The organism is Acinetobacter sp. 102 (genome assembly GCF_037028485.1).
GTDB classification, from domain to species: Bacteria; Pseudomonadota; Gammaproteobacteria; order Pseudomonadales; family Moraxellaceae; genus Acinetobacter; species Acinetobacter higginsii.
Genome location: NZ_JAZEZK010000023.1, coordinates 1 through 57,671 on the forward strand (window position 1 = coordinate 1; position 57,671 = coordinate 57,671).

General features: G+C 41.2%; 56 protein-coding genes and 1 other RNA gene (1 of these 57 running past the window's edge). 34 read left to right on the forward strand and 23 right to left on the reverse strand.

What is annotated here, in order from left to right:
• Positions 1-352 precede the first annotated feature (352 nt).
• The 3 genes from WA352_RS18445 (at position 353) to rimI (ending at position 2,893) form a co-directional block, all read left to right on the forward strand.
• Entirely contained in the window at positions 353-1,234 is an 882-nt protein-coding gene (locus WA352_RS18445; protein ID WP_005205449.1) for a metal-dependent hydrolase, read from the forward strand.
• Positions 1,235-1,456: 222 nt separating this feature from the next.
• Positions 1,457-2,341, forward strand: coding sequence for a metal-dependent hydrolase (locus tag WA352_RS18450; protein WP_005205446.1), 885 nt, complete (start codon positions 1,457-1,459; stop codon positions 2,339-2,341).
• Positions 2,342-2,434: 93 nt separating this feature from the next.
• On the forward strand, positions 2,435-2,893 hold the full coding sequence (gene rimI, locus WA352_RS18455) for a ribosomal protein S18-alanine N-acetyltransferase (RefSeq protein WP_201772402.1): 459 nt from the start codon (positions 2,435-2,437) through the stop codon (positions 2,891-2,893).
• A gap of 334 nt (positions 2,894-3,227) precedes the next feature.
• Here the strand turns inward: rimI and WA352_RS18460 are convergent, their stop codons facing one another.
• The 4 genes from WA352_RS18460 to trxB form a co-directional block, all read right to left on the reverse strand.
• Positions 3,228-4,043 carry an arginyltransferase gene (locus WA352_RS18460; RefSeq protein WP_004805148.1) on the reverse strand — a complete coding sequence of 272 codons (816 nt, stop codon included), beginning with the start codon at positions 4,041-4,043 and terminating at the stop codon, positions 3,228-3,230.
• Positions 4,044-4,071: 28 nt separating this feature from the next.
• Positions 4,072-4,803, reverse strand: a complete 732-nt coding sequence (aat, locus tag WA352_RS18465) for a leucyl/phenylalanyl-tRNA--protein transferase (RefSeq protein WP_033134354.1) — start codon at positions 4,801-4,803, stop codon at positions 4,072-4,074.
• An 86-nt stretch (positions 4,804-4,889) separates the two neighbouring features.
• On the reverse strand, positions 4,890-6,446 hold the full coding sequence (locus WA352_RS18470) for a methyltransferase regulatory domain-containing protein (RefSeq protein WP_033134353.1): 1,557 nt from the start codon (positions 6,444-6,446) through the stop codon (positions 4,890-4,892).
• 116 nt (positions 6,447-6,562) lie between these two features.
• On the reverse strand, positions 6,563-7,513 hold the full coding sequence (trxB, locus tag WA352_RS18475) for a thioredoxin-disulfide reductase (RefSeq protein ID WP_004805153.1): 951 nt from the start codon (positions 7,511-7,513) through the stop codon (positions 6,563-6,565).
• A gap of 252 nt (positions 7,514-7,765) precedes the next feature.
• Here trxB and WA352_RS18480 point away from each other — a divergent pair, with 252 nt between their 5' ends.
• Positions 7,766-10,855, forward strand: coding sequence for a DNA translocase FtsK (locus tag WA352_RS18480; protein ID WP_033134352.1), 3,090 nt, complete (start codon positions 7,766-7,768; stop codon positions 10,853-10,855).
• Positions 10,856-10,930: 75 nt separating this feature from the next.
• On the opposite strand, the gene WA352_RS18485 is transcribed toward WA352_RS18480, so the two are convergent.
• From WA352_RS18485 to WA352_RS18510, 6 genes are all read right to left on the reverse strand, one after another.
• Positions 10,931-11,218, reverse strand: a complete 288-nt coding sequence (locus WA352_RS18485) for a PA4642 family protein (protein WP_004805161.1) — start codon at positions 11,216-11,218, stop codon at positions 10,931-10,933.
• Between the two features lie 122 nt (positions 11,219-11,340).
• A complete protein-coding gene (gene minE, locus WA352_RS18490) occupies positions 11,341-11,613 on the reverse strand; it encodes a cell division topological specificity factor MinE (RefSeq protein ID WP_004655180.1) in 273 nt (90 codons plus the stop codon).
• Positions 11,614-11,615: 2 nt separating this feature from the next.
• Entirely contained in the window at positions 11,616-12,428 is an 813-nt protein-coding gene (minD, locus tag WA352_RS18495) for a septum site-determining protein MinD (protein WP_004805162.1), read from the reverse strand.
• Positions 12,429-12,502: 74 nt separating this feature from the next.
• Complete coding sequence (gene minC / locus WA352_RS18500) at positions 12,503-13,222, reverse strand: septum site-determining protein MinC (RefSeq protein ID WP_033134351.1); 720 nt, start codon at positions 13,220-13,222, stop codon at positions 12,503-12,505.
• A gap of 117 nt (positions 13,223-13,339) precedes the next feature.
• Entirely contained in the window at positions 13,340-14,398 is a 1,059-nt protein-coding gene (locus tag WA352_RS18505; RefSeq protein WP_033134350.1) for a hypothetical protein, read from the reverse strand.
• A 27-nt stretch (positions 14,399-14,425) separates the two neighbouring features.
• Positions 14,426-15,340: an acyltransferase gene (locus WA352_RS18510; RefSeq protein WP_005205432.1), complete on the reverse strand. Its 915-nt coding sequence runs from the start codon at positions 15,338-15,340 to the stop codon at positions 14,426-14,428.
• Positions 15,341-15,729: 389 nt separating this feature from the next.
• Between WA352_RS18510 and WA352_RS18515 the strand changes: the two genes are divergently transcribed.
• From WA352_RS18515 to WA352_RS18565, 11 genes are all read left to right on the forward strand, one after another.
• A complete protein-coding gene (locus WA352_RS18515) occupies positions 15,730-16,383 on the forward strand; it encodes an OmpA family protein (protein ID WP_005321446.1) in 654 nt (217 codons plus the stop codon).
• Positions 16,384-16,580: 197 nt separating this feature from the next.
• Positions 16,581-18,620 carry a DNA helicase Rep gene (gene rep / locus WA352_RS18520; RefSeq protein WP_004805171.1) on the forward strand — a complete coding sequence of 680 codons (2,040 nt, stop codon included), beginning with the start codon at positions 16,581-16,583 and terminating at the stop codon, positions 18,618-18,620.
• Between the two features lie 23 nt (positions 18,621-18,643).
• Positions 18,644-19,096, forward strand: coding sequence for a dUTP diphosphatase (gene dut, locus WA352_RS18525; RefSeq protein WP_016164487.1), 453 nt, complete (start codon positions 18,644-18,646; stop codon positions 19,094-19,096).
• Between the two features lie 195 nt (positions 19,097-19,291).
• Positions 19,292-20,713, forward strand: a complete 1,422-nt coding sequence (locus WA352_RS18530) for a phosphomannomutase/phosphoglucomutase (protein WP_033134349.1) — start codon at positions 19,292-19,294, stop codon at positions 20,711-20,713.
• A 12-nt stretch (positions 20,714-20,725) separates the two neighbouring features.
• A complete protein-coding gene (gene argB / locus WA352_RS18535) occupies positions 20,726-21,625 on the forward strand; it encodes an acetylglutamate kinase (RefSeq protein ID WP_004655163.1) in 900 nt (299 codons plus the stop codon).
• A gap of 127 nt (positions 21,626-21,752) precedes the next feature.
• Positions 21,753-22,529, forward strand: a complete 777-nt coding sequence (locus tag WA352_RS18540; protein ID WP_004805180.1) for a GNAT family N-acetyltransferase — start codon at positions 21,753-21,755, stop codon at positions 22,527-22,529.
• A gap of 99 nt (positions 22,530-22,628) precedes the next feature.
• Positions 22,629-23,477: a class II glutamine amidotransferase gene (locus WA352_RS18545; protein ID WP_026057514.1), complete on the forward strand. Its 849-nt coding sequence runs from the start codon at positions 22,629-22,631 to the stop codon at positions 23,475-23,477.
• Between the two features lie 9 nt (positions 23,478-23,486).
• Positions 23,487-23,891 (forward strand): hypothetical protein, encoded by a 405-nt coding sequence (locus tag WA352_RS18550; RefSeq protein ID WP_005205424.1) that lies wholly within the window; start codon positions 23,487-23,489, stop codon positions 23,889-23,891.
• A gap of 249 nt (positions 23,892-24,140) precedes the next feature.
• Positions 24,141-24,596, forward strand: coding sequence for a bacteriohemerythrin (locus WA352_RS18555; RefSeq protein ID WP_004655155.1), 456 nt, complete (start codon positions 24,141-24,143; stop codon positions 24,594-24,596).
• Between the two features lie 244 nt (positions 24,597-24,840).
• Entirely contained in the window at positions 24,841-25,923 is a 1,083-nt protein-coding gene (locus tag WA352_RS18560) for a membrane protein (protein ID WP_033134348.1), read from the forward strand.
• A complete protein-coding gene (locus WA352_RS18565; RefSeq protein WP_033134347.1) occupies positions 25,923-26,237 on the forward strand; it encodes an RnfH family protein in 315 nt (104 codons plus the stop codon). Before WA352_RS18560 ends, WA352_RS18565 begins: the two co-directional genes overlap by 1 nt.
• Positions 26,238-26,299: 62 nt before the next feature.
• Here WA352_RS18565 and WA352_RS18570 read toward each other — a convergent pair whose 3' ends face one another.
• Positions 26,300-26,698: an outer membrane protein assembly factor BamE gene (locus WA352_RS18570; RefSeq protein ID WP_004805189.1), complete on the reverse strand. Its 399-nt coding sequence runs from the start codon at positions 26,696-26,698 to the stop codon at positions 26,300-26,302.
• Between the two features lie 111 nt (positions 26,699-26,809).
• Between WA352_RS18570 and fur the strand changes: the two genes are divergently transcribed.
• Positions 26,810-27,247 carry a ferric iron uptake transcriptional regulator gene (gene fur, locus WA352_RS18575; protein ID WP_004655147.1) on the forward strand — a complete coding sequence of 146 codons (438 nt, stop codon included), beginning with the start codon at positions 26,810-26,812 and terminating at the stop codon, positions 27,245-27,247.
• 97 nt (positions 27,248-27,344) lie between these two features.
• Here fur and WA352_RS18580 read toward each other — a convergent pair whose 3' ends face one another.
• Complete coding sequence (locus WA352_RS18580; protein WP_033134346.1) at positions 27,345-28,463, reverse strand: PilT/PilU family type 4a pilus ATPase; 1,119 nt, start codon at positions 28,461-28,463, stop codon at positions 27,345-27,347.
• Between the two features lie 24 nt (positions 28,464-28,487).
• The gene (locus WA352_RS18585; RefSeq protein ID WP_004770978.1) at positions 28,488-29,525 is read right to left on the reverse strand and encodes a type IV pilus twitching motility protein PilT; all 1,038 of its coding nucleotides are present in this window, start codon (positions 29,523-29,525) and stop codon (positions 28,488-28,490) included.
• 125 nt (positions 29,526-29,650) lie between these two features.
• On the opposite strand from WA352_RS18585, the gene WA352_RS18590 reads away from it, so the two are divergent.
• From WA352_RS18590 to WA352_RS18600, 3 genes are all read left to right on the forward strand, one after another.
• Complete coding sequence (locus WA352_RS18590; protein ID WP_033134345.1) at positions 29,651-30,337, forward strand: YggS family pyridoxal phosphate-dependent enzyme; 687 nt, start codon at positions 29,651-29,653, stop codon at positions 30,335-30,337.
• Positions 30,338-30,523: 186 nt separating this feature from the next.
• A complete protein-coding gene (locus WA352_RS18595; protein ID WP_033134344.1) occupies positions 30,524-31,264 on the forward strand; it encodes a hypothetical protein in 741 nt (246 codons plus the stop codon).
• 161 nt (positions 31,265-31,425) lie between these two features.
• Positions 31,426-31,821, forward strand: coding sequence for a hypothetical protein (locus tag WA352_RS18600; RefSeq protein ID WP_336143581.1), 396 nt, complete (start codon positions 31,426-31,428; stop codon positions 31,819-31,821).
• A 117-nt stretch (positions 31,822-31,938) separates the two neighbouring features.
• Here WA352_RS18600 and WA352_RS18605 read toward each other — a convergent pair whose 3' ends face one another.
• From WA352_RS18605 to WA352_RS18615, 3 genes are read right to left on the reverse strand one after another with little or no spacing between them, the layout of a single operon-like run.
• Entirely contained in the window at positions 31,939-32,607 is a 669-nt protein-coding gene (locus tag WA352_RS18605) for an HAD family hydrolase (protein WP_033134342.1), read from the reverse strand.
• Between the two features lie 39 nt (positions 32,608-32,646).
• Positions 32,647-36,243 carry an AAA family ATPase gene (locus tag WA352_RS18610; RefSeq protein WP_033134341.1) on the reverse strand — a complete coding sequence of 1,199 codons (3,597 nt, stop codon included), beginning with the start codon at positions 36,241-36,243 and terminating at the stop codon, positions 32,647-32,649.
• Between the two features lie 9 nt (positions 36,244-36,252).
• Positions 36,253-37,503, reverse strand: coding sequence for an exonuclease SbcCD subunit D (locus WA352_RS18615; RefSeq protein WP_033134340.1), 1,251 nt, complete (start codon positions 37,501-37,503; stop codon positions 36,253-36,255).
• A gap of 163 nt (positions 37,504-37,666) precedes the next feature.
• Here WA352_RS18615 and WA352_RS18620 point away from each other — a divergent pair, with 163 nt between their 5' ends.
• Positions 37,667-38,449 (forward strand): crotonase/enoyl-CoA hydratase family protein, encoded by a 783-nt coding sequence (locus tag WA352_RS18620; RefSeq protein ID WP_033134339.1) that lies wholly within the window; start codon positions 37,667-37,669, stop codon positions 38,447-38,449.
• A 29-nt stretch (positions 38,450-38,478) separates the two neighbouring features.
• Here the strand turns inward: WA352_RS18620 and WA352_RS18625 are convergent, their stop codons facing one another.
• A complete protein-coding gene (locus tag WA352_RS18625) occupies positions 38,479-38,856 on the reverse strand; it encodes a VOC family protein (RefSeq protein WP_033134338.1) in 378 nt (125 codons plus the stop codon).
• A 157-nt stretch (positions 38,857-39,013) separates the two neighbouring features.
• Between WA352_RS18625 and WA352_RS18630 the strand changes: the two genes are divergently transcribed.
• From WA352_RS18630 to WA352_RS18640, 3 genes are all read left to right on the forward strand, one after another.
• Positions 39,014-39,466: a GNAT family N-acetyltransferase gene (locus tag WA352_RS18630; RefSeq protein WP_033134337.1), complete on the forward strand. Its 453-nt coding sequence runs from the start codon at positions 39,014-39,016 to the stop codon at positions 39,464-39,466.
• Between the two features lie 290 nt (positions 39,467-39,756).
• On the forward strand, positions 39,757-40,203 hold the full coding sequence (locus WA352_RS18635) for an ABZJ_00895 family protein (RefSeq protein WP_033134336.1): 447 nt from the start codon (positions 39,757-39,759) through the stop codon (positions 40,201-40,203).
• Between the two features lie 85 nt (positions 40,204-40,288).
• Positions 40,289-41,194 (forward strand): TIGR01777 family oxidoreductase, encoded by a 906-nt coding sequence (locus tag WA352_RS18640; protein WP_033134335.1) that lies wholly within the window; start codon positions 40,289-40,291, stop codon positions 41,192-41,194.
• Here WA352_RS18640 and thiO read toward each other — a convergent pair.
• Together thiO and hemB are read right to left on the reverse strand one after the other, a co-directional pair.
• The gene (gene thiO, locus WA352_RS18645) at positions 41,180-42,301 is read right to left on the reverse strand and encodes a glycine oxidase ThiO (RefSeq protein ID WP_033134334.1); all 1,122 of its coding nucleotides are present in this window, start codon (positions 42,299-42,301) and stop codon (positions 41,180-41,182) included. The two genes, WA352_RS18640 and thiO, sit on opposite strands and share 15 nt — an antisense overlap.
• Before the next feature lie 59 nt (positions 42,302-42,360).
• Positions 42,361-43,374, reverse strand: a complete 1,014-nt coding sequence (gene hemB / locus WA352_RS18650) for a porphobilinogen synthase (RefSeq protein ID WP_033134333.1) — start codon at positions 43,372-43,374, stop codon at positions 42,361-42,363.
• Between the two features lie 170 nt (positions 43,375-43,544).
• On the opposite strand from hemB, the gene WA352_RS18655 reads away from it, so the two are divergent.
• The 6 genes from WA352_RS18655 (at position 43,545) to WA352_RS18680 (ending at position 49,650) form a co-directional block, all read left to right on the forward strand.
• Positions 43,545-44,042, forward strand: a complete 498-nt coding sequence (locus WA352_RS18655; RefSeq protein WP_004805214.1) for a thioesterase family protein — start codon at positions 43,545-43,547, stop codon at positions 44,040-44,042.
• A 126-nt stretch (positions 44,043-44,168) separates the two neighbouring features.
• Complete coding sequence (locus WA352_RS18660; RefSeq protein WP_033134332.1) at positions 44,169-44,966, forward strand: class I SAM-dependent methyltransferase; 798 nt, start codon at positions 44,169-44,171, stop codon at positions 44,964-44,966.
• Positions 44,967-45,166: 200 nt separating this feature from the next.
• The gene (gene antA / locus WA352_RS18665; protein ID WP_033134331.1) at positions 45,167-46,582 is read left to right on the forward strand and encodes an anthranilate 1,2-dioxygenase large subunit; all 1,416 of its coding nucleotides are present in this window, start codon (positions 45,167-45,169) and stop codon (positions 46,580-46,582) included.
• A 3-nt stretch (positions 46,583-46,585) separates the two neighbouring features.
• The gene (gene antB / locus WA352_RS18670) at positions 46,586-47,077 is read left to right on the forward strand and encodes an anthranilate 1,2-dioxygenase small subunit (RefSeq protein ID WP_005190880.1); all 492 of its coding nucleotides are present in this window, start codon (positions 46,586-46,588) and stop codon (positions 47,075-47,077) included.
• Between the two features lie 6 nt (positions 47,078-47,083).
• Entirely contained in the window at positions 47,084-48,133 is a 1,050-nt protein-coding gene (antC, locus tag WA352_RS18675; protein WP_164467935.1) for an anthranilate 1,2-dioxygenase electron transfer component AntC, read from the forward strand.
• Between the two features lie 182 nt (positions 48,134-48,315).
• Positions 48,316-49,650, forward strand: coding sequence for an MFS transporter (locus WA352_RS18680; RefSeq protein ID WP_033134356.1), 1,335 nt, complete (start codon positions 48,316-48,318; stop codon positions 49,648-49,650).
• A 48-nt stretch (positions 49,651-49,698) separates the two neighbouring features.
• Here WA352_RS18680 and WA352_RS18685 read toward each other — a convergent pair whose 3' ends face one another.
• On the reverse strand, positions 49,699-50,685 hold the full coding sequence (locus tag WA352_RS18685; protein ID WP_033134355.1) for an AraC family transcriptional regulator: 987 nt from the start codon (positions 50,683-50,685) through the stop codon (positions 49,699-49,701).
• 473 nt (positions 50,686-51,158) lie between these two features.
• Between WA352_RS18685 and WA352_RS18690 the strand changes: the two genes are divergently transcribed.
• From WA352_RS18690 to ssrA, 3 genes are all read left to right on the forward strand, one after another.
• Positions 51,159-52,307, forward strand: coding sequence for an HlyD family efflux transporter periplasmic adaptor subunit (locus WA352_RS18690; protein WP_033134329.1), 1,149 nt, complete (start codon positions 51,159-51,161; stop codon positions 52,305-52,307).
• Positions 52,308-52,313: 6 nt separating this feature from the next.
• On the forward strand, positions 52,314-53,840 hold the full coding sequence (locus WA352_RS18695; RefSeq protein ID WP_004805230.1) for a DHA2 family efflux MFS transporter permease subunit: 1,527 nt from the start codon (positions 52,314-52,316) through the stop codon (positions 53,838-53,840).
• A gap of 124 nt (positions 53,841-53,964) precedes the next feature.
• Positions 53,965-54,323, forward strand: a transfer-messenger RNA (tmRNA) gene (gene ssrA / locus WA352_RS18700).
• 256 nt (positions 54,324-54,579) lie between these two features.
• On the opposite strand, the gene WA352_RS18705 is transcribed toward ssrA, so the two are convergent.
• Positions 54,580-55,185: a nitroreductase family protein gene (locus WA352_RS18705; protein WP_004805232.1), complete on the reverse strand. Its 606-nt coding sequence runs from the start codon at positions 55,183-55,185 to the stop codon at positions 54,580-54,582.
• Positions 55,186-55,216: 31 nt separating this feature from the next.
• The gene (locus WA352_RS18710) at positions 55,217-56,002 is read right to left on the reverse strand and encodes an SDR family NAD(P)-dependent oxidoreductase (protein ID WP_005205356.1); all 786 of its coding nucleotides are present in this window, start codon (positions 56,000-56,002) and stop codon (positions 55,217-55,219) included.
• A gap of 106 nt (positions 56,003-56,108) precedes the next feature.
• Between WA352_RS18710 and WA352_RS18715 the strand changes: the two genes are divergently transcribed.
• Positions 56,109-56,678 carry a TetR/AcrR family transcriptional regulator gene (locus WA352_RS18715; RefSeq protein ID WP_033134328.1) on the forward strand — a complete coding sequence of 190 codons (570 nt, stop codon included), beginning with the start codon at positions 56,109-56,111 and terminating at the stop codon, positions 56,676-56,678.
• 28 nt (positions 56,679-56,706) lie between these two features.
• A complete protein-coding gene (locus WA352_RS18720) occupies positions 56,707-56,805 on the forward strand; it encodes a YHYH domain-containing protein (RefSeq protein WP_241345414.1) in 99 nt (32 codons plus the stop codon).
• Between the two features lie 56 nt (positions 56,806-56,861).
• Here WA352_RS18720 and chrA read toward each other — a convergent pair whose 3' ends face one another.
• On the reverse strand, positions 56,862-57,671 hold the 3' portion of the coding sequence (gene chrA, locus WA352_RS18725; protein WP_241345412.1) for a chromate efflux transporter. The gene runs 543 nt beyond the window's last position; only the last 810 of its 1,353 coding nucleotides appear in the window; its start codon lies off the right edge, out of view — the gene reads right to left on this strand; it ends in the stop codon at positions 56,862-56,864.

The following is a 57,671-nucleotide window of genomic DNA, read 5'->3' on the forward strand; positions in this document are numbered from 1 at the left end:
TCGCTTAGAGTGATAAAAAACACCCCTCTGGGGTGTTTTTTTATATCTGTGGTTTTGTATTTCTTTTCTTATATCTAAAATCTAATATTCAGTTAAAATTTCCTTTTACGTCAGAAAAGTTGTTTCATTGATTTTCTTTTTTCTCTTGCATCGAGAATTAGTCTTACTTATTTTCTTTTTCTCTTGCGTCGAAAAATTTAATACTTAATTAAATTTTTCTCCTCATGTCCTAAACTGATACTACGCTGTCCTAAACTGCACTTAATTGATTCGCATAAAACCGTAATATAAAACTCAAGAAAACGAACAAAAGTGCTCAGTGGAGATATTCCACTGAAAAGGAGTAGGCAGCATGAATGCTAAAGTGAATGTTTCGAATCGTGCAGGTGCAAGTTTCCCAGTACGTCGTATGAATTTTGATTTTAATGAAGTTCCTGAATATTGGGTCAGTGGTTCTGCTGGATTAACTCATTTTATGACAGGTTTATCTGCACTATTTCCAGATGGTGAAAAACTCTTTATCGATTCAGTGCGTGCTGTACGTTATCACCCAGCCATTAAAGACAATGAAAAACTGCAAAAAGAAATCAGTGCTTTTATTGGTCAAGAGGCGATGCATACCCAAGAGCATGTCAACTTTAATGCTTCAGCTCAGAAATATGGTCATGATGTCGAAACACTTGAACGAAGAACAGGTGTCGTGATTCAAACAGGCCGTAAATTATTTGCTAAATTGGTTAAGCCATTTGGCATGACGCAAGAAATGGTCGATTTGACTGCAACTACAGCACTCGAACATTTTACTGCAACCATTGCATCAGAATTATTGCGTAATCCGCATATTCAAGAGTTAATGCAAGACAAGACCATGGAATATATGTGGTTATGGCATGCAGTAGAAGAAAATGAACATAAGGCGGTTGCTTATGATGTGTATGAAGAAATTTTTGGTCGTGGTGTAAAAGCCTACGCATTACGCAATACTGCACTGGTCGTTTCGATGGTTGCAATTTTCTTGACTCAATCTTCATTCGTATTGAAATTATTGAAAGATGATGGAAAATTAAATTTCAAAGAGCTCGGTATGATTTATGAATACGCCTATAGTCCGTCGAAAGGAATTATCTCTGGAATGGCGGGTGAAATGTTGGCCTACTTCAAGCCTGGTTTCCATCCAAATGATTTAGATACCGTACAATTATTGCAAGATTGGAAGGCAAAATTAGGTCTGTAAACGCTGTTTATTTTAGCCTCGTAATTCCTGAAAAGGGACAATAAGTATTGTCCCTTTTTTATTTTAATCTTTCATTTCATACAGAATTTTGAGCAAGCTGACATGTCCTAAGATGATGCTTTTCTGACCTTATCTGCACTTATTTCATGCACTGAAAAGAGCGTATAAATAAAGTATGGAATACGATCAATGAAAAATATTCATCGGATAGGAGAACAGGGTATGAATGCTAAAGTCAATATTTCAAACCGAGCTGGCGCCAGTTTCCCTGTACGCCGAATGGATTTTGAATTTGGTGAGGTGCCACGTTATTGGGCCAATGGTGATGCTGCTTTAACTCATTTTATGACTGCGCTTTCGGCACTGTTTCCAGAAGGTGAGCAATTCTTTGTGAACAGCACCCGTGCAGTACGGAATGATCCCAAACTCGCAGATGAGCGACTTCAGAAAGAGATCAGTGCCTTTATTGGTCAAGAAGCCATGCATTCAAAAGAGCATCTTGCATTTAATGCTTCAGCGGAGGCCTATGGTTACGATGTTCGTAAAATGGAAGGGCAAACAGGTCGTTTAATCAACCGTACCATTGGAATGACAGCAAAACTCTTAAAACCTTTCGGTTTCACCAAAGAAATGATTGGTTTGACGGGAACCTGTGCCTTGGAGCACTTTACTTCAACCATTGCAGAAGAACTATTAAGTAATCCAGACATTCAAGCGATGTTTATGGATGAAACCATGTACCATTTATGGATGTGGCATGCAGTTGAAGAAAACGAGCATAAAGCGGTTGCTTTTGATGTCTATGAAGCGATGTATGGTCAAGGCCCTAAAGCGTATTTTATGCGTTCATTGGCCTTAGTTATTGCAATGGGGCTCATCTTTATTACCCAATCTTATTTTACCGCCAAGCTTCTACAAACAGATGGCAAATTGACATGGCGTGATACCAAATACATGATCAAATTTATGTATGGCTATAAAGGTTTTATGACCCGCCAAATCCCGACCTTGTTAGATTTTTTAAGACCGAAATTTCATCCGAATGATGAAGATACCACAGCACTTTTGAATAAATGGCGTGCTGAATTGGGTTTTAATCTAAGTTAACTTCAATGGGCAGTCAAAACTGCCCATTTTTTTATTCAAATTTTGCTTTAAATTGCTGATAATCTGCACCAGTATTTTATAGAGTGATAGATCGTGATTCGATTGATGCAAGAAAATGACTTAGAAAGTGTGGCGGGGATTGAGCGATTGGTGCAAACCCATCCCTGGTCAAAGCAGCAGTTTCAGGAGTCTTTCGCCTCGTATCAATGTACGGTGTATGAACAAGCCAATCAAGTGGTGGGATTCTGTATTCTGCAGCCCGTTTTGGATGAAGCAAATTTATTGTTGATGGCGATTCACCCAAGCCAACAGGGTAAAGGACTGGGTTATGAATTATTAGAAAGCTCAATCCAGCAATTAAAAAACAATCCAATTCAGATTTTTTTAGAAGTTCGTGAAAGTAATGCAGCTGCGATTCGTTTGTATGAAAAAACAGGTTTTCATCAAATTGACTTACGTAAAAATTATTATCCAAACCCCGATGGTTCAAGAGAGCATGCCGTGATTATGGTCAAAACATGCACTGATGATTTTGCAGCGTTATTTCAATAAATTTATGCAATTTAAGTTTGACTCAGACATATATTCTAAAATATTAAAAAGTATTTGTTGTAACGGAGTCATTCAGGTTAATTATCCAATTTCATGATAAACCTGCGGTTCGCCCTACTTTTGTTTCGGTATGAGGAGCGAAAGCTCCGCAAGGGCAAACCATCTTTCTTGCACTACTTGATCAAAGTTCACCGCAAGGCGAAAAACTTTGCTTAGTATAAACTACGCACTTCGTTTGTCTTGCGCTGCGCTAAAGCTATAATCGCTTTAACTTGCTCAGGTTGTGAATGACACTTGCGTGTATCAAATAGTCGAAAAAATTATCAAATTTAAATTATTTAATAATTAAATTATTCCACTCAGAAGGCAGCGTACTCATCAATGAATTTCCAAGTTGATGGATTTCATTTTCAGAGAGTGGACGATTAAGTCGACGCCATTGCCCATCAAGCAATAATTCGAGTGGCGTATATTGCGATTTATAATTCATTTTGGGTGAATGTGGCACCCAGTAGCCTAGGTATAAATAGTCTAGGTTGAGTGTGCGTACATATTCGATTTGTTTAAGGATCGCAAACACACCTAAAGAACGGCGTTGTTCATCTGGATCAAAGAAGGTATAGACTGCTGACAGCCCATCGTCCATCAAATCACAGGTTGAAACACCAATCAGTTTTTGGTCTTTCCAAAGTTCAATAAAGAAACTTTCTGTGCAGCTATGTACCAGAAATTTTTCAAACTGATCTAGACTGGCAGGGTACATATCACCATCTGAGTGACGTTCATTGATATAACGTTCATATAAGTCGTAGTGTTGTTGAGTGGCTTGCGAGGTCGGCAAAATACTCATTTGCAAATCTTGATTGCGTTTCCATGCCTTTTTTTGGCTGCTGTTCATTTTAAATTCTTGAACGGGAACACGGCAAGATAAGCATTGGCGACATAAGTGACATTCAGGGCGATAGACAAAATCACCACTACGACGAAAACCAACACGAGAAAGTTCTGACAACGTCACCACATCGATACGGTGAATTGGATCTAGGAACACCATTCGGGCTGATTTGTTATCAAGATAACTGCAGTCGTGCGGTGGCGTAATATAGTACTGTAAGTCATTTAAAAGGGACTTGGGTTGATATGATTTCATTAATCTGTCCCTCCAAGGTGTTAATCCGTTAACCGTCTAATTTTGCAAAAACTGCTATTGTTTTACTTGAAAATACACGTTCTTGATAACTTTTCCAATTGATAGAGGGGGCAATAATTACATCTTGTAACGATTTAAGGTAGGCTTGGCGAGAAAGTGTACTCGCACCGAGGCTTAAAAGGTGATCATTGACCAATTGGCAATCAATCCATGGCAACTGATTTTCTTGTCCAATCAGCATTAAAGTATAGAAAGCCATTTTAGAAACGTCAGTTTCAGTACTAAACATCGACTCTCCAAAGCAGCCTTTGCCAACGCTGACACCATAGAGTCCGCCAACCAATTTATCCTGCTGCCAGACTTCAATACTATAAGCATAACCCGCTTGGAATAATGCGCAATAGCCTTCGATGATATCTTCACTAATCCAGGTTTCATTGGCATAGCTCCGAGGCAATGAACAAGAACGAATCACGTCTTCAAAAGCATTGTTAATGGTAATTCGATAATCATGCTTTTTCATATTTCGAATTAAAGATTTACTTGGTTTGTAAGCATGTGGTTCGATAATGCATCGCGGTTCAGGACTCCACCAGCAAATTGGCTCGTCTTCATTGAACCAAGGGAACAGCCCATGTGTGTAGGCTTCAAATAAAGTAGAAGGGGAGAGGTCTGCACCAATACAAATAAATCCTTGTCCTTCAGGATCAGCTTCGATTGGATTCGGGAAAATATATTGCGAGGGTGGGAGTTGTTGCATAGCATAAAAAATTAATAAGATTAATTCTAAGCTAACTGAAGTTATAGGGAATGGCAATCATTGGCAGAGCCATTCCCTATACGAGATTAATCAAACAAACGTAAATGTTTAGCAATTTCTAATTTTTTACTGTCGAGGAAAAGTTGTGCTTTAGTTTGAATAATTTCAAGACTTTTTTCTTTGTCTGATACGGTTTTACCTTCGCTGTCCAAGACTAACCAATTGAGTTGGCTGATTGCATCCTGTACATATTGCGCAAATTCACTCGCTGATGCTAAACCATCAATGAAATGTGCACGATAGAACAGTTGATGGAAATGCTCAGTTGGAATACCGATTCCTGTAATTGGGCTAATCAGGACATTATAGTTTTGATGAAAACTCGCTTGCTTTAATAAGTAGTGATTTAAACGTTGGGATTGCTCTAAAGTTTGTTGCTTCGGGTCTAAGTTTTGACACGGTTGAGCTAAACCAAGGTGCGATAGAATGACTAAAGCATTGAGAATTTTTGCATAGTTGAGATCTGGCAAACTTTGTTCCAGTTCAAAAATGGTCAGTGGTTGATAGTTTTCCTTTGCAAATTTATCGCCAATGGGCAGATAAATTTCTTCAATTAAATTAAAGGTGCCTAATAACCCACTGATACTGGTTGGTAGTTGTTCCTTGGCTGTAAGTAACACAAAGGCCGTGTTGCGCAGTCGTTCTTGTGCCTGTAATGGGGTTAAGTTATTTTTACCTCGAATAAACAAGTCTCGTCTAAATTGCGTGTTAGCAAAATAGTCGCGGCATTGTTCTTTAAAAATAGGGTGCTCAATGGCATTCAAAAAAGCTTGGTGCTGTTCTGAAAAATTGATGTTATCGAGGTGTGTATTTAAATCGGTTGAACCTGCATAGGACAGTTTGATTTCATCCAGAATACGCACAATTTGCTGGAAGGAAAAACATTGCCAATCTTGATTGAGATATTCATGAATCAAGTAGTTTGGATTTTGCTGTTTTAAATCAGCGACTTTTTGTACGGCATTGGGATTACGTTGCGCAAAAATTGGATTTTGCTTAAGTAAGTCTTCACTGAAGGTGAGGGCTTCATTGACCTTTTGCAGAGGATTGGTACTTTTGCTATTAAACTTAAAATGGCTATGGAACAGTTCGCGAATTGGCATATTCGCTGCCCAACCAGTAACGCAGTTATAGCTGATATAGACAATACCATTGGGTTTTAAGAATTTACGAATAAATTTGAGAATAATGTGCTGATTTTCATAGCTGATCCAGCTCCAAATCCCGTGTAGGCTGATCGAATCAAACATCGGAAGATCAGAACGATTAAGCAACTCTTCAAAACTATCATCATAGAAGTAATGTTCGGTTTTGCTCTGCTCAGCCAGTTGATTGGCATGTGCTGCATGTGCTGGATTGAAGTCTGTACCGTAGAATGCCGCTTCATTACAGGTGGCGTGAATATTAATACTGACACCTTGACCAAAGCCAAGTTCACAATGATTATGATTTTCCTGAAAATCTGGACTATCGATGCCATTTAAAAGTAAGCAAAACTTTTGGAAATTCGGGCTGAGGTCTCGATAATAACCGTAGGTATAATTTACTTCAGTTTGGTAGCCATTCGTCCAGGTCGTTGTCATTGATATATCCTATAGACTGATTGTTGATATGTTTAAAAAGCCGTCAATTTTTCGATTGTATGGATACTCGCAAAAAAAAACCACCAAAGATTGGTGGTTTTTCAATATTGGCCTAATTAGTTTAGATTATCGAGATATTTCTCTGCATCTAATGCTGCCATACAGCCTGAGCCCGCTGAAGTAATCGCTTGGCGATAGATACTATCTGCCACATCACCTGCAGCAAATACGCCTTCAATAGAGGCAGCAGTTGCATTACCCGCAGTGCCGCTATGCACTTGGATATAGCCATCACGCAGATTTAACTGGCCATCAAACATGCCTGTATTCGGTTTATGTCCGATCGCAACAAACAAGCCTTGAACTTGCACATCTTGCGTGCTTGAATCTTGGGTTGATTGGATACGAACAGCCGTTACGCCTGTTTTGTCACCCAATACTTCATCTACTTGATGGTTCCAGATAATACTGATTTTGCCTTCTTTTTCTTTGGCAAAAAGATGGTCTTGTAAAATCTTTTCAGAACGTAAGCTGTCACGACGGTGAACAAGGGTCACATGCGCTGCAATATTAGACAGATAAAGTGCTTCTTCAACTGCTGTGTTACCACCACCCACAACCATGACATTTTGGTTCTTATAGAAGAAACCATCACAGGTTGCACATGCGCTTACACCTTGGCCCATAAACGCAGCTTCAGATTCAAGACCTAGGTATTGTGCAGTTGCACCTGTTGCAATAATCAACGCATCACACGTGTACTCTTCCATATCGCCTTTGAGTACGAATGGACGAGTTTTAAGATCTACTTCATTGATATGATCGTAGACAATTTCTGTACCGAAACGTTCTGCATGAGCTTGCATACGTTCCATAAGCACAGGACCAGTTAATCCTTCTGGGTCACCTGGCCAGTTGTCAACTTCAGTGGTCGTTGTTAATTGACCACCGAGTTGCAAACCCGCAATCAGTGTTGGCTTGAGGTTAGCACGTGCAGCATAGACTGCTGCGCTATAGCCTGCAGGACCAGAACCCAAAATAATTAACCGTGAGTGACGAGCGCTCATTAAAGAACATCCTTTTTATATCAAAACTGCTAAAATTATACGTGAATCCAGAGCGGAGTGGTTTAAATCCATCGGGATAATATTGATTAACTCAATCGAATTGAGCTATATCCGAGCAGGATGTTAACAACAACAGTAAACAATCGTGCATCTTTTTTGTAAGAACGAGTGCATAATATAAAACTTATTGATTAAGGCATTTTAGGCCTTGAAAGATACTAACAAATAACGAATTGGGTTACAGGACTGTATATGACTGCGGTGTCAAGTGTTTATGCACAACGCTTTTTAATGACATTATTTTTGATTTCTTTTGGCATTTATTTATTTCTTGCCACAGTAACCTATACACCATTTGATCCGGGCTGGATGCATATTTCCAGTGATACCCAGCAGGTTTCAAACGCCAGCGGTGTAGCAGGCGCTTGGATCGCAGATTTACTGTTTGGTTTCTTGGGATGGGCAAGTTTGCTGATTCCACTGTTCTTGTTTATTGAAGCCATTCAAGTCTGGTGGCCAAGAAGCTTTTTAAACCGCCCATTTCGTTATGCTGCACAGTTTTTCTTGATCCTGTCCATTTCTAGTTTGTTGTATCTGCATTGGAATACACCTGCAGATACTTTGGATAATGCAGCGGGTGGTATTATTGGTTATGAGTTGGGGCAGAGTTTATCCCAATTATTAACCATCTATGGCGCAACTTTATTCTTATTGGCTTTTAGTATCTTATTACTGACTTTAGCCTTTGGCATTCAGTGGAACAAAACGTGGGCTACATTGAAAAATACGCCTGCTTATTTACAAGATTTATTTTATAAAAATGTGCCTCAGAATGAATCTGCGTATGATCTGACTGAGCAATTAGCCGCTGCTGATACACCTGCAATTAAGAACAAAGTACAAACTGAGTCTGATCTTGTAGCAGATACGAGTGAAGCTAAAGCGAATCAAGTTCAAGCAAAACTGATTAAAATTGATGATTCACATCATCAGTTGATGGCTGAAAAACTGTTTGCCGATGTGCTTGCAAAAGAACAGCAACAAGGTAGTCAGCCAGTACAAACTGAGCAGATTGAAGATTTTGAACAGACTTTACAACGTGCCCATCAGTTTGAAACCGAAAGCCAACGTTTGGTTCAAACAGGTGAAGTATGGCGTGCTTTACAGCGTGATGATGCGAGCCATAAACAGGAAATCGATGCATTATTAAGAGCTGCGGATGACGCTCCTCATGCTCCAGCACAGTATGCATCTACCGCACATGTGGCAACCGCAACGCAGACATCCAGTCACAGCAATCTAGATTGGAATGATGATCAAATCTTTGATGAATTGTTGGCTGCTGTTCCAAACAGTAAGACAGCGACAGATTTACATACTCCATTTACGCAAGAGCCTCCGGCGCATTCAGTCCCTCAGGTTGCTGAGGTCGAATTTGAGGCAGATATTGAAGCATTGATTAATGAATCTGCAAGACCAGCAGCTGTACAGCCAGAAACTGCACCGATTCAAAATGCAATACATCCTATCCAAGAGGATGTTCATCGCATAGCTGAGCAGCAAGCAGATGATTTTAGTGATCTTCTGGTCGAAGAAGAGCGTGAACAGGCTTCACCACGAACGACCAGTTATGCGCAATCCTCTGCTTTTGTAAAAGCACCGATTGAAGTTTCAACACCAACACAAAAAGAAACTCTGTCTAAAGAAGCCTTTATCGAAGCATGGCAAGAAACGGCAGGTAAAGCTGATCCAGATGCAGATTTGGATATTGAAGATGATTTTGATCTGGATGCACCTTTAACGGATGCATTTGGTCGTCCAATGTCACGCGCCATGCAAGTCGCGCAAAAACGCCGTGATCTACCGACTTTACCCGGTCTGGAATTGCTGGATGAAGTTGATCCAAACAAAAAGGTCAATTTTACCGCTGAGCAATTAGCACGTCTTTCTGAGCTGTTAGAGATCAAACTACAAGAGTTTAATGTGAAGGCTCAGGTGGTCGAAGCCCAGCCGGGACCAGTAGTAACACGCTTTGAACTCGATCTTGCACCGGGTGTTAAAGCCTCTAAAGTGACCAATATTTCACGTGATTTGGCGCGTTCAATGTCGATGGCTTCGGTTCGTGTGGTTGAAGTGATTGCAGGAAAACCATATATCGGAATTGAAGTACCGAATAGTAGCCGTGAAATGGTGCGGTTGATTGAGTTATTGAAAACGCCAGCTTTTGAAGACCCTGCGGGTTTGCTCTCTATGGCGATGGGTAAAGACATTTCAGGTAATCCTGTCATTACTGACCTTGGTAAAGCACCACATATGCTGGTTGCGGGGACCACGGGTTCTGGTAAGTCGGTTGCAGTGAACTCGATGATTTTATCGATGTTACTGAAATATACACCAGACCAGTTACGCTTGATTTTGATCGATCCAAAACAGCTTGAATTAGCCAACTATAATGATATTCCACACTTGTTAACGCCTGTTGTCACGGACATGAAAGATGCAGTCAGTGCTTTAAACTGGTGTGTCAATGAAATGGAACGTCGTTATAAGCTGATGTCCTTCCTGAAAATTCGTAAACTCAGTGACTATAACCGTAAGGTCGAAGAGGCGATTGCCAATGGTGAAGATCTCATTGATCCAACATGGAAAGCCAGTGATTCGGTTGTCGGTGAGCGTGCACCACGTTTAGCGCCATTACCATCGATTGTGATTGTTGCCGATGAGTTTGCTGACATGATCATGCAAGTCGGTAAAAAAGCCGAAGAAATGATTACTCGTTTAGCGCAGAAATCGCGTGCAGCAGGAATTCATTTACTGCTAGCAACACAACGTCCATCGGTCGACGTAATTACAGGTTTAATTAAAGCCAATATTCCAACCCGTGTTGCATTACGTGTAAACAGTAAAATTGACTCACGTACCATTCTCGATGCAGGTGGTGCAGAAGACTTACTTGGTCATGGTGATATGTTGTTCCTAGGGCCAGGTAAAATCGAGCCTGAGCGTGTGCATGGTGCCTTTATTAGCGATGATGAAGTGAACCGTATTTGTGATGCTTGGCGTGAACGTGGTGAGCCGGATTATGTTGATGAAATCCTGACGCCATTTGATGAGGAGCCAAGCTCACGTGGTTTTGAAGATGGGGATGGTGATCCAAGTCGTGATGCGCTGTATGATCAATGTGTATCGTTCGTTTTAGAGACACGTAAAGCATCGACTTCATCGCTACAGCGTAAATTTAGCTTGGGCTATAACCGTGCCGCTCGTATTATCGACCAAATGGAAGAGAATGGCATTGTCAGCTCAATGGGCGCCAATGGTAAGCGAGATATTCTGGTTTAAAATTATCTGCTAAAAAAAGCCTCTATTGATAGAGGCTTTTTTTATTGGTATTCAGTGGCTTTATTGAAGAAGAGATTAAGCAAATTTTGCTAAAACTTCTAAGAAACCATCTTTTTGACGTGGAAATTGAGCAATCACATCATGAATGCGTTGACCTTCTGGATTGGTCGCATTGAGATCACGACCATCAGCCAAAAACTGGATAATTAAGCGTTCATAATCATTTGGACGCATATGTTTGAATGCATGATAGAGCACATGAAAGTCAGCATTTACGCCAGTTGGAGGAAGTTGGTTAAGGTAGGCAAACACACGCTCATCTGACCACTCTTCATTGAAAGTTGCTGGCTGTGATAATGCCATGACAATCTCCTCAGTCTTATAAAATAATAAAGGCAAAATACTTGAAGTGGGGAAAGTCCTACTTTCCAAATCCACCCGCGTATTCTGCCTTTATTTGCGAAAAATCGCTAATGAAAAAACTTCTATCGATCTTCAGGTAAATTGATATTCATTTCTAACATTTCGATATTTGCTTCTGAACGAACCTGCATTTGAATATGCTGTTCATCCACACCACGAACATAACGACTCACCACCTGCATGATTTCTTTTTTCATCTGGTCGATTTTGTCTTGGCCTAGGCGACGGCCTAAACCTTGTTCAGAGGCAACAATTACCTTTAAACGATCTTTGGCAGTTTGTGCACTTGATGGCTTTTCATCACTGCTAAAAAGTTTACTCCAGAATCCTGCCATAATTACGCTCCAAATAGTCTAGCTAACCAACCTTTTGGCTGTACTGCAATGTGTCGATAAGGACGGTCTTCGCCAAGGAAGCGAGCCACTAAGTCATCATAAGCTTGGCCAGCTTTTTCTTCTGTATACAGAATCACTGGTTTACCTTCGTTTGATGCTTGAAGTACGCTCGGACACTCAGGGATAACACCCAAAGTTGGCACACGTAAAATATCTTTCGAAATATCATCGATTGTAAGCATTTCTTGTTTATCAGCACGTTCTGGGTTAAAACGTGTAATACATAAGTGCTTACGGATACGACCTTCGTTTTGTTCAACTTTTTTGGTCTTGCTGTCCAGCATACCAATAATACGATCTGAGTCACGTACAGATGAAATTTCAGGGTTAGTTACAATGATGGCTTCATCAGCATGATACATTGCTAAAATCGCACCACGTTCAATACCCGCAGGAGAGTCGCAGATAATATAATCAAACTCTTGAGAAAGTTCATCAATGACACGTGCAACACCTTCATCGCTCAAGGCATCTTTATCACGGGTTTGTGATGCAGGGAGAATGTATAAGTTTTCAATCTCTTTATCACGGATCAGCGCTTGCTGTAAACGTGCTTCATTATTAATAACATTAACGAAATCATAAACTACGCGGCGTTCGCAGCCCATGATCAAATCTAGATTACGTAAACCTACATCGAAATCAATCACAACAGTTTTATGACCACGTAGGGCTAAACCTGTTGCAAAAGATGCGCTTGTTGTAGTTTTACCTACACCACCTTTGCCTGACGTTACGACAACAATTTTGGCCACCGAATCCACTCCTATTTATGGTCATACGCCCCTAAAAGGGCTTATTTGGTGCTTTTAAAACTCAATTAAATAAATTAAAACTGCAAGGCTTCAAATTCAAGTTCTTGCTTGTTATTTAAATAAATATGTACAGGCTTTTTGATCATATCTTTGGGAATATCATCTGCTACACAATAAGTCCCTGCAATAGAGATTAATTCTGCTTCGAGCGAATGGCAGAAAATACGTGCCGCAGTTTGCCCGCCTGCGCCTGCAATGACTCTACCACGAGCATTGCCATAAATGTGAATATTTCCAGATGCAATCACTTCTGATCCACTATTCATACCCGCATTTAAGATAATATCGCCTTGATCTTGGACCAAACATTGGCCTGTCCGCAAAATCTCATCATGATAAGAGGTGATATATGCATTCGATGTATTTTTTTGTGGTGTTTGTATTGCAGCATTATCCGCTGTTTTTACAGGAGCATGATCAACCACTTGTTCTTTGGATGCCTTGATGCGCTGTAAGGGCTGATCGGCAGGGAGAACAGGGAATTGAATCGCCCGAGCTTCATCACCCAAAATGCCATCAATGACGGCCATCGGTTGTAAACCTAAATCAATTAAAAGCTGAATTAACGCAATCAGCTCTTGTTCAACGGTACTATCAATAATGACGAGTGTACCGATATAAGAACCTTCATTCAGTGTATCGCTAAGTTGCTGTCGGATTGCATTATGGTCATTTGTGTCGAAAGTCAGTCGACTAAAATTCACCATTCTGCCCGTAATCCGTATATCAGCCATAATTTATCCTTCAGGGCTTTTTAAGCGCTCTATTGTGTTGAAGCGTGTTGTAAATAAAAGCAAATGCTAGAACAAATTACACGAATTCTCTAGCTTGATTGGTAATTTTTCTTGTAATCATTCTGCTTTTTTATCCAATTGATCAGATTCTTGCAAAGTTTGCTGCCATTGTTTGACTTTTACCTGTTTTCGAATTGCTTCGAGGCTTTCAAATACGACAGATTCGACCAATTCTTCTAAGTACTGATTGTCGATATTCAGCTCACTGACCTGTTGTGCAATATATTGGTAATTTTCATTCGGCTTTTGTACGGAACCTGCTGTAAAGGGTTCGATGAGGCCTGCACTGATATTTTCACCCAATCGTTGCCCAATACTTTGTATTTGTTGTTCGATACGGCTGCCTACAATCGGGATCAGACGCAACAATTGGGTCAGTTCTGGGGTATCTTCAATGGCTTGATTGACAATAACACCGACTTTTTGAGTGATCATGGGTTGCTGTTGTTGTAAGGCTGTCGCCAAAGATTCTTGCAACATTGAAGTCAGCGTCACAGTAAACAGTTGCCGATGATGATCAACCAGATCATGAATAATTTTTTTATGACTAGAGCTGGTTTGCAATTCGTGTCGAATGCCATCAATCACGGTAATGACGACACGATCAGACAGCTCTTCCATCACCACACGATAATAGAATAGAGCTTTGATACGAATGCCATCTGGCACAACCTTATAACCGAGTTCATGGAGTCGATAAGCGATAATTCCTGCACGGAATAAACGCAGGAAACGTAGATGCGGAATGATGGCTAAGATTTCATACCAGTGAATAAAGGGGAAAAACCACCAACGGGCATGATGTTTTTGTGCAATTGAGATGATCCAGCGCACAACCAGTTCAACAATCAAAAAGATAATGAACCATGCTTCAGTGGTAATCACCCAAGGGTGTAAATGGGTACGATAAAAATCCAGCACACTGGAGAGATGGATAAAATTAAAAAACCACGCCCCGATATTACTCATCAGGAAAAAGTTCATACCTAAGCAGAACAAGTTAAAAACAATAATAAACACCATGAAAATGTCATAGACGAGGAACAGCTTAAAAAACACACTGTTCGGATTGACATAGTTATATTTAGAGTTTTGTCCTGAGTCCTGCTGGGTCATGTCTTTACTCAATTCCTGATGAGAATATTAATTATATTTTGCTTTCATTTGTGAAATCAGCTGATCTTTTTCAGTCCAGATTTGATCAACCCATTTTTGGAAACGTTCACGATAGACAGGGTCATCCTCATAATTACCGCCGAGTACCCAGTCTGGAATTTCTATTTTACGCAAATCGACAGCAATACGTGACACATCCCCCAACCAGAATTCGCCATAACCGGGTGCGCCATCAGGATACACAATTGTCATATCGACTAATGCATCAATTTGATCCCCCAGAATACTGAGCGCCAAGGCCAAACCACCCGCTTTGGGTTTGAGGAGGTTTTGAAAAGGGGATTGCTGTGCAGCATGTTTTTCAGCAGTAAAGCGAGTGCCTTCTAAATAATTTAATAAGGTAAAAGGTTGGCTAAGTAACTGTTCACAGGCTTTACGCGCTTCCAGCATATCGCGTGATTTTAGCTCTGGATTTTTGGCAATTTGTTCTTTGCTGTGACGCTTCATCATTGGGAAGCCCAAAATTTTGAAAGCTTGTCCCACAAAAGGAATAAAAATAAGTTCCCACTTGGTAAAGAAGCGAGTCAATGGCATACGGGTTAAACCGAAATACTGATTCACAGTGGTATCGACCCAACTTTGATGATTACACATCATTAAGTATCGCCCCTGCAAATTCAGATCAAGTTGTTCATCAATACTGATGTCCCATTGTAAATTTGGCAGAACATGATCAATTAACCAGTTATTTACCCCTAACCAACTGTTGGTAATTTGAATATTTGTTTCATCTACTTTTGCAGATTGTTTAAATAATTTGGTGAGGCCTAAAGCAAGTACTGGTGGTCCATGAAAGAAGGTACTGCCTGTAATCACAGAACTAACGGTTAATCCTTTACTGACTTTTTGCAATAGGGATGCTTTTTTATTAGCGGTAGCCATAAATCGAACCTTGAGTGCATATGTTTGAAAAAGAGATGTTCCAACTATAAACAACAGATGTTGAAATACAACTGTATATTTTAAGTTATTGACATTTTTATATATTCAAATGCGTACATCGGTTTTTATTGGTAAAAGGTCGAGATGATCTTGTCAAGTTTGCTTGTAAATTGCATGTTTTTTATTTTGTGATTTATTTCTCATTTTGTGTTTGTTATGAGATAGGTATAACAATGGAGAAATTGTGTTGCTTGAATCAAGTAAAATGCATCAAAATATTACAAAACTACAAATAAAGTGTTTATTATTAACAAAAAATCAATGGTCTAGCACCATTTTCTCATTCATCATTTGTCCAGACAACAAAATACATAGACAGGAGCAACGCAATGCGTGCATTAGTAATTTCAACACTCGTAGGGGCTGGCTTGGTACTTTCTGGTTGCCAAACGACTGGTAATAACATTGGTGGCGTAGAATACGATAAAGCAGCTTTAGGTGCATTAATCGGTGCTGCTGCAGGTTATGGTGTTTCTAAGGGTAACGCAAATACGAGTAAGCAAAACAACCGTGCTGCGGCAATTGGTGCAATTCTTGGTAGTGCTGGTGGTTTGTATCTCGATAATAAAGAGAAAAAATTACGTGAGCAAATGGCGGGTACTGGTGTAGAAGTAGGCCGTAACCCAGATGGTTCTGTACAATTAATCATGCCTGGTAGCATTACGTTTGATACGAACAAATCGAACATCAAACCGAACTTCTACGGTACTTTAAACAAAGTAGCGCAGACTTTAGGTGAAGATAACAAGAGTGCGATCCTTGTAACGGGTTATACAGATAACACAGGTAATGACTCAATCAACATCCCATTATCTCAAGCACGTGCTCAATCAGTGAAGAACTATTTAGCTGGTCAAGGCATTTCTGGTAGCCGTATCGATGCACAAGGTTTAGGTTCAGCTAACCCGATTGCTTCAAACACGACTGCTGCTGGTAAAGAGCAAAACCGCCGTGTAGAAATCAGCATTTATGCTAAACAGTAATTTTTACTGATTTCAAAAAAGCCACCTTCGGGTGGTTTTTTTATTGCAGATCAAAATAGGCGACAAGCTACGGCGTGCTATTTGTGTAAGGCATCATAATTTATACATATCCCTAGATTTACTATTGGGATTCTAAAACAGAGATGTCTATAATTGTGCTCGAAAAATCAGGCTCGGAAACGAGAGAGGTATAAACCATGTCATCTGCCAGTCAACTTAATGACAAGCAACTTGAGGCCATGAAATATGTTCAGGGGCCATTGTTGGTGCTTGCAGGTGCAGGTTCAGGCAAAACCTCTGTAATTACCCGAAAAGTTGCCTTTTTAGTGCAGCAGTGTGGTATTCCTGCCTATCGTATTACCGCAATGACCTTTACCAATAAAGCGGCGCGTGAAATGAAAGAGCGTGTTGGTAAGTTACTCTCACGTGAAGAAGCCAAAGGGCTTTCGGTCTCGACTTTCCATACTTTTGGGTTAAATTTACTCCGCCTCGAATTAAAACATTTACCACTTAAAAACAATTTTTCGATTTTAGATGCCGATGACTGTAAACGAATCTTGATGGATTTGATGCAGCGTGACAATTTATCAGGTGCTGAGAGCAAAGAGCTACTCGCCAAGGCGATGAAGAAAATTTCAGACTGGAAAAATGATCTAATCGTCCCTGAACAAGCACATTCAACTTGTGAAACGGTTGAGGATGTCCAGTTTGCACATCTGTATCAGCTCTACGAGCGTAATTTGCGTGCCTATAATGCCGTAGACTTTGATGACTTGATCGTGATGCCAACACGCTTACTTCAGGAAAATGCCGAAGTGCGTGACAAATGGCAAAACCGTGTTCGTTATTTATTGGTGGATGAATATCAAGACACCAACACTGCGCAATATACCCTCGTTAAGCTATTAGTGGGTGTGATGGGGCAGTTTACCGCTGTAGGTGATGATGACCAATCCATCTATGCTTGGCGTGGTGCAAAGCCTGAAAACATGGCCTTGTTAAAAGATGATTTCCATAATCTCAAAGTGATTAAACTAGAGCAGAACTATCGCTCGACCAGCCGTATCTTAAAAGCGGCCAATGCGGTAATTGAAAATAATCCGCATATTTTCGATAAGAAACTATGGAGTGATAAAGGTCACGGTGAAACCATTCGTGTGATCACCTGTTTGAATGATGATGATGAAGCGGAACGTGTGGTGAAAGATCTGATCACGCATAAGCTGATGAATGGTAAAAACTGGAAAGATTATGCGGTGCTGTATCGCGGTAACTTCCAAGCTCGTGTAATTGAAACCCAACTACGTCAGATGCAAATTCCGTATAAGTTATCAGGCGGACAGTCTTTCTTCGCCCGTGCGGAAATTAAGGATGTGATGAGCTATTTACGCCTCATCATTAACCCAGAAGATGACAGTGCATTCTTACGTATTATCAATACACCTAAGCGTGCCATTGGCCCGGTGACGCTAGAGAAACTCGGTTTATTCGCCCAAGAAAATACCTTGTCTTTATTAACGGCATCGTCAGACCAACGTTTAAGCATGGTGTTGCCGAAAAAAGCAGCAACACAATTACATGAGTTTGCTGATTTTATTGCGACATTTACCCGTGAATTGCTTGATGATGATGAGCCGATGCCGAAAGTGCGTCAGATGATCAACGAAGCCGGCTATATTGACTATATCCGTGAACAGGCGGCGACCCCTGCACAAGAGAAGACCAAACTCGACAGTATTGAAAGCTTGTATAGCAGTATTCAAAATCTATTGAATCGTACTGATGATGTGGATGAGAAAAATATTGAAAGCGTGATTCGTAAACTGGTGTTGTTGGATATGCTCGAACAGCAACAGGAAGAAGAAGATACCGATAAAGTGAATTTATTAACCTTGCATGCGGCAAAAGGTTTGGAGTTCCCTTATGTGTATATGATTGGCTTGGAAGAAGAGCTATTGCCGCATAAGAACTCGATTGCATCAGAAACAGTCGAAGAAGAACGCCGTTTGATGTATGTGGGCATTACTCGTGCCCGTCAAGGCTTAACACTGACCCTTGCTGAGCAGCGTAAGAATGGTGGACAAATGCGTCAAATGACGCCAAGCCGTTTCTTGGACGAGATGCCACAAGATGATTTGGAGTGGCATGGTCGTAAAAAGAAACTGGCACCCAATGTTGATCCAAAAGAACAAGCTCAGCAGTACCTTGCCAACTTAAAAGCATTGTTGAAACGTTAAGAAATTGTAAGTAGGAAATTTTAATGAAAGTTCAAGTTAAAGTATTAGATGCACGTTTAGGTCAAGAGTGGGCTTTACCTTCTTACGCAACGACTGGTTCAGCAGGTTTAGATTTACGCGCATGTTTAGATGAAGCGATTGACATTGCTGCAGGTGAAACCGTTTTAGTGAAAACAGGTTTGGCGATTTATATCGAAGATCCAAACTTTGCAGGTTTAATTCTACCGCGTTCAGGTTTAGGCCATAAACATGGTATTGTGTTAGGTAACTTGGTGGGGTTGATTGATTCTGATTACCAAGGTGAACTCATGGTATCGGTTTGGAATCGTGGACAAAATAGCTTCCGTTTAGAACCTGGTGAGCGTTTAGCACAATATGTATTGGTTCCAGTGGTACAGGCTGAGTTCGAACAAGTGAGTGAATTCGTTGCGACTGAGCGTGGCGCAGGTGGTTTTGGTCATACTGGAAAACAATAAGCTTTTTCAGTAGTTATCACTTTAAATGCAATGTTTTGCTGAAAAACGTTGCATTTTTCATATTGATTGTTGCCTTGATATATATTACAAAGCAGCTGACTAATTATTTTAATTTTTCTGAATAAGGGTTAATTAATTTCTTAATAGTTTCTGCTTTTTTTATGGATCAAATGATTATAAAAATAGGGGCTTACAGTGAATATACAACATACATTTCCGCTGAATATTTTCCGTGCTTACGATATTCGCGGAAAGCTAAGTAATTTAACGCCAAATATTATTAGCCTAATTGCTTATGCTTTAGCTTCGCAATATAAAAATGCTGAACAGACACACGTGGTGATTGGTTACGATGCACGTTTAACCAGTCCGACTTATGCCAATATCATCCAAAATATATTCGAAAAACAAGGTTTACAAGTCACTAATATTGGTTGTTGTTCATCGCCGATGATGTATTACATTGCCCGTGATTTTGGTGGCAATGGTATTATGGTGACCGCAAGTCATAATCCAAAATCGGATAATGGCATTAAATGGATTTTAAAAGGTGAGCCACCAACACCAGAAACCATTCAACAGGTGGGGCAGTATGCACAGACTTCTTTGAGCAATATTGAGGATTTCTTGCATTCAGAAAATACGGCACACCAAATTGTTGCTCCGTATTGTTTGCAGTATCAGCATTCCTTAATTAGTGACATACAGTTAGCGCGACCATTAAAAATCGTTCTCGATGGATTACATGGTTCTGCAGGGCGTTGTGCCAAACTGGTTTTAGAAAAACTAGGCTGTGATGTGATTGCTTTACGATGTGATGCCAATGGGCATTTTCCTGATCATGCGCCAGATCCATCTCATGCTGAGCATTTAAAGCAATTACAAGCCGCTATTGTTGCTGAGAAAGCCGATCTCGGTATTGCTTTGGATGGTGATGGGGATCGTGTGGTTTTACTCGATGAGAATGCACTTATTATTAGTCCTGATCGCTTATTGTCTTTATTTGCGCAGATGTGCTTACAGCAGCATCCACATAAAGAAATCGTTTTTGATGTGAAGTGCTCACGTATGGTGGCGGATACCGTACAGGGGCTGGAAGGTCAAGCCAAAATGATTCGTACGGGCAGTAGCTTTTTACGTGCTTATTTATCGCAATCAAAGGGCACGGCTGTTTTTGGTGGTGAATATGCGGGTCACTATGTCTTTAATGATGGACGTGGTTTTGGCTATGACGATGGTTTATACGCAGCTTTGCGTGTGATGGAATATTTAACTCAATCCAAAGCAATAACCCTGTCTGAGTTATTGGTAGCCTACCCAGAACGTTATTGCACAGAAGACACATATATCAGTACCCATGACGCCAATCCTCAGCAAGTTTTAAATGATATTGAAATTTTAAGTCATCGTTTAGGTGCGCGTTTAAGTAAAATTGATGGTGTAAGACTTGATTTTGACGATGGATTTGGCATTATTCGAGCATCAAATACTGGCGAATATTTTACCGTCCGTTTTGATGCTGATAATCAGAAACGATTAATTGAAATTCGTCAAAAGTTTGTTTCTATGTTGCAAGACCAATATCCAAAGATTGCACAAGAACTCGCACAGGCCTAAAAGGAGAGACGCATGCCACATGAGCATATCGGCATTGATAAAGCAAAAATTTTGATCGAAGCTTTGCCGTATATCCAACGTTTTGCAGGAAAAACGCTGGTTGTAAAATATGGTGGTAATGCGATGACTGATCCTGAATTGGAAAGTTCATTTGCCCGTGACATCGTGTTGTTAAAAACGGTTGGTCTGAATCCAATCGTTGTGCATGGTGGTGGTCCACAAGTGGATTCATTGCTAAAACGTTTAGGACAAGAGTCTGATCGTATTGATGGCATGCGCGTGACTGACCAAGCGACCATGGAAGTGGTCGAAATGGTGTTGGGTGGTAGTGTCAATAAGTCGATCGTGAATCTGATTAATAAACATGGCGGTCGTGCCATTGGTTTAACGGGTAAAGACGGTAATTTACTGCGCGCACGTAAATTATTGATGGAAAAGCAGGAAGCTGACGGCTCTATTTCACAAATTGATTTGGGCATGGTCGGTGAAGTGACTGGTGTAAAAACTGATGTACTGGAAATGTTTACCCAAAGTGATTTCATTCCAGTCATTGCACCCTTGGGTGTGGATGAAGAAGGTAATACTTATAATATCAATGCAGATCTTGTGGCTGGAAAAGTTGCAGAAGCGCTAGGCGCTGAGAAGTTGATTCTACTCACCAATATCACAGGGGTATTGGATGAAAATAAAAACTTATTAACAGGCTTAAGCACACAAGAAGTCGATCGCTTGATCGAAACGGGTGTGATTTACGGTGGCATGATTCCGAAGGTGGGTTGTGCATTAGATGCTGTTAAAGGTGGTGTTGTGAGTGCGCATATTGTTGATGGTCGTGTACCTCATGCAAGTTTATTAGAGATCTTCACCGATCATGGTGTCGGTACACTCATTACCAATCGTGCCAAACATTAATTCATCCTATTGATTTGAAAAGAGACCTCAAGCAGGTCTCTTTTTTTGTCATGACCTGTTCATGTTTTAGTCATCGCAATGTCATTTAAGCAATTTAAGGTAGGTCTAGTCATAAGGAGCTTTCATTATGCTAGAAAAATTAAATCAATATCGCCAGACATTGACTTTACCCTTACGCCACAAGCCAGCTCAAAATCAATTCCGTTTTGAATGGGTGGATAATTTAAAAGAATTACAAGAAGTACAACGCTTTAGAGCAACGCAATTTAGCCATCAATTTGGGATGCGTTTTGAAGATGGTTTAGATCAAGATCTTTATGATTTTGGCTGTGAGCATGCAGTATTACGTGAAAAATGGACAGGTGAAATTGTCGCTTATACCCGTCTTAAATTATTCCAAGGCTATGAAATCGGGCAGAGTTACAGTGCTCAAGAGTTTGAAATTGTCCCGCATTTATCTCATTTACCAAGTGTGTTAGAGATTGGACGTACTTGTGTACACCCTAAATTTCGCTCGGGTAAAGCACTATCCATGCTATGGTTGAACTTGACCCCTAAAGTACTTTGGTCAATGCGTGCGAAATACTTAATGGGCTGTGTCAGTATCCATTTGGATGATAACTTGGCACGTGCCTATTACACCCACCGTCAGATCCAACAGTTGGGTGATCATCAAACCATAGATATCCGCTCAAAACGTAGCTTTGAACCAGAACGTCCTGACTATAGTTTCCCGCAAGATGAACGCATGCCAAAACTGTTTCAGACCTATCTGGGAATGCAGTCGAAACTGTCAAAACAAGCATTTTATGATGAAGATTTTAAATGCTTGGATTATTTTGTTTTCCTTGAAGTGAATAAGATTGCGACCTCTTTTGTGATGAACAAAATGGTGCAACGTTAGTGCCTTATCATTCTTAATCTAATAGTGAGCACATATTGAGATTTACAAGCCATCTATCCCTCATGCACAATAGGCGTAGATGTTTGATAGTTTAAAGATATGTGCCAGCTATTAGGAATGAATTGCGCCACCCCGACAGATATTACTTTTTCTTTTCGTGGGTTTTCACAACGCGCAGGGGTGACCTCTGATCATTGCGATGGTTTTGGGATCGCTTTTTTTGAAGATAAAGCTTGCCGCTTGTTTGTGGATAATCAATCTGCGGTTGAATCTCCTATTGCTGATCTGATTCGTAATTATCCGATCAAGTCTCGCAACGTCATTGCCCATATTCGTAAAGCCACTCAAGGTAAAATCAACCTCGAGAATTCACATCCCTTTTTGCGGGAGCTTTGGGGGAGACATTGGATTTTTGCGCATAATGGTGATTTGCATGACTTCAAACCTGAACTAAGTGGGCGATTTGAGCCTGTAGGTAATACCGACAGTGAACTAGCGTTTTGTTATTTACTGGATCAGATGGTTGAAGCATTTGGCTATACAGAACCAAGTTTGGAAGAGATTTTCTCACTGTTGGAACGTATTTCGCCACAAATTGCAGAGCATGGCACCTTTAATTTCTGTCTTTCCAATGGTAAAGCATTATTTAGCTATGCGACGACGAAGTTACATTGGCTCGTGCGTGAGTATCCATTTCAACCTGCACATTTAATTGATCTCGACGTAGAAGTCGATTTTAGTCAGGTCACCACACCAGAAGATCGCGTTGCAGTGATCACGACAGAGCCGTTAACCCATAATGAAGCATGGACAGCATATCAAGCAGGGGAAATGATTTTATTCCAGCACGGTAAACCGATTCAGCATGCCTTAACACGAGTTGAGCGCTTAATCCGCGAAGCAGAAAATCCAGCCTTAAAACGCGTGACCAAAGCGGATCAGTACTGACGTATTCAAATGGATAAAAGTGAACTCATCTCCCGATTAATTTCTTTAGATTTACCCAAAGATGAGTATGTGGTTGTTGGTGGTGGGGTATTAGCCGCACATTGTATCCGTGATACAGCAGATATTGATCTTGTGGTAAGCCCAGAGTTGTTTTGTCATTTACAAGCGACCTGGAACCAGAAAATTCGCCCAAATGGGAAAATAGGACTTTATCAGGGCTGTTTTGAAGCTTATCTAGATGTGAACTGTGGTGACAGTCAGGAAAGTTTTCAAACCCTATTGGCAAGTTCTGACGTGATTGCTGGAATACATTTTATGCATTTATCTATACTCGCTGCATTTAAACGAAATTATGGGCGGAAAAAGGATTTATCTGATTTAAATTTAATAGCAGCATTTCAAAACAATAAATAAGACTATTTTTCTTGGATTTTTTTAATTTTAAAATTATTTTTTATAAAAATTAGACAGATAATTTTTCTTGTTGGTTAAAAAATACTTGAGTGTTTTGATTGGTATAAATATTAAAATAAATACAAAACAATGGGTTAATTTATTTCTTTGAAAATATTTAAATTCTGACAAAAACGCTGTGTTTTTATTTAATTCATTTATCGATATTATATTCTTATTCAATAAATCAAATATGGTTTGGGGTTCGATATGGGTATGAAATGGTCTGTCGAATATAATACAGGAATCGAGGTGATCGATGATCAGCATCGTCGTATTCTAGATTATATTAATGAAATTGATGAATTAAATGAGGGTGATGATCGGGCAAAATTAAAAGGTATTTTGGATAATATCATTGATTATACCCAGTCTCATTTTACCTTTGAAGAAAGCTTACAAGAAGAAGCAAACTATAAATATCGTGTACCACATAAGCGTGTACATGACTTATTTATCAAAAAGATAGAGACTTATCGTCAACGTTTTGAGCTGGGGCAAGAAATTGATAGCGAGCTACATGAAGCACTATCAAAATGGTTGATCAACCATATCCGTCATGATGATGCAGATTATGTCGGTGCTGTAAAAGAAAATATGATCGGAATCATTAAAGAAAATGAAAAGAAAAAAGGGAAAAACTGGTTTTCTCGTTTCTTCTCATAATAATAAGACAATAATAAAAGACCCCTTATGATAAAAAATAATAAGGTGTGGTATGAGTGAACATAAGGGGTCTACTTAATAATATAATAATTCGTGCGCAGCAAATCATCGTAAGGTGATTTGCTTCTTTCTTTCGATATTTTTTGTTTTGATTTTCAGGCGTGAGAAAGGCAAAATAGATTGAATATTTCATTGCAAACTCCATAAAGCGCAATGAGTTCAAAGATTTTTCAAGGAATGCATTATGCAGGACACAACTCTGTCACGCTGGCTTGCACCAGTGATGGCGTTTTGCCTATCTTTTGTCATGATTACCACATTGGCACCCACCGTTGGAATCCAGATTGACCGTCAATTCGATTTCTGGCTACTGTGGTTAGGCACCATGATTCTGTTGGCATTACCCATCGGTTATCTTGAAATTGCTTTAGCAAAGCGTTCGCAGACCACGGCATTACAAGCACTTTCAACCTTAACCCGTGATGCAGATGCTTCACCGAGATGGCGTATCGTGGGCTGGTTGGCTGTTATATTTGTTCCATTCTTTGCAGGCAGTGTATTGACTGCCGCAACACATGTCGTGAGTCAGCAGCCTACGCTTGCTGTATCAGAGCAGATTCTTTTTGCAATCCTTGCCATAGCTGCACTTGGATTATCTTTTATCCCTCGCCAATTTTTAATTGCTTTGACAACGATTGGTGTGATTGCTGCATTTGTTCTTGCCAATGTAATGGGAACACATCTAACGGCTTGGCATTGGACAGGAATCGAATTTAAAGAGTGGGGCAATGCAACAGTTCTTGCTTTGGTTGCAAGTGGTTTAGGACTTGGGTTGTATTGGCAAAGTAGTTTAGTCGCAGTGAAAAAACAGGACGCCGCAACAAGTACCGCCTTGCCAATTTGGGTGGCGCAATTACTTGCGGTGATTGCCTTTGGCTTCTTCTCTGTGCAGGCACAGTTATCTGCATTGGCATGGGTGTTTGCAGCCATCATGTCAGCGGCACTCTTAATTCAATTTGCAAAAGAACAGTTGGCACAACGTCAGCTTGCGATCGTGATCCAATGGGCGATTTTACTTGCTGCTATTGCTGTTTGGGCTGTACCGCAAGTGGAACAAATTTTTAATAGCCTGCTCATGCTTTGGGGATTACTGATTTGCTTGATTTACGCAGTATTTGCTGGCTGGATTATGAAGATTAGTCATCTGCGTAAAGCAATGGGCTTTAGCAATGAGCTGTTTTATAACATTTGGCGTATTGCCATCCGTATCGTGTTACCACTTTCAATTGTCGTAGCAATCATTGCTGTGATTGGACAAGTACTGTAATGGAGCAGGCTAAACAAGTATGGGTCGCTTTCTCAAGTCCTGAACAGCAATTCCATATCGCTGTTCGCTTTAGCGAGGGAATGACGGCCCAACAGGCAATTGATGCCAGTGGCTTAGCAGCACAGGCGGCACTACCAGAAGTTTTACAGTTAGGTGTATTTGGTAGCAGGATTGATGCAGATACAATCCTGCAAGCAGGAGACCGTGTTGAAATCTATCGGGCACTTACCATTAACCCGAATGATATCCGGCGTAAGCGGGCGGCAAAGAACCCCGTTGGGCGATTTATCAAAGGTAATCGCTTTAAGGCATAAAGCTGATAAGTAAAACCCCTCATGATTGACTCGATGAGGGGTTTCTTTTTACTGGAAAGCCGTTATAGTGGTGGCGCAGTCAAAATAGCTTCTTTTGATGCCGGTAAACCAGGTTGTGATTCTGGAATCGTATCTAAACCTTCTAAGCGTTCTACGTTACCATTCGCATCAAAATAAACTTTTAAATGTTGACCGTGTGCCGCAGGTATTTTTGCTTTTTTCGCATAAGTGCCTGGGATATAGTTGTAGATGTAGTCCCAACGTTGTGGGTTCAGTGGATCTGTCACTGTTGGACTACCAAGCAAGAAACGGACTTGCTGAAAGCTCATGCCCACTTGTACTTGAGAAGCTTGTGCTTTGGTTAATGGTGTTCCTTGTGGAATATCAACTTTATAAACACCAAAGACTGAACAACCGCTAAGTACTGTAGTGACGAACAACGCCAGCATGATTTTTTGCATTTTGCTACACTATCCTGATAAATGATGATGCATTTGATTCAAGGATAGATCATACTGCATCTAAACTCTATTGCCTATTCCAACTTAAGATTTGTTGAGAGACCTTTTTTTATGCCGATTTCTAATCAAGACTTACGCAAAGCTGGACTTAAAGTTACCCTTCCTCGTATTAAGATTTTGGAATTATTAGAAAATTCAAAACAACATCATTTGAGTGCTGAAGATATTTATAAAACTTTGCTTGAACAAGGTGAAGATGTTGGCTTAGCGACAGTTTACCGTGTATTAACACAATTCGAAGCTGCGGGCATTATTCAGCGTCATCATTTTGAAAACAATCACTCTGTTTTCGAAATCATGCAGGAAGATCATCACGATCACCTTGTTTGCTTAAACTGTAATAAAGTTATTGAATTTACAAATGATATTATCGAGAAAGAGCAACATTCAGTTGCAGACCAACATGGTTTTGCCTTAACTGGACACTCTTTGAATCTATATGGCTACTGTAGTGATGCAGAATGCCAAGAGGCTTATCGTAAAAAATAAGTTGTATTGAGTAAAAAATCTAAGTGTTCACGAAAATTGAACAAATAAAAAAGGGAAGGTTACAAAAACCTTCCCTTTTTTAATGGCTTAATTTGAATTACTGACCATCAAAGGTGATGTTGCGGCTGGCACTCAATAACTGGTCTGCACCTTCTTCTGACAGTTTGATGGTGAGGCGTAAGTCGTTTGGCGAATCCGCATGTTTTAAAGCATCTTTATAGGTGATCTGTCCTGCCTTATAAAGGTCGAATAGAGCTTGGTCAAAGGTTTGCATACCCAACTCCCGTGAACGTTTCATCAGATCTTTAATCTCATGAATCTCACCCTTACGGATATAGTCAGCCAGAAGTGGTGTATTAATCAGAATCTCAATCGCAGCACGACGTGAATTACCATCTGGGGTTGGAATCAATTGCTGTGCGACGAGTGCTTTTAAGTTCAGCGACAAGTCCATATACAATTGACTATGACGATCAGCTTCAAAGAAGTGAATGATACGATCGAGGGCTTGGTTGGCGTTGTTGGCATGCAGGGTAGCGAGGACCAAGTGGCCCGTTTCTGCGAAAGCGATGGCATAGTCCATAGTTTCACGTGAACGAATCTCACCAATCAAGATCACATCTGGTGCCTGACGTAGCGTATTTTTTAATGCGACTTCAAATGAATCAGTATCAATCCCGACTTCACGCTGTGTCACGATACAGCCTGCATGTTGATGCACAAATTCGATCGGGTCTTCAATGGTGATGATATGACCTTTGGAATTTTGATTACGGAAACCAATCATTGACGCAAGAGAGGTCGATTTACCTGTCCCTGTTGCACCAACAAAGATAATGATGCCACGTTTGGTCATCGCCAATTCTTTCAGCACTTCTGGCAGTTTTAGATCATCCATGCTTGGAATATGGGTTTCGATCTTACGCAATACCATGCCTGGCATATCACGTTGTTGAAAAGCACTGACACGGAAACGCGCTGTCTTTTCACGGTTCATGATCGCAAAGTTACATTCACGCGTCTCTGCAAACTCTTTACGCTGCTTGTCGGTCATAATGGATTGAACCAGTTGACCCACAATTTCCCCTGAAAGTTTCGATTTGGAAACAGGCACGATCTGCCCGTTAATTTTCATTGAAGGTTCAACATCCGCAGTGACAAATAAGTCCGATGCATTTTGTTGAATCATCAAGTTGAGTAAATCATTAAAATCCATGATATTTCTCTAATCCATTTATTCTTATAGGAATGATTCGGGTTGTTTTGCAACAGTACGAGCAGTTTGTGGGCTAATTAAGCCTTTAGACACCAGTGTTTTCAGGCTTTGATCCAAAGTGGTCATACCGTAGTTGGCACCTGTTTGGATCGCAGAATACATTTGTGCAACTTTGTTTTCACGCACAAGGTTACGAATCGCAGGAATACCGATCATGATTTCATGTGCAGCCACACGACCACCACCATTCTTTTTCAATAGTGTTTGAGAAATCACGGCTTGTAGAGATTCAGATAGCATGGCACGTACCATGTCTTTTTCTTCTGCTGGGAATACGTCGATAACACGGTCAATGGTTTTCGCCGCAGAGGTAGTATGCAGTGTACCAAACACCAAGTGACCTGTTTCCGCAGCGGTCAGTGCCAAGCGAATGGTTTCTAAGTCACGCATCTCACCGACCAGAATAATGTCAGGGTCTTCACGCAATGCTGAACGCAGTGCTGCATTAAAGCCGTGGGTATCACGATGCACTTCACGTTGGTTGATTAGGCATTTTTTCGATTGGTGTACAAATTCAATTGGATCTTCGACGGTTAAAATATGGTCATAACGGTTTTCGTTAATATAGTCGATCATCGCTGCAAGTGTGGTGGATTTACCCGAACCCGTTGGGCCTGTGACGAGTACGATTCCACGAGGATAATCACAGATTTCTTTGAAAATTGTGCCGAGTCCTAAATCTTCCATGGTCAAAACTTTAGATGGAATGGTACGGAACACCGCACCTGCACCACGGTTTTGGTTGAATGCGTTAACACGGAAACGAGCAATATTCGGTACTTCAAATGAAAAGTCAGTTTCTAAATCTTCTTCAAAGTCACGACGTTGTTTATCATTCATAATGTCGTACACCAAGCGATGTACATCTTTATGTTCAAGTGCTGGTAAGTTAATACGACGAACTTCACCATCCACACGAATCATAGGAGGCATACCCGCTGAAAGGTGTAAATCGGAAGCACCGTTTTTAACTGAAAAGGCGAGTAGTTCTGTAATATCCATAATTTCCCCGAAACAAACTAAAATGTCTCATTATTTTGTAGAATAATATAAGGCTTTCATTCGGGCTTACCAACACCTTAAAGAATGGAAAGCAAAAAAAGATTTCGTAAATGAGAACTGTGTCAATGAATCAATCGCAACAATCCCGCCAATCTGTTTTAAATCAAATAGAACAAGCCTGTCAGCGTGTTCAACGTGATCCTGCAACAGTGCAGTTGTTGGCGGTTTCCAAGACACATCCCAGTGCTAGCCTTCGCGAAATGTATGCAGTCGGGCAGCGCAGTTTTGGTGAAAACTATTTACAGGAAGCACTAGAAAAAATTGAGGAATTAAAAGAATTAGAGATCGAATGGCATTTTATTGGACATGTGCAGCGTAATAAAACCAAACATTTAGCAGAAAAATTTGACTGGGTACATGGGGTTGATCGTTTGATCATCGCTGAACGTTTGTCCAGTCAGCGTATCGAATCTCAAAAGACTTTGAATGTTTGTCTGCAAGTGAATATTGATGGGCAAGATTCTAAAGATGGTTGCCGACCTACAGAGGTTGCTGAACTGGTTCAGCAAATTAGTCAACTTCCAAATATCCGTTTACGTGGTTTGATGGTGATTCCAGCACCCGAAAATCATGCTGCATTTGCTGATGCGAAAGTGCTATTCGAGCAAGTGAAAGCGCAACATGCACAACCGCAAGACTGGGATACCTTAAGTATGGGCATGTCTGCTGATCTGGACGCTGCAATTGCGGCAGGTTCAACCATAGTGAGGGTAGGAACTGCATTATTCGGAGCACGGGATTATTCAAATTAATATAGAGTGAATTGAATAAAGAGCCGTAGAAATAAAGAACAAATTACAATTATATAAAATATCTCTGCTGCTGAAAAAAACGGCATAAATTAGAATGACGTGTTTATTCATTTATATTCAACCTGAATATAAATGAATCACGATTATTTTACAAAGATAAAAATTGAATTTAGGATTACGTTTAAAATGAAAAAACTGTATTTTTTAATCTCTTTTATTTTATGTCTATTTTTAGCAGCGTGCAGTAAAAAACAGAGTGATGTGGCTGCAGAGGCTGCCGATAGTAATGCTCAAGTAGCTGTAGATGAAAAGCTCGGTACAAAATGGGGCGATGAGATTAGCTCACATGTGACCGAGGTGAATTTAAGCCGTTTAACCGAGCAACCGATTGCTGAATCACAAGTCCGTTATGCCAATAAACAATATCAAGGCAAGACCGTTAATAGTATTTCGTTGGCAGCAGGGAAAATTAGTTTTTCTATTGTTGATGATACTGATCAACCCTTTGCTTTATCTCGTGATGGCCAAAACTATTATCTCTCAGCAAAAGATGGTCAAAGCTACCAATTAAAATATGAAAACCATACCGACAATACCTATGAAGTGGTGGCAAGTGTTGATGGGATCGATGTTTTAGATGGCAGTGCTGCTTCACGAAATAATGCAGGTTATGTGCTGCATCCGCACAGTGAAATTACCATAGAAGGCTTCCGTAAGAGTGACTCTGCTGTCGCTTCTTTTACCTTTAGTAAGCCTGAGGATGCTTATGCGGCAAATTCGGATAATGGCTCAATTCAGAATACAGGCATTATTGGAACAGCGATTTATCAAGTTGAATCACTGAAGTCCGCTGATGCAGCTGCAGAAGAAAAGCCATCTAAGTATGCTCCTCCACCAAAGGCTTTCCCCGCTGATAAGAATGAATAATGGATGAAAACATCCCTAAAAGATTGGTTAGCTTGAAGGGATGTTCTTATTTAAAAATAAGAATTTCTATAAGACGTTTAAAATCATATAGATTTTGATCGGCCAATGATAAATGAATAGAAGGCAATCTAGCCTCTGTTATTTAAAATGTAGGTATATAAATGAATATCGCAAAATACATATTGACTGTTTTAATTGTTGTTATATGTACTTCTAGTAAGGCAACTCCAACACCTGAAATTGAAAAAGCAGTTATTTCTGAGCATAAAACATATCAGGATTTTAAAGAAACTTTTATGTTTTTAATTGCAAAACTAGCTGAAAATACTGGAAATGATTCGCAACAAGATGAGGTCATTGATGCGCATTGGGCATGTGTACATCAAAATCAAATTGTTAAGATGTTTAATAATAATCAAAAATATAGAAAACAGTTTGACCAGGAGTTTGCCAAAGAATATACAACATTTGATGATACTTTAAAGGGCTTTCAAAAGTCTGTGCTCGAAACCAAATCTGTTTGTGCTGAGATGAAAACAGCCTACGAAAAAATTTAAAGTTCAAAAAGAGGTGCAATTAGAACCTAATTCATCCTTTAAATGACTTCGCACTTGACCAAATGGTTATGCCTGAATTTTTAAAGGGCTTTGTGCATATTTTCTTTTTTAAGTCATTTATTCTAAGCATGTTAATGTTTTGATGAAGTTTTTAAAATCATGAAGATTTTGATCAGCTATTGCTGAGGAAATCGCTGGATTGGGATGAAAGAAAATAGTTTTCATCCCGACAGCCTTTGCACCTTGTATGTCTGCCAGTTCATTATCTCCGACAAAGGTACAATCTTTTGGGTGAACACCAAGCTGCTGACAAGATAATAGAAAAATTGCGGGATCGGGTTTTCTAAGTCCGACTGCTTCGGAAACAATGATGCTAGAAAAGTATTCAGTCAGCCCTAGCGCATAAAAATTATGTTCTTGAAAGGGCGTTCTGCCATTAGAGATTAATCCAATTAAATAGCCTTGCTGTTTTAATTGGATGATGATGTTTTCCACATGTTCAAAGCAGCATGAAAATTTATTAAAGTCATGAATATAACTGGCTAAAAGGATTTCTTTAGCATGACCTTGAATTGAAAATTCATGAATCAGATTTTCATAAACACGATCTTTCCAAACTTTGCCATTATCATCTAATTCAAGAAAGCGTTGGATAAATGGCTCTCTATCATCGGCAGCAACCAATTGAAAGAAATTAACCTGCCAAGTAAGGAATTTTATTAACGACGTTGTTCGATCTAGTAAGGTTTGATCGAGGTCAAAAATAACCGCTTTTTTCTGATTCATGTGATTTAAGCATGGTGATTATTTAATCATCATAATGCTTTAACCAACAATTTCAATCCGACTCGAACCTGACCCAATTGGCTGTACCTGAATCTGTACAGGAATTCGTTCATGCATTTCCTGAATATGTGAAATCAACACCACTTTACGGCCTTGGCTTTGTAATTGATCCAGCGCATTCATCACCATATGCAAGGAAGAGGCATCCAACGTCCCAAAACCTTCATCAATAAATAGTGATTCGATTTTCATGGAACCAGAGGCCATATTGGCAATTGCCAAGGAAATCGCAAGGGCAGTGAGGAAGGACTCTCCACCGGATAGTGAAGCCACGGAGCGGGTTTCTCCATCCATATCATGGTCAATGATGGCTAGGCTGAGGGAGTTATCCAAACGTTTTAAGGTATAGCGTTGTGACAACATGCTGAGTTGTTGATTGGCGTATTCCAGAAGAATATCCAAATTGTATTGCTGGGCTAAATCACGGAAATCTTTACCCTTAGAATCACCAATCAAACTGGAAATTTTATTCCAACGGTGTTCCTGCTGCTGAATCTGCTGGATCTGATCAGCAAATTGCTTTTGCTTGGCAAGGTTTTGTTGATGTAGTTCCAGTTTCAGTTTGAATTGATCACGTTGTTCAGCTTGTTGCTGTAGCTTCTCATGATTGAGATGGATGTGCTCAAGCAACTGGGTATATTCGATAGGTGGCTGTTGTTGCTGATGTGTCTGTAATTGCTGTTGCAACGTTTTTAGGGCAGAGGCGGCCTCATTGAGCAAGCGTTCTGCATGTTGTAGCGATGTTCGAATTTGCTGCTCTTGCTCAGCACGAATAGCAAGTAAATCCGCTAATTGTTGTTCTTCAAATTCAGGATGCTGGTCTAACCAGGCTCGGATTTCAGTCTTGGATTGGACAAGGGTAGCTTGTTGCTGCTGCTGTTGGGCTTTGAGCTGTTCCAGTTCATTTTTCTGCTGTTCAAAGCTTTGACGAGCTTGTTCAAAACGCTGCTTGATTTGCTGATATTGATTTTGGAGTTGCTGACGCTGTTGGTCGTGTTGGTTTAACCATTCATTGGCTTTGAGTTCGGTTAAACCTGTCATTGCCACAATCAGTTGATGCGCTGACTCTGTATTTTGTTTGCCTTTAATCTCGACATCTTTGAGTTGCTGGCTAAACTCGGTATGTTGAGTGATCAAGCTGGTTAAATTGGACTTTAATAGACTCAGTTGCTGTTCAAGCTGCTGCTGTTGTTTGCTGAGTGTTTCAGCTTGTTCAAGCTGTTGAACACGTTGCTGTAAACGTTGTGCTAGCTGTTGGGCAGAGCCCAGCGTTTGCTGCTGCCATAAGTTTAGTTCATCGTTGCTCAGGCAATCCACAACATGCTGAATCTGTTGCTGTGACTGCTGTACGCTTTCAAGTTGATAGCGGATATTTTGAATCGTTTGGGTCAGGTGATAGTGGTCTTTATTGGCCTGATGCAGTTGTTGTAATTCAATTTCAATCTGCTGTTTGAGTTGAGTTGCTTCACTCGTCCATTGTTGTTGAGCTACCGTGATTTCAGCATGTGGTTTGGTTAAATCTAACTGAATGTCGAACTGTGCTGCATGTTTGACTAATTCTTGATGTTGCAGTTTGAATTTGTCATCGGCTTGTTGCATGGCAGATTGCAATTGAGTCAGTTCGGTACGAATCTGGGTGAATTGCTGCTGTGTGTTTTGCCAAAGTTGAAAGCATTGTTGCTCTTGTTGAATGGCCTGTTGCTCTTGCTGTTGTTGCAGCTCATACAAGGCTTTGGAGAGCTGACTGGCATCATCACGGTAGGGGTGTTCGGTGCTGCCACAGACCAGACAGGCCTCGCCGTGTTTGAGTTCTGCACGGAGATGTTCAATATTTTCAGCATGCAATAAACGTTGTTGTTGCAACATTTGCTGTAATTTTTCCCGTTCAGTTTTGGCAGACTGGAATTCGCCTTGGCTGGTTTGCAGTTGTTGTTCAAGCTGCTGATGTTGTTGCTGTGTGCTACTGAGCTTATGGCTTAGTTCATCCCGTTCTTTTTTAAGCTCAAAATAATGCTGTAACTTTTGTTGAATCAGATCCAGTTGACTCAATCGGGCTTGTTGCTGTTCCCTGAGTTTTTGTTTCTGTTCAAGCTGGCTTTCAATCTGTTGTGGTGTGCCAAATTTTTGAATGAGCTCATTCAATACGATCTGATCTTGTTCAAGCTTGGATTGTGCCTGTTGAATCGAACCTAAATTCTGTTCGACTTTTTGGTATTGCTGAATAAATTGCTGCAGCTGCTGAAGATGTGCATTCAAGCCTTTATCTAAAGTAGAGAATTGTGCGCTCTGTTGCAGTTGTTCAGAGCAGCTTTGTTGTTGTATAGATAGACTGTGGCGACTTTGTTCAAACTGCTGCTGTTGCTCAAGTAATGGTTGTTGTTGCGCTTCGTTTTGGTTTAAGCGAACTTTGGTTTTTTTATATTCCTCGGCAATATATTCACGTTCCTGTACATATTTACGCACTTGAGTGAGTTCATGCTGATGCTTTTGTTCAAAACTCTGAAATTGCTGTAAGGCCGTTTCAGCCTGCGTATAAGCTACTTTTTCTTGCTCAAATTGGGTGCTTAAAGTGCTAAAGTGCTGCTGCTTGTGTTGAATCTGGGGTTCAAGCTGTTGCAGTGTTTTTTCTAGCTGTTGTTGTTGGAACACAATCGGACGAATGCCTGAAAAGGTTTCGAGTTGGCTGAGTCGATTGCGATCTGCGGCTAAAGCCTGATGTGCTTGAATTTGAATGTCATGCTGTTGCTGTTTTCGTGTGATTTCAGTTTCGAGTTTCTGTCGCTGTTCAAACCATTGTTGCTGTTGATTAAGCTGAACTTTGTCGGCTTCCAACCGTTGAACCTGTTGTTGTATCTGCTGAAATTGAGTCTGTAACTCGGCAACTTCTTCATCTGAACGGATTTCAATATGGCCGAGCACATTTTCCAGTTGCTTGCGTTGGTTGCTAATTTCACGGGTTTTTTCAAACGCCAGTTGTCCAATTTTGGCAAAAATACTGGAATTGGTCAGATATTCGAGTAATTCACCACGCTCATTATCGCGTGCCTTTAAAAAAGCGGTGACCTCGGACTGTGCCAACAGTACCGCACGGGTGAATTGCTCAAAACTCAGTTGAGTAATCTGTTGAATATGCGCTTCAACCGCTTTGGTTTTATCTGCAATCACCACGCCGTCAGTCAGGCATTTGAGTGAGCGTTGCACACTTTGCAGTTTGCCACTGGCATTTTCACGGGCACGTTTAATTTCCCAACGTGCGAGATAATGTTTCTGATCTTGTGCCACAAAACACAGTTCAGCAAAACCATGTCCTGTACCGCGACGTAGAACCGTTAAAGGGGAGTTGGTCAGCAGTTCCGAACCATCGACATCTAACAGTTTGCCGTCACTTTCTTTGAGGCGGGGAATTTTATTAAATAAGGCCAGACACATGGCATCTAGAATCGTAGATTTACCTGCGCCCGTTTTTCCAACAATGGCAATCAGTCCCGCACTGGCCAAAGGCTCAGTTTCAAAATCAATAAAATGCTCATCTGCCAGAGATGCCAAATTTTTCAGTCGAATTGATAAAATTTTCATGGCAGCTCCTTAAACAGTCTGATCATCTTCAAGTTGCTTTTGCGCTTCTGCGACCAAACTCATAAAGTCTTGAGTGACTTCATCATCAGCGTGATAGCCCTTTTTCTCCCAAATTTGCTTAAATAGTTTTTCGGGTGTCGGTGGTTCTAAGCTAATAGTTTGCTTGCTCTCGGCATTAGTTTCATTGGAGAGATATTGTCTGGAAATCCGCACCAGTCGATAACGATCTTTGGGCAAAGCATCTTCAAATTGTTGTCGTAAATTAGGCTGTGGTGGTGTCGCGGTATGATATTCGATATCGACATATTCGCGATGCTCGAGATTTTCGATCGGTTCATTTGGCAGATTGCGAAGGCGCTGCATGACTACAGTGAGTTCATCTTTAATTTTATGCAGTTGAATACTTCTGGGGATCGGCAAAGCTTCAAAGTTAAACGAATCTTTACTTTTTTTAGAATCAATCGTGACTTCAACCACTTGGTGTTTATAGTTGATTTCACTAAATGACAGTGGAATTGGTGAACCGCTATAACGAATATGTGGATGCTGTACTTTTTGCGGTTTATGCAAATGCCCCAGTGCCACATAATCAATGCTGTCGTCGAACAGAGCTGTAGATAGGGCTTCTTCATTACCAATAATAATCAGCCGTTCTGAATCGGAGGTTTCTCCGCCTTGCATATGCGCATGTGACATCAGAATCAGGGCCTGATCATCGGTTTTACGACGTTTGGCTTCTTCGATTAACTGTTGGTGTAGATAAGCAATCGCATTTTGACTGTTGGTGGTGTGCTCATTAAAGCCTGTAATTTCAGCTGAACGTAGGAATGGCAGGGCAATACACCACGCTACAATCTGCTTTTGTTCATTATAAATCGGCAAAATTAAACGCTCTAAGTCGAGGGTCTTATCTTGATTCCAGCGAATCACACCGACCGTTTTTGCGTTATATTTTTCTAATAAGGGTTCAACTTGTTCAATGCGATAACCTGAGTCGTGATTGCCAGCAATCATTAAGGTTTGCATATGTGGGGCAAGCTCATGTGCATCGGCAAGAAATTGATAGAGTTGTTTTTGTGCCTGTGAACTCGGGTTGATCACATCAAAGATATCACCCGCAATTAATAATGCATGCGGTTGTTTGGCTTTGATCTGCTCAAGTAACCATGTCAGAAATTGTTCATGTTCGTAGTGGCGGGAATGATTATAAAAAAACTGCCCCAAATGCCAGTCAGACGTATGAAAAAAACGCACGGTCATAAATGAATCTAAAAATAAAATAAACCCGAATAAGGTAGCACGTATTCAGGTGGAAGGGAGAGCCTTGATGAGCAGAAAAGCACTACAAGATCTGCCTTGATCATTTTTCAACGATGCTCTAGTTTGATCTCAATGCCATTATTTTAACAATGAGGAAGATAAAATGAGCTTAGGTCAAGTAAGCCGTGAAATTTTTGATCAGATTATGCTGATCGGTCTGGATCGTGTGGAAAAACGCAATGCTTTTGATAGCCATATGATTCATGATCTATCTCAAGCCTTGACTGAATATGAAAACCAGCCTGAACTACGCTGCGCCGTGATTTTTGCGCATGGTGATCACTTTACTGCGGGCTTAGATCTGGTGGAATTACAGTCCAAAATTTCACAAGGTATTTTTAATTTTGAGGCTGATCAGATTAATCCGTGGGGAACGGGCGGGCGGCATCGAACAAAACCTGTGGTGGTGGCTGTCCAAGGGATTTGTTATACCGCTGGCGTGGAACTCATGCTGAATGCTGATGTGGTGATTGCCAGCGAAAATACGGTCTTTGGTCAGCTCGAAGTGCAACGTGGGATTATGCCTTTTGGCGGTGCAACGGTGCGCTTTGTACAAGCTGCGGGTTGGCAAAAAGCCATGCCTTATTTATTAACGGGGAAGACCTTTAATAGCAAAACGGCGTATGAGCTCAATCTCCTGTCTGAAGTGGTGGAATCAGGGCAACAACTTGAACGTGCCTTGGAAATTGCCAAAGAGATTTGTAGTGCCGCACCGTTGGCAGTGCAAGCTTTATTAGCATCTGCAACCGATGCAGTCGTGGAAGGTCAAACAGTTGCATTTGAAAAAATGAACAATTATTTGATGCCGCTGTTTGTATCTGAGGATGCTCAAGAAGGCGTTCGTGCCATGTTAGAAAAACGGCCACCGCAGTTTAAGGGGCGGTAATCATTTTACTTTAACTTGAGTTTAGCAAGTTATTGCGCCCGCTCATCTATTTCACAAATCCCAAAGGTATTATGATCGAGGTCGATGAAATAGCCTTGCCAGCAGCGGTTCGGGATCGCAAATTTATCCATGGCGATAATCCCACCTAAACTTAGGATTTTAGCTGCAGTTTCATCGAAATTTGCCACCTCTATACTACAGGTAAAGGCATTGGTTCCACATCCTGTTGCTGGTGTTGCTACAGGACGTTGTAATAAACCGCCATGAATTCCTGTGGTTGCGATACGATAATATTCAATCGGTAGGCCTTCTACTTTTTCAAATTGCCAGCCAAATACGGATTGATAAAAGTGAATGTCACGTTGTGGATCTGATGACTGAATTTCAAAATAAATAATGCTGTTCATTCAATCTGTCCCTAATTTTTATAGTCGTAGAATTATTCTAAAGAGATATGGAATTGAAAGACGAGACATTTATGTAAGCAGCTGCGCATTTTGCGGTTTAATCATAAAAACGCGTTGAATACATTTGAGTAAGATATAAGAGGTTAATTCTGTATTGATGAAAATTATTAAATTAGCGAATCATCCTGAATTGCAAGAACAGGCTGCAATCTGGTTTTCAGATAAATGGGGGATTCCTATTGAGGCCTATCGAGACAGCATACAAACCTCGATTGAACAGCCAGAGGGAGTTCCGCAATGGTATGTGATTTTGAATGAACATCAGCACATCATTGCTGGCACTGGAGTGATCGACAATGATTTCCATGAGCGCAAAGATATCAGTCCAAACCTATGTGCTTTGTTTGTTGAGGAAACTTACCGAAAGCAAAATATCGCCAAACAACTATTGGATTTTGCCCGAGCAGAAATGAGAAGTTTAGGATTTGAAAAGCTTTATCTGGTGACAGATCTAGATGATTTTTACGAAAGGTGTGGCTGGACATTCTTAACCATGGTGACAGAAGATGAGGGTGGACTGATTAAAATGTATGTTGCCGATACGGTTTAATTAAAATACAAATTTCAGGCAAATAAAAACCGACGATTCGAGTGATGATAAATCGTCGGTCAAAATCTTTTTCAATGGTTCTGGCTGCTAACACAACCATTGTTAAAGATGGAGAGTCATAATGAAAGGTCACCGAAAACATTGCGGATGCCGTGCAATGTACAATCGGTTGCTGCGACCTTGTACCTTATATAACGCTACTGGTTGAGGATTGGTTGACATAAAAATGAAAAAAAAGTGAAAAAAATTTATAATTATTTTCTAAAGCCAGTCTAATTAGGTTTATCTTTATGATTTCATTGCGTTTGTACTATATCTGGTTTTTTATAATTTGTTTTACTGCAACATTGTTGGCAGGCGTACTGGCCGCTATTTTACCAAATAGTATTGGTGGCGTGTTGACTGCGGTTCCTTATTTAATTGCGATCATTGTTATTTTATTCAAATTTCTCAAGCAACAACGCCGTGCACCGATGGCACAGGAACGGACACGTTTAAGCATCGGCTTTAGTCTGATCTTTTGGGGCTATAACGCATGTGGCTTACTTCTTGGTCTGTTTATTTTTGCACGGAAAGATCCCGAAGTTTGGCAGAACTTTTTACTCTATCTGAAACAGCCCCAATTTTTGCTAACGGTATTGGCGATGTGGTTTGTGATTGCTGTACCATTATTCTTAATTACCTATTGGTTTTATGGACCGCAAGCACAGAGAATGGCCAATAAAATGTTCAACTAGTTGAACAAAGTTCACTTGTAATTCACTTTCATTCTGCTAAGACTGAGATATCGAGCTGATCAATATCATGCAGGATGAGAGTGCGATGCAAAAACAGACAGTTTTAATCACAGGTGCAAGTGGCTTTATTGGCTCACATTTGTTGCCTTTTTTATTAGAACGACAATATCAAATTATTGCACTGACTAGACAGCCAAATCGAGTTTCTCAGCATTCAGCACTACGATGGGTGAATGATCTTGATCAAATTGAAACGCAACAAATTGATTATGTGATTAATCTGGCTGGTGAAAATATTGGCGCAAAACGCTGGACTGAACAGCGTAAGCAACAATTAATACACAGCCGTGTTGCGGTGACAGAACAACTGTATCAATGGCTGGAAAAACGGCAAATTTTTCCGAAAGGTATTATTTCTGGTTCTGCGATTGGTTATTACGGTATTGATCCACAAGAACAATGGAAGCTTATTTGTGATGAAAATACAGCACCGCAAGCGATTTTTATGTCTGAGCTTTGCCAGAAGTGGGAGCAAACCGCTTTAAAATTTAGCCAACAAAATACCAAGATCATTCGTTTGGGTGTAGTTTTTGGACAGGGCGGGATTTTGCCACAAATGCTGTTACCGATTCGATTGAATGCGGTTGCAAAAATTGGTTCGGGACGACAACCGATCGTGTGGATTCATATCCAAGATGTACTGAATGCCATGGTTTTTTTGCTGCAATCCAATCACAGTCAAAAGGTGTATAACCTTGTCGCACCTGAACAAATCAATCAACAACAATTTGCTCAAACGGCTGCTCACATTTTAAAGCGCAAACCTTTTATGCGAATGCCTAAGTGCGTATTTACGTCGATGCTTGGCGAGCAAGCACAGCTTATTTTAAATGGTCAATATGTGGTGCCCAAAGCCTTGCTGGAACAGGGCTTCCAATTCCAATATCCAGATTTAAATGAGGCTTTAACTGCAATTTTAGCAAGAAATTAAATCTTGTCGCTTTAAACGCGAAGGTGAATAAGCATTCGGATCAACCAGCGTATCTTGTCCTAAAATGAGTTGACGTAGCAAACGTGCTGAACCTGAGCCCATGCATAGGCCATTGCGGAAATGTCCAAAATTGGCCCAAAGATTTTCCAGTTCAGGCATTGCGCCGATATAGGGAATGCCTTGTGGAGAACTCGGACGTAGGCCTGCCCAGCGTTTTACAATCGGAAATTGTGCTAATTCAGGCACCATATCTAAACAAGCACTGAGAATATCCTGTTGAGTGTGTTCATCCACCGCAGTACTAAAGCCCGTATCTGCCATGCTTGAACCACAGACGATATGACCATCTTGACGTGGAATTAGATACATCACCCGATTCATGCACATGGTTGGAAGCCAGTTTTCAGGGGTTTTAAATAACAGCATTTGTCCTTGCACGGGATGCACGGGGATATTGCGTTGGGTTTGCTCGGCCCATTGCTGACTCCATGCCCCAGACGTAATCACGACATGATCCGCGCTAAATTTCTGACCATCTTCGGTTTCAATTCCGAGTACTTTCTTATTCTGAATCATTAATTTTTTAACAGGACATTGTTCAAAGAAGCGCACGGCAGGGTGCTGTTTTAAGTAGCAAATTAACGATTGTAATAAACGTGGATTGCGAACATTTGAGAGTTGTGGGAAATAAATAGCTTGTTGGAATTTCTGGGAAATATAGGGATTAATGTTTTCTAGTTTGGGGCGATTGAGCAGTTCGCATTGCTGCATCGGTTCTTGGTACCGAGAGGCATAATTTAAGCCGATCTCGAAATCTTCCTGATCAAAGATCAGCATGCCTGTATCGTGGATCTGAAAATCAATACCAGTAATGGGAAGTAGTTTTTCATTCCATGTTTGGTAGAGCTGTTTGCCATATTGGGCCAGCTGATTGACTTCGGGCGCATAACGCCAAGGATACATGGGTGAGAGGATACCTCCACCCGCCCATGAGGCAGCTTGACCTGCAAGTTGTTGGTCAAAAATATCGACAGAGCAGCCTTGTTCAGCAAGTTCCAATGCTGACATTAAGCCACTAATACCCACACCAATGATGGCAATATGCATGATAAAGTTAAACCAGTTTAAAAATTCCCCTCTTTATAAAAGAGGGGTTAGGGGAGATTTTATTTCATCTCTTTTAATTTACGTGCTGCATCTTCCGCAAAATAGGTCCAGATCCCATCTGCACCTGCACGACGGCAGCACATCAACGATTCTAGAATCACGCTGTCAGAGAGCCAACCGTTTTGAATCGCACCCGCAAGCATGGCGTATTCACCACTGACTTGATAGATAAAGGTCGGAACACCAAAAGTATCTTTGACTTCACGAACCACATCTAGATAAGGCATACCCGGTTTGACAATTACCATATCTGCACCTTCTTGCAGATCCAGCGCAATTTCATGCAAGGCTTCGGCACGGTTGCCAATATCCATTTGGTAATTGTATTTATTGCCACCTTTCAGGTTGCTGGCAGAACCCACCGCATCACGGAAAGGGCCGTAGAAGCTTGAGGCATATTTTGCTGAATAGGCCATGATGTTGGTGTAGATAAAATCATTTTGCTCAAGCGCTTGGCGGATCGCACCGATACGGCCATCCATCATGTCACTTGGCGCAATCACATCTGCACCAGCCGCAGCATGACTAAGTGCTTGTTTCACTAGGCATTCAACGGTTTCATCATTGAGTACATAACCCGTGTCATCAATAATACCGTCCTGACCATGCGTGGTATAAGGATCAAGCGCACCATCGGTAATCAAGACCATCTCTGGTAATTCTTTTTTAAGTAGGCGGCACGTCGCCTGAACTAAGCCATTGTCATCCCAAGCGGCTTCCGCTGTTAAGCTTTTATCTTGTTGTGGTGTGACAGGGAATAGGGCAAGTTTTGAAACCCCGAGTTCAAGTAAGGTTTCTGCTTTTTTTAGTAATAAGTCAGCCGATAAGCGCTGCACATTTGGCATGCTTGGAATGTCTTGAGTTTGTTGTTGTCCTGGTAATACAAACACTGGATAAATCAAATGATTCGCAGTTAAATGAGTTTCGCTGACCATGGCACGAAGTTGGTCATTTTTACGGATACGGCGCATGCGAGTCGCAGGAAAAGCTGGACGATTGAACGTATAAGTCATAACAATCTCGATGTTCAGTATTACACTATAGGAATAATTGAGGTATTAAGTCACGCTAGGGAGAGCTTAGCGCTGTTACCCAATTACAGAACCCCGCTATTGTAGCCCCATATTTTTAGATTTGTGCAAAATAATGGAAAGTTATTCTTTCCATTGAGTGTAGGCCGCGTATGAATGATGTAAAGAGAAACTGGACTGGGAATATTCAGCTAGGTGCTAAGGCAGACCACCAAGTGGTTTTAAAACAGCTGTGCAAGGCATTCAATGCCTGTCCTTTTTTTAAATACAGTGGCATGGTCATGCGAGTGGTCGATGATCAGATTGAAGCGTATTTTGAGATGCAGCCAGAACTGGTGGGGAATGTTGCATTTCAGATTTTACATGGTGGCGTTGCTGCCACGATTCTGGACAGTATTGGTGGGGTGGTTGCGATGGAGCAGCTTTATCGCCGTGCCACACCAGAAGATTTACCCGATACCATAAAAAAAGTATCGCGTTTAGCCACGGTGGATATGCGGGTGGATTATCTGGCACCTGGGCGTGGCAAACATTTTATTGCCCGCGCTGAAACCTTACGCCTAGGTCGTAAAGGTTGCACCATGCGTATGACCATGGTCAATGATGAAGGTAAAGCGATTGCAACCGCGATTGCGTCTTATGCCTATTAATTTAGATGGCACAAGCTCAGCTGTCTTTTAGGCAGTCGTTTCTGTCCTGAACTCCGCTTCCTTTTTTCGCATTGATATCGTATTTCTATCTTGAACGATTTAAGTGTCAGAAAAGGGAGCTTCATTGTGGCAAAGCCAATCCATCATTTCGATTTTCTCAGCCATAATCGTGCAGCTTGGGATCAGCAGGCGAGAGAGCAGCAGGCTTGGTCACGTCCTGTCAGTCATGAACTGATTCGTGCAGCTCGTCATGGTGATTGGGAGCTACATATCACACCAAAGCCATTATCCAAAGCATGGCTTGGCGATATTGTCGGAAAAAACATCCTGTGCTTAGCCTCTGCTGGTGGTCAACAAGCACCTGTATTGGCTGCTGCGGGTGCGAATGTCACGGTCTTTGATCTTTCTGATCAACAATTGCAGCAAGACCGAATGGTTGCTGAACGGGAAGGGCTTCAGCTCAAGACCGTGCAGGGAGATATGTGTGATTTGCAGGCATTTCAGGATGCTGAATTTGATCTGATTATCCAACCGATTTCAAACCTGTATGTTGCCGATGTTGAAGCGGTATGGCGGGAATGCTATCGGGTACTCAAACCGCAAGGGGTTTTAATCGCCAGTTTTTATAATCCAGTGGTTTTTATTGCAGATCGCAATCCTGAATATGCCAAACAGGGGCTGATTCACCCGATTTATAAATTGCCTTATTCCGATCTTCAAGATCTGGGTGCAGGTGCGCTCAATGCCAAACTGCAAGCAGGTGAGGCAGTGGTGTTTGGACATAGCCTCACGGATTTAATTCAGGGGCAACTGACCGCAGGTTTTTTTATTCAAAGCTTTTATGAAGATGATCAACCACAACCACGCTTTTTGGTGGATCAATTTATGCCAACCTTTTTGGCAACACGGGCAATTAAAAATTAACAGCCTATCTTGCTAAAACATCATTCGATGAGTCTAGTTGAGGTGCGAATATTTCCACCTCAATTGGCTTTATTATCTAGCAATCGTGTGATCCTAAAATAATTCCCAAACTGGATAGAGATCTGGAAAAAGTGGATAGAGTCCAGCCATAAATCAAGCTTCAATCATGAAAAGGTTTTTATGGATTGGAGGAGATAAAAATGGCTCCACGTAATATTGCAGAATGGCAAGATTTCATCACAGGATGTTTGGATTTTCGCCCGAAAGAGGGTGTATTCCGTATCGCACGCGAGATGTTCACAGAAGCTGAGCTTTTCGATTTGGAAATGGAATTGATCTTTGAAAAAGTCTGGATCTACGCCTGTCACGAAAGTGAGATTCCCAACAATCATGATTTTTTAACTGTTCAAATTGGACGTCAACCGTTGATCATTAGCCGCGATGGCCAAGGTCAACTGCATGCCATGGTCAATGCCTGTGAGCATCGTGGTGCAACCTTAACCCGTGTGGCCAAAGGCAATCAATCGACCTTTACCTGTCCGTTCCATGCGTGGTGTTATAAGTCTGATGGCCGTCTGGTCAAGGTCAAAGCACCTGCTGAATATTGTGAAGATTTTGACAAGTCGAGTCGTGGTCTCAAACAGGGACGCATTGCCAGCTACCGTGGTTTTGTTTTTGTCAGTCTGGACACACAAGCCACAGATACCCTTGAAGACTTTTTGGGGGATGCCAAAGTATTCCTCGATTTAATGGTGGAGCAGTCGCCAACAGGTGAGTTGGAAGTCCTGCAAGGCAAGTCTGCCTATACCTTTGCAGGAAACTGGAAGCTGCAAAATGAAAATGGTCTGGATGGCTATCACGTCAGTACCGTGCACTATAACTATGTCTCAACGGTACAGCATCGCCAACAGGTCAATGCGGCCAAAGGCGATGATCTGGATACCTTGGATTACAGCAAATTAGGTGCAGGCGATAACCAAACCGATGATGGCTGGTTCAGTTTTAAAAACGGTCACAGTGTCTTATTCAGTGACATGCCAAATCCAGCCGTGCGTCCTGGCTATGACACGGTGATGCCTTATCTGCTGGAGAAATATGGCAGTAAACGTGCTGAATGGGCCATGCATCGTCTCAGAAACTTAAACCTCTATCCAAGCTTATTCTTCATGGATCAGATCAGTTCCCAACTGCGAATTGTCCGTCCGGTGGCATGGAATAAAACCGAAGTGATTAGCCAATGTCTGGCAGTAAAAGGCGAGTCGACTGAGTCGCGTCGTAACCGTATTCGCCAGTTTGAAGACTTTTTCAATGTCTCTGGCTTAGGTACGCCTGATGATCTGGTGGAATTCCGTGAACAGCAAAAAGGCTTCCAAGCACGTTTAGAGCGCTGGAGTGATATTTCCCGTGGACAGCATAAATGGTGTTATGAGCTGACGCAGAATGCACAGGATCTCGGGATTCAACCTCTGATCACGGGCCGTGAACTGACGCATGAAGGCTTATATGTCAATCAACATGGTCAATGGCAGCGCCTAATGCTGGAGGGCTTAAATCGCAAGGCCTTAAAAATGCAGGATATTACCTATCAGTTAGATACTGTGACAGAGGAGGTCTAAGCCATGACTGCTGAATTACATTTTGCTGTTTCACAATTTTTATATCAGAAGTCTGAACTGTGCGATTGCTATGATTGGGATGCCTATCTGGAACTGTATGATGAAGATAGTGAATATCACATTCCGCAATGGATTGATGATCATCGTTATGTCGAAGATCCGAATCAGGGCTTGTCTTATATCTATTATGCTGATCGCTCAGGACTTGAGGATCGCGTGTTTCGTATCCGTACCGGCAAAGCCGCATCAGCCACGCCATTACCTCGCACGCAACACAGCATTCAAAATGTACAGGTTAAAGCCCTACAGAATGGCTTAATTGAAGCCAAAGTTGGATGGAGCACTTTATATAATCGTCAAGGTCTGGAAGGTTGTTTCTATGGACATGCCACTTATCTGTTAAGACCTACGGCAGAAGGATTCCGTATCCGCCGTCAACACACGATTTTGCTGAATGACAAAATTGATTCGGTCTTAGATTTTTATCATGTTTAAGGGAGCATCATGATGGGACATTCAGTTGCGCTTAATTTTGCCGATGGAAAAACCTTTTTTATTTCAGTCCAAGAGGATGAGTTACTGTTGAATGCCGCCATTCGTCAAGGCATCAGTTTACCCTTGGATTGTCGTGAAGGTGTGTGCGGGACCTGTCAGGGACAATGTGAAACAGGCATTTATGAACAGGAATATGTCGATGAAGATGCCTTGAGTGAGCGTGATTTGGCTGAGCGTAAAATGCTGGCCTGTCAAACGCGGGTCAAATCCAATGCCGCCTTCTATTTTGATCATAGCTCCGAGATGTGCCATGCAGGTGAAACCTTAAAAATTGCCAGCAAAGTGACTAAGCTTGAACTGGTTTCAGAGAGCACCGCCATTCTGCATGTCGATGCCAGTTCATATACCAAGCAACTTGAGTTTCTGCCGGGTCAATATGCGCGTTTGCAGATTCCTGAAACAGAGGATTGGCGTTCTTATTCCTTTGCCAATCGCCCTAATCTAGACAATCAACTGCAATTTTTAATTCGGTTATTGCCCGAGGGAGTGATGAGCAATTATTTGCGCGAACGTTGCCAAGTGGGGCAAACCATTATGATGGAAGCACCTTTGGGCAGTTTCTATTTACGTGAAGTGCAACGACCGTTGGTCTTTATTGCAGGCGGCACAGGTTTATCCGCTTTTTTAGGCATGTTGGACAATATTGCCGAGCAAGCCGATGCGCCTGCGATTCAATTGTTTTACGGGGTCAATCAGGCAACCGACTTATGCGAACAGTCACGTTTACTGGCCTATGCAGAAAGGATGCCGAATTTTAACTATCAACCCATCGTCACCCAAGCTTCGGAAACTTGGACAGGCAAAACAGGTTATATCCATCAGCATCTGAATCGGGATCAATTGGCGGAACAGGCTTTTGATATGTATTTATGCGGGCCACCGCCGATGATCGAAGCGGTCAAAAGCTGGCTGGATGAGCAAGCATTAACTAATTACCGTCTCTATAGCGAGAAGTTTTTACAAAGCAACAGTGCACGTATTGCACTCGATGCTTAATAGAGAAAGGGATGGAACATCGTGATGACCATCCCTTTTTTATTCATCAAAAACATCATCCTCAACATTAAAAAATATTGGATGTATGCAATCAGACGACTCTGAAGGAGAGATTGACGACACATATTGAATTGATCCAAGCAACAGAAGTTTTAACAGAATTTGCTTTTAAGGGAATAAAGATGAAGACAGTTGATGTTAATACAGTAATCAATCGTGACAGTTTATCGCCGCTGCAATGGCTGGTATTTACACTGGGTTTCTTGGTGTTTTTTTGCGATGGTTTAGATACAGGAATTATTGGTTTTATCGCACCCGCCTTATTGGATGATTGGGGTATCAGCAAGCCTGAATTGGCACCTGTACTCAGCGCAGCACTGGTGGGGATGTCGATCGGTGCAATTATTTCAGGGCCATTGGCAGATCGGTTTGGGCGCAAAGGGGTGATTGTATTCACGACCTTATTATTTTCCGTATTTACCATCTTGTGTGGTTTTGCTTCTTCCACGCAGGACTTGATGATTTACCGTTTTATTACCGGTGTGGGCTTGGGTGCGGCGATGCCAAACATCAGTACCATTGTTTCTGAATATATGCCTGCGAAACGTAAAGCTTTTCTGACTGGTTTGGCGGGATGTGGGTTTATGTTAGGGATTTCCTGTGGTGGTTTGTTGTCTGCCTATTTACTGGAAAATCTCGGTTGGGCTAAAGTGGTGATTTTGGGTGGTATTATTCCCTTGTTCCTCGTGGTGGTGTTATTACTGAAATTGCCAGAATCAGTGCCTTATCTGATTAAACGAGAGCAGCAAGCCAAAGCGCAACAGATTCTGGTAAAAATTCAAGGTCATGCATTTACCGACACCGTTAAAATCGAGTTGCCACACCTTGATGTGGATCGCAGTGAAAGTCCTGTTAAAACAGTTTTGGGTAAATATCTGTGGGGTTCTGTGATGTTATGGCTGTGCTGTTTTATGAGCCTGTTGGTGTTCTACTTATTGACCAGTTGGATGCCAACCATTTTAAAAACCGCAGGCTTTAGCACACAACAGTTTAGTTTAATTGCTGCGATTTTCCCTTTTGGTGGGGTGATTGGTGCCATCATCATGGGCTGGTATATGGATAAACTGAATCCAACTCAGGTGATTAAATATGCCTACCTGACAGCATTTATCATATTTATCGTTGCGGGCTTCGTCAGTTCCAGCATCCTATTGCTTGGCATCAGTATTTTCCTGATTGGGGCATTGCTGACAGGAGCGCAATCGTCTCTATTACCTTTGGCGGCATTGTTTTATCCATCACAATGTCGTGCGGTTGGGGTGTCTTGGATGCATGGCATTGGTCGCGTCGGTGCCATCTTTGGGGCGTTCTTTGGTTCGTATATCTTTACTTATGAGATTAGTCTTGGCGGAATTTTCTATTTGCTGGCCTTGCCGACCTTTATCGCTTTTATTGCCTTGAGTTTAAAAGCTATGCGTCAGAACAATAAAGTCAAACCCGTGTTAAGCACCAGTTAATTATAAAAAAAGCCCAGTACGTTGACTGGGCTTTTTATTTAAGAGTGTTCACTCATGTTTATTTCGGGTTTCACTTGGTTTTTCCCCAAATTCATCTTTATATTCCTGAGCAAAACGGCTGAGGTGATTAAAACCCCAGTCATAAGCCAGTTTGGAGATTGAAATTTTTTGATGCTTGGCAGTATTACTCAATATTTTATAGATTTGCTGTAGGCGATATTTACGTAGATAGGCCATCGGACTCAGGCCATAATGCTGCTGAAATTCTTCATAGAGTTTTGATTTAGAAACACCTGCCAAGGTGTGTAAGCTTTCGGCATTGAGGGCTTCTTGAGCATGCTGAATGATAAAGTTTTTTACTTTGCGCAGATAGGCTGGTTCGCCTCGGTTGCAACGTTCATGTAAGGCTGCAGAATAATTATTTTCCTGAGACAGCAGCAGGGCTTTAATCACAAAATTTTCATAGTCCTCAGAAAACATGGGTAGGCCGGAAAAGTCGGCATAGTGTGATTTTAACTGTAAAAAGTTTTCAATATTGTGCCACCATGCCTGCATCAAGCCAGTCATCGATAAGGAAATTTCAGGGTTAAAGACGATGGCTTCTTCAATCGGTTGATTCAGGAGTTCGGACAATACCAATTGCAGGCTGTTTTCAGGAATCACCACCTGAAATTTTTGACAGTCCTGATTGATGACCAAATCCTGTAAGTCCTGATTGGAGACAATTAAACCAGTTTGTGCATCGGATTGGTATTTTGCGCCACGGATACTCAGCGTTTGTTTGCCATGAAAGGGCAGGCTGATGCTATAAGCTTTCAGGTTGGCAATATTGATAGCGACATTGGCGCCATAACTAATGGTTCCGATCGCCATTTTTTTATGCGGTAAACGAATCCCGTCATAATGAAAATCGAGTGTTTCTCGACATAGGGTATCCAAGCGGTGTTCACCACAGATCATTGACATCAGATCTTGAGCAAAGTCGGCCTGATGCGAGTGATGGATAAGATCCATGTTTTGGCTGAGTGATGTCATCGTCCTTTCACCTAGCGAAGTGTTTGTTGTTTTAGCAGCAAGAAAAATGCCATTCTGATCCATAAATGACCGTGCTTTTCTCGCGTGGAAGAATGAATTGCCGCGCAAAAATCAATATTCCACCTAAGTTCATTAGAACAAATCCAGCCAAATACACAAGCCTATTCCACATATATCTTCATGCTTTATAGGTATGTTAAGGATTGCTGTATCAGAGAGGATTACGAAAATCTCTCGCTTAGAACCCAAACTTTAAGTTTCTTATCATCGTTAAAATATCAATTTATAAGAATTGAACGCATCAGTTATTTTTTTTAATCTCGCCATATGATTTTTTATCGTTAAAATGTGAAATGGTTTTTGTTCTTATTTTCATTTTTGGTTTTTTTAACATTCAGTTAAGTTTTCAAAATTAAACTGATCGGCTGATTAAACCAAAAGTTAAAAATCTCTTTAATTTTCAGGAATAACTTATGACTGACGCTCAAGCCAACCTACAGGATGCTGCTTCAGATTCGGCATCAGATGATGCAATGAAAGCAAAACGTAAAAAATTCCTCGGATTTTTCGCACTCATTCTCATTCTCGCTGCAATTCTGTATGGCATTTGGGCGTTATTCTTTAATCATTCGGTCAGTACCGATAATGCTTATGTCGGTGCAGAAACTGCACAAATTACCTCAATGGTCAGTGGGCAAGTGGCTGAAGTCTTGGTCAAAGAGACTCAACAGGTCAAACAAGGCGATGTATTGGTACGTATTGATGAACGTGATGCCAAGATTCAATTGGCACAGGCGCAGGCAGAACTGGCTAAAGCGCAACGCCAATATAAACAAAGCCAAGCCAATAGCAGCTCTTTAAATTCTCAGGTTGTGGTTCGTAATGATGAAATCACCAGTGCACAGGCACAAGTGACCAAAGCACAAGCCGATTATGATCGTGCTGCATTGGAATTGAATCGTCGTAATGAACTGGCTGCATCAGGTGCAATTTCTAAAGAGGAATTAAGCAAGGCGCAAAGTGCGGTTTCAACAGCAAAAGCCAGTCTGGATTTGGCGCAAGCAGGTTTGGCGCAAGCCACCTCAAGCCGTAAAGCGGCTGAAAGTACCTATGCGGCCAATGAAGCCTTGATTCAAGGGGTGAATGAAGCATCTACTCCTGATGTTTTAGTTGCAAAAGCGCATGTGGAACAAGCGGCACTGGATTTAGAACGTACGGTGATTCGTGCGCCTGTTGATGGTGTCATCGCCCGCCGTAATATTCAGATTGGACAACGGGTTGCGCCTGGAACCGTAATGATGTCGGTGGTGCCTGTCTCTGCACTGTATGTCGATGCCAATTACAAAGAAAGCCAATTGGCGAAAGTCAAAGCAGGGCAGAAAGTGACTTTACGCTCTGATTTATATGGTGATGACGTGGTTTATCACGGCGTGGTACAAGGTTTCTCAGGCGGTACGGGTGCAGCATTTGCCTTGATTCCTGCACAAAATGCCACAGGAAACTGGATTAAAGTGGTACAGCGTTTACCTGTGCGTATCAGTCTTGATCCGAAAGAACTTGCAGAACATCCATTGCGTGTAGGGTTGTCGATGCAAGCGGATATTGATCTCGCATCGAAGTAATCAGCCATGAAAACGCAAAATCCATTTGCAGAACTGAGTGGCGGGCGCTTACTACTTGCCGCGTTTGTGATCGCCCTTTCAAATTTTATGGTGGTACTGGATACCACCATTGCCAACGTGTCTGTGCCTCATATCACGGGGAACCTTGCTGTTTCTAGTTCTCAAGGCACATGGGTCATTACCTCTTATGCCGTTGCAGAAGCGATTTGTGTACCGTTAACTGGTTGGCTGGCAGGACGCTTTGGTACAGTTCGGGTGTTTGTTTTTGGTCTGATTGGATTCACCATCTTTTCATTCCTGTGTGGTTTGGCAACATCCTTAGAAATGCTGGTATTTTTCCGTATCGGACAAGGTCTCTGTGGCGGGCCATTGATGCCACTCAGTCAAACGCTATTGATGCGGATTTTCCCACCTGAAAAACATGCTCAGGCAATGGGATTGTGGGCAATGACCACAGTGATTGGACCGATTCTCGGGCCGATCCTTGGCGGACTCATCAGTGACAATCTGTCTTGGCACTGGATTTTCTTTATCAATATTCCTGTAGGTATTTTCTGTGTTTTAGCAGCAATACGTTTGTTGTCGGTGGCTGAAACCAAAACTGAAAAACTGCGGATCGATGCGATTGGTCTAGGCCTGTTGGTGCTCTGGATTGGCGCACTGCAATTGATGCTTGATCTGGGACACGAACGCGACTGGTTTAATAGTAGCAGTATTATCATGCTGGCCTTGATTGCCGTAGTTGGTTTTATCGTGTTTATGATTTGGGAATTGACCGAAAAGCATCCTGTAGTCAATTTGTATGTATTTCGACATCGGGGCTTCGCCGTGTCTGTACTGGCGCTGGCCTTTGGCTTTGGTTCCTTTTTTGGCAGTATTGTACTGATTCCGCAGTGGCTGCAAATCAATTTAGGTTATACCGCCACATGGGCAGGCTATCTCACCGCCACCATGGGCTTTGGTAGTCTGACCATGTCGCCCATTGTAGCGAAGCTATCGACTAAATATGACCCACGCGCCTTGGCCAGTTTTGGTTTGGCTCTGCTCGGTGTCGTGACCTTAATGCGTGCCTTCTGGGTGACTGATGCGGACTTTATGGCTTTGGCTTGGCCACAAATCTTGCAAGGCTTTGCTGTACCATTCTTCTTTATTCCATTGTCAAATATTGCAATGGGTTCAGTCTTGCCACAGGAAATGGCATCGGCAGCAGGTTTGATGAACTTCTTGAGAACCATGGCAGGGGCGATTGGAGCTTCAATCGCAGTTACCATTTGGGATGATCATGCCAAAGTGGCGCGCAGTGAAATGGTGAATAACTTACATCCGCAAGAAGTACAAAATACCTTATTGCAAAATGGATTCTCCTCTGATGCAACACTCGCCACGATTGCCAATCTGGTGGACAAAGAGGCGATTACCATGTCTGCCAATCATGTGTTTATGTTGTTGGCGATTGTATTTGTGTTTGCCAGTGCTCTGATCTGGATGAGTCCAAAACCTAAACCCGTGGCTGGTGGACCTGCACCACACTAATGTGAATCGGGACTTGAAAAAGCAAGTTCCGCAACAATATAAGCTTATAAGCGCATATTTTGCTCAATGCTTAGAAATTAAGATTTAAATTCTAGTCATTTATGCTATGATTGCGCTGTACTTTGGGGATGTTCCTGGCTTCGACGCTGGTGATGAAACTCATAGATGCATGCCGAGAGCGCATTTCCTCTCGTAAATCAAATTTGCATTTTTTAGTCGCAAACGACGAATCATACGCTCTAGCTGCCTAAGGGCAGCTTGTCCGCCTCTCTGAATACTTGTGGTTAGAGAGTCCGACTGAAGCGCACGCACACAAGTCCGTATAAAGCCAAGCCTCGGGGCTTTGTACTAAACTTAGAGGATCGCGATTTGTACCCTGTTCGTCGGGTCACAAAGAGTTAAAATAGTAGACGATATCTAAGCATGTAGTATTCTCGGGCGTAGTGCTGGCGGACGCGGGTTCGACTCCCGCCATCTCCACCAAAATATTATTCGGGATTGTTCGATCCGATATGAAAAAGCCTTTAAGTTCAATACTTAAAGGCTTTTTTATTTGCCTTTTTGTCCGATATTATCCGACCTAATTTTTGCTTTTTAAGGGGCAGAATTGGAAATTTTGACTTTTAGTATGTATATCTTGATAAAAAATAAACTCAAATCCTTAAGAATTTGAGTTTATTGATAACACCATCTGATCAATCCGAAGACAGAATGATAATCTAAAGATCATTAAAACAGACTAGAATGAATCAATAGTAATAAGGTTATCATAAGGCAATTTCCCAACTCTAGGGTAAGGTTGCGATGCTGATTTACCAACAGCAATCATTAAACACACTACATGATCTTCAGGTAAGTTAATTAGCTTTGCCATCGCATCAAAGTCAAAACCATCCATAGGGCAACTGTCTAAACCATGTTCTTGAGCAAGTAACATCAAAGTTTGAGCAAAGATACCCGCACTGCGCATGACTTCATCACGTTGGGTTTGCGGGCGGTCACGGTAATATTGGTCAATTGCGCCAACCATAATATTTTGAACTTCTGGTGAAGCCCCATCCCATACATGCTTCGCATCAACTTCCCATGTACTGACTTTTGCACATAAAACAATCAATAATGATGATTCTGTAACTTGTGGCTGATCCCAGGCAATTGCTCTTATCTGCTTTCTTAATTCAACATTCTCAACCAGCACGGGTCGCCAGTGCTGAAGGTTAAAGGCACTCGGTGCATTTTCCATGACACTGCTTAATAATTTCTTTTTATCTTCATCCAAGATTTTGAAATCTGGATCAAAGCGTTTAATGGCACGGCGTTGTTGAATTGCATCGATTACATTCATACATTATATCCTTGAATCTTTTTTGGAAAAATTATTGGGATTGATAACGAAGTGCGACTTCGCTTGAGGAAAAGTTAGGTAAAAGTTTTAAACGTGAATTTTGATAAGTTTTCCACAAATTTTCATCTTTTAAAACAGGTATTGTTATTGTTTCTCGTTTATCAAAGCCAATCAACGCTGCATCAACAAGTTGATCCACATCCATCATTGGAGGCATTTGACTGATATCGGCACCTGAACGTTCCCATATCGCGGTTTTTGTCGCAGAGGGGAGCACAGCCTGAATATAAACATTGGTTTCTTTGAGTTCTAAGCTCAGGCTTTGACTAAAAAATTCAACAAATGATTTACTTGCCCCGTAGACAGTCAGACCAAACTCTGGGGCAAGACCAACTACTGATCCAAGATTAATAATAGCACCCGTGTTTTGAGGGATTAATCTTTGTAGAATTGCGTGAGATAAGCGGACTAACGCTGAGATATTTAAAGAAATCAGTTTCTCAATTTGTTCTAAATCCTGTTCTAAAAACTGACCACTAACGCTAATTCCTGCGTTATTGACCAGTAGATTAATTTGAGGATCGGATTTGAGTCGGTTTTCAATTGATATTACATCTTCATTTTTAGATAAATCGACGGCCATTACTTCAACTTGGACGCCATATTGTTGTTGGATTTTTTGCGCGATTTGTTTCAATCGGCTTTGATCTCTTGCTACTAGAATTAAATCATACCCGCGTTTTGCCAGACGATCTGCATAGACTGCACCAATACCTGAAGATGCGCCTGTTACCAGTGCTTTAGAATGTTTATTCATAATTGCTTCTCTTTAGATTATGATCATAATCTAAACCTGTATTTTTTTGATGTCAATCATAATCAATGTATAATCTAATTATTGCTATCCATGTTGAGCATTGCCAATGAAAGTGACCAAGACTCAGGTTAAAGAAAATCGTGAGAAGATTGTGACTAAGGCGACTGAGCTATTTAAAAGCAAAGGTTATGATGGCATTGGAATTGCTGAATTGATGTCCAGTGCAGGTTTCACACATGGCGGTTTTTATAAGCATTTCAGTTCTAAACTAGACCTAATTCAAATTAGTGTAAAAAATGGTGTTGAACAAGTTTTAAAACAAGTTGATGGGCTAAGCTTGAAACAATTTATTCAACTATATGTTTCTAAGCAGCATCGAGATCATGCTGATCAGGGCTGTACTTTGGCTGCTTTATCCTGTGATGCGGCAAGGCAACCTGAGGAAGTTAAACAAGAGTTTGAAAGTGGTATCGAACATTTACTGCAATTTATTATGGCTGAACTTGCTAAACATTCTACTGATGAAAATGCTGATCTCCGGAAAAAAGCGATTTATATCTTATCTACGTCGGTTGGGGCAGTCGTATTGTCTCGGGCATGCCCTGATAATTCGAGTTTGTCAGATGAAATATTGTTAGACTGTAAAGAAGATTTAATAAAACTTATAGCTGAATAATATGAAGAAACTAATTTTAGTATGTTTAATGGGGCTTTCGGCAACAAATGCTTTTGCTCATTCAGGTGGTACTGATTCTTCAGGCTGCCATACGAACAGCAAGACAGGGGATCGTCACTGCCACTAATGGTAAAAGAAAAGGAAGTTTAGCTTCCTTTTCTTTTAAACGCTAAAACACTAAGCTTATGCACCTATATATAAAATCAAGCCACAGAATGCAGAAGCAAAAATCACATACATGACTTTGACTTCAAAATGGAATAAGGCAACAAATGCTCCAATTGCTATGAATGCAGCTTCAAAGTTGAAAGGATGGTTGAATCCATTCGGCCATAAAACGTGATAACTGAAGAAGAGTGCTAAATTCAATATTACTCCTACAACAGCGGCGGTAATTGCTGTTAAAGGTGCAGTAAACTTTAACTCATTGTGAGTAGATTCAATCACTGGGGCGCCAGCTAGAATGAAAATGAAAGAAAATAGAAACGTGAACCAAGTAACAATGACAGCACCTAAGGCACCTGCTAAAAATACATGATCACTTCCTAAAAATGCATGATTAAAGCCACCTAGAAATCCGACAAATGCAACCACCATAATCAGTGGGCCAGGGGTACTTTCACCTAGTGCTAAACCATCGATCATTTGTGTTGGACTCAACCAACCATAAAAATTTACAGCACCTTGATACACGTAAGGTAATACTGCATAAGCCCCACCAAATGTTAACAGTGCAGCCTTCGTGAAGAACCAAGCCATTTGTGTATAGGCATGATCCCATCCGAAGGTAAGAGTCAAACCTATAATGGGTGTAAACCATAAAATTGCACCGATAAATAAAATTTTTCCAAAGTGCTTCCAACTAAATATGGCATGTTCTGGGGTTGGAGTATCATCATCAATTAATGCTGGGCCATAATCTTTTTTACCTTGCTGATGTGAACTTCCACTAGTAAAAAAGCTTGGATATTTTTTACTTGCCAAGTATCCAAT

Excerpts from the sequence above, each read along its gene's own strand:
- WA352_RS18550 (WP_005205424.1), top strand. The coding sequence starts at position 23,487 with ATGGATAAAAGTGAACTCATCTCCCGATTAATTTCTTTAGATTTACCC.
- WA352_RS18505 (WP_033134350.1), bottom strand. The coding sequence starts at position 14,398 with ATGACCCAGCAGGACTCAGGACAAAACTCTAAATATAACTATGTCAAT.
- WA352_RS18545 (WP_026057514.1), top strand. The coding sequence starts at position 22,629 with ATGTGCCAGCTATTAGGAATGAATTGCGCCACCCCGACAGATATTACT.
- WA352_RS18590 (WP_033134345.1), top strand. The coding sequence starts at position 29,651 with ATGAATCAATCGCAACAATCCCGCCAATCTGTTTTAAATCAAATAGAA.
- WA352_RS18720 (WP_241345414.1), top strand. The coding sequence starts at position 56,707 with ATGGGGCTTTCGGCAACAAATGCTTTTGCTCATTCAGGTGGTACTGAT.
- WA352_RS18600 (WP_336143581.1), top strand. The coding sequence starts at position 31,426 with ATGAATATCGCAAAATACATATTGACTGTTTTAATTGTTGTTATATGT.
- WA352_RS18515 (WP_005321446.1), top strand. The coding sequence starts at position 15,730 with ATGCGTGCATTAGTAATTTCAACACTCGTAGGGGCTGGCTTGGTACTT.
- hemB (WP_033134333.1), bottom strand. The coding sequence starts at position 43,374 with ATGACTTATACGTTCAATCGTCCAGCTTTTCCTGCGACTCGCATGCGC.
- rep (WP_004805171.1), top strand. The coding sequence starts at position 16,581 with ATGTCATCTGCCAGTCAACTTAATGACAAGCAACTTGAGGCCATGAAA.
- WA352_RS18690 (WP_033134329.1), top strand. The coding sequence starts at position 51,159 with ATGACTGACGCTCAAGCCAACCTACAGGATGCTGCTTCAGATTCGGCA.
- WA352_RS18580 (WP_033134346.1), bottom strand. The coding sequence starts at position 28,463 with ATGGATTTTAATGATTTACTCAACTTGATGATTCAACAAAATGCATCG.
- WA352_RS18705 (WP_004805232.1), bottom strand. The coding sequence starts at position 55,185 with ATGAATGTAATCGATGCAATTCAACAACGCCGTGCCATTAAACGCTTT.
- WA352_RS18655 (WP_004805214.1), top strand. The coding sequence starts at position 43,545 with ATGAATGATGTAAAGAGAAACTGGACTGGGAATATTCAGCTAGGTGCT.
- aat (WP_033134354.1), bottom strand. The coding sequence starts at position 4,803 with ATGCAACAACTCCCACCCTCGCAATATATTTTCCCGAATCCAATCGAA.
- WA352_RS18630 (WP_033134337.1), top strand. The coding sequence starts at position 39,014 with ATGAAAATTATTAAATTAGCGAATCATCCTGAATTGCAAGAACAGGCT.
- WA352_RS18605 (WP_033134342.1), bottom strand. The coding sequence starts at position 32,607 with ATGAATCAGAAAAAAGCGGTTATTTTTGACCTCGATCAAACCTTACTA.
- dut (WP_016164487.1), top strand. The coding sequence starts at position 18,644 with ATGAAAGTTCAAGTTAAAGTATTAGATGCACGTTTAGGTCAAGAGTGG.
- WA352_RS18540 (WP_004805180.1), top strand. The coding sequence starts at position 21,753 with ATGCTAGAAAAATTAAATCAATATCGCCAGACATTGACTTTACCCTTA.
- WA352_RS18695 (WP_004805230.1), top strand. The coding sequence starts at position 52,314 with ATGAAAACGCAAAATCCATTTGCAGAACTGAGTGGCGGGCGCTTACTA.
- WA352_RS18620 (WP_033134339.1), top strand. The coding sequence starts at position 37,667 with ATGAGCTTAGGTCAAGTAAGCCGTGAAATTTTTGATCAGATTATGCTG.
- WA352_RS18445 (WP_005205449.1), top strand. The coding sequence starts at position 353 with ATGAATGCTAAAGTGAATGTTTCGAATCGTGCAGGTGCAAGTTTCCCA.
- WA352_RS18680 (WP_033134356.1), top strand. The coding sequence starts at position 48,316 with ATGAAGACAGTTGATGTTAATACAGTAATCAATCGTGACAGTTTATCG.
- thiO (WP_033134334.1), bottom strand. The coding sequence starts at position 42,301 with ATGCATATTGCCATCATTGGTGTGGGTATTAGTGGCTTAATGTCAGCA.
- WA352_RS18565 (WP_033134347.1), top strand. The coding sequence starts at position 25,923 with ATGGAGCAGGCTAAACAAGTATGGGTCGCTTTCTCAAGTCCTGAACAG.
- WA352_RS18510 (WP_005205432.1), bottom strand. The coding sequence starts at position 15,340 with ATGGCTACCGCTAATAAAAAAGCATCCCTATTGCAAAAAGTCAGTAAA.
- WA352_RS18480 (WP_033134352.1), top strand. The coding sequence starts at position 7,766 with ATGACTGCGGTGTCAAGTGTTTATGCACAACGCTTTTTAATGACATTA.
- WA352_RS18450 (WP_005205446.1), top strand. The coding sequence starts at position 1,457 with ATGAATGCTAAAGTCAATATTTCAAACCGAGCTGGCGCCAGTTTCCCT.
- WA352_RS18560 (WP_033134348.1), top strand. The coding sequence starts at position 24,841 with ATGCAGGACACAACTCTGTCACGCTGGCTTGCACCAGTGATGGCGTTT.
- WA352_RS18585 (WP_004770978.1), bottom strand. The coding sequence starts at position 29,525 with ATGGATATTACAGAACTACTCGCCTTTTCAGTTAAAAACGGTGCTTCC.
- fur (WP_004655147.1), top strand. The coding sequence starts at position 26,810 with ATGCCGATTTCTAATCAAGACTTACGCAAAGCTGGACTTAAAGTTACC.
- WA352_RS18470 (WP_033134353.1), bottom strand. The coding sequence starts at position 6,446 with ATGACAACGACCTGGACGAATGGCTACCAAACTGAAGTAAATTATACC.
- WA352_RS18710 (WP_005205356.1), bottom strand. The coding sequence starts at position 56,002 with ATGAATAAACATTCTAAAGCACTGGTAACAGGCGCATCTTCAGGTATT.
- trxB (WP_004805153.1), bottom strand. The coding sequence starts at position 7,513 with ATGAGCGCTCGTCACTCACGGTTAATTATTTTGGGTTCTGGTCCTGCA.
- WA352_RS18715 (WP_033134328.1), top strand. The coding sequence starts at position 56,109 with ATGAAAGTGACCAAGACTCAGGTTAAAGAAAATCGTGAGAAGATTGTG.
- antA (WP_033134331.1), top strand. The coding sequence starts at position 45,167 with ATGGCTCCACGTAATATTGCAGAATGGCAAGATTTCATCACAGGATGT.
- WA352_RS18685 (WP_033134355.1), bottom strand. The coding sequence starts at position 50,685 with ATGACATCACTCAGCCAAAACATGGATCTTATCCATCACTCGCATCAG.
- antB (WP_005190880.1), top strand. The coding sequence starts at position 46,586 with ATGACTGCTGAATTACATTTTGCTGTTTCACAATTTTTATATCAGAAG.
- minE (WP_004655180.1), bottom strand. The coding sequence starts at position 11,613 with ATGGCAGGATTCTGGAGTAAACTTTTTAGCAGTGATGAAAAGCCATCA.
- WA352_RS18635 (WP_033134336.1), top strand. The coding sequence starts at position 39,757 with ATGATTTCATTGCGTTTGTACTATATCTGGTTTTTTATAATTTGTTTT.
- argB (WP_004655163.1), top strand. The coding sequence starts at position 20,726 with ATGCCACATGAGCATATCGGCATTGATAAAGCAAAAATTTTGATCGAA.
- WA352_RS18570 (WP_004805189.1), bottom strand. The coding sequence starts at position 26,698 with ATGCAAAAAATCATGCTGGCGTTGTTCGTCACTACAGTACTTAGCGGT.
- WA352_RS18625 (WP_033134338.1), bottom strand. The coding sequence starts at position 38,856 with ATGAACAGCATTATTTATTTTGAAATTCAGTCATCAGATCCACAACGT.
- WA352_RS18595 (WP_033134344.1), top strand. The coding sequence starts at position 30,524 with ATGAAAAAACTGTATTTTTTAATCTCTTTTATTTTATGTCTATTTTTA.
- WA352_RS18610 (WP_033134341.1), bottom strand. The coding sequence starts at position 36,243 with ATGAAAATTTTATCAATTCGACTGAAAAATTTGGCATCTCTGGCAGAT.
- WA352_RS18460 (WP_004805148.1), bottom strand. The coding sequence starts at position 4,043 with ATGAAATCATATCAACCCAAGTCCCTTTTAAATGACTTACAGTACTAT.
- WA352_RS18555 (WP_004655155.1), top strand. The coding sequence starts at position 24,141 with ATGGGTATGAAATGGTCTGTCGAATATAATACAGGAATCGAGGTGATC.
- WA352_RS18615 (WP_033134340.1), bottom strand. The coding sequence starts at position 37,503 with ATGACCGTGCGTTTTTTTCATACGTCTGACTGGCATTTGGGGCAGTTT.
- WA352_RS18640 (WP_033134335.1), top strand. The coding sequence starts at position 40,289 with ATGCAAAAACAGACAGTTTTAATCACAGGTGCAAGTGGCTTTATTGGC.
- minC (WP_033134351.1), bottom strand. The coding sequence starts at position 13,222 with ATGGCTGATATACGGATTACGGGCAGAATGGTGAATTTTAGTCGACTG.
- WA352_RS18485 (WP_004805161.1), bottom strand. The coding sequence starts at position 11,218 with ATGGCATTATCACAGCCAGCAACTTTCAATGAAGAGTGGTCAGATGAG.